Annotated in this window: 41 protein-coding genes and 1 pseudogene; 24 read left to right on the forward strand and 18 right to left on the reverse strand. The window is 40.4% G+C overall.

Annotated elements, in window-relative coordinates; genetic code table 11:
• Positions 1-109: 109 nt before the first annotated feature.
• Genes B4Z47_RS15110 through B4Z47_RS15125 form a run of 4 tightly spaced genes read left to right on the forward strand, consistent with a single transcriptional unit; the run spans position 110 to position 4,353 of the window.
• Positions 110-964, forward strand: coding sequence for an aldose 1-epimerase family protein (locus B4Z47_RS15110; RefSeq protein ID WP_286727512.1), 855 nt, complete (start codon positions 110-112; stop codon positions 962-964).
• A gap of 27 nt (positions 965-991) precedes the next feature.
• A complete protein-coding gene (locus B4Z47_RS15115; RefSeq protein ID WP_286727473.1) occupies positions 992-2,914 on the forward strand; it encodes a polysaccharide biosynthesis protein in 1,923 nt (640 codons plus the stop codon).
• A 31-nt stretch (positions 2,915-2,945) separates the two neighbouring features.
• Positions 2,946-3,905, forward strand: coding sequence for an MraY family glycosyltransferase (locus tag B4Z47_RS15120; protein ID WP_286727474.1), 960 nt, complete (start codon positions 2,946-2,948; stop codon positions 3,903-3,905).
• Positions 3,906-3,909: 4 nt separating this feature from the next.
• Complete coding sequence (locus tag B4Z47_RS15125) at positions 3,910-4,353, forward strand: hypothetical protein (protein ID WP_286727476.1); 444 nt, start codon at positions 3,910-3,912, stop codon at positions 4,351-4,353.
• Here the strand turns inward: B4Z47_RS15125 and B4Z47_RS15130 are convergent.
• Positions 4,325-5,152 (reverse strand): nucleotidyltransferase family protein, encoded by an 828-nt coding sequence (locus B4Z47_RS15130; RefSeq protein ID WP_286727478.1) that lies wholly within the window; start codon positions 5,150-5,152, stop codon positions 4,325-4,327. The two genes, B4Z47_RS15125 and B4Z47_RS15130, sit on opposite strands and share 29 nt — an antisense overlap.
• Before the next feature lie 21 nt (positions 5,153-5,173).
• Positions 5,174-5,404 carry a hypothetical protein gene (locus tag B4Z47_RS15135; RefSeq protein WP_286727480.1) on the reverse strand — a complete coding sequence of 77 codons (231 nt, stop codon included), beginning with the start codon at positions 5,402-5,404 and terminating at the stop codon, positions 5,174-5,176.
• 374 nt (positions 5,405-5,778) lie between these two features.
• Here B4Z47_RS15135 and B4Z47_RS15140 point away from each other — a divergent pair, with 374 nt between their 5' ends.
• The 6 genes from B4Z47_RS15140 to B4Z47_RS15165 all read left to right on the forward strand — a co-directional run bounded on the left by B4Z47_RS15140 (position 5,779) and on the right by B4Z47_RS15165 (position 14,548).
• Complete coding sequence (locus B4Z47_RS15140) at positions 5,779-6,474, forward strand: polysaccharide biosynthesis/export family protein (RefSeq protein WP_286727482.1); 696 nt, start codon at positions 5,779-5,781, stop codon at positions 6,472-6,474.
• Positions 6,475-6,482: 8 nt separating this feature from the next.
• A complete protein-coding gene (locus B4Z47_RS15145) occupies positions 6,483-8,879 on the forward strand; it encodes a GumC family protein (protein WP_286727483.1) in 2,397 nt (798 codons plus the stop codon).
• 126 nt (positions 8,880-9,005) lie between these two features.
• Positions 9,006-9,698: an outer membrane beta-barrel protein gene (locus B4Z47_RS15150; protein WP_286727485.1), complete on the forward strand. Its 693-nt coding sequence runs from the start codon at positions 9,006-9,008 to the stop codon at positions 9,696-9,698.
• A 26-nt stretch (positions 9,699-9,724) separates the two neighbouring features.
• On the forward strand, positions 9,725-11,023 hold the full coding sequence (locus B4Z47_RS15155; protein ID WP_286727487.1) for an SUMF1/EgtB/PvdO family nonheme iron enzyme: 1,299 nt from the start codon (positions 9,725-9,727) through the stop codon (positions 11,021-11,023).
• A 32-nt stretch (positions 11,024-11,055) separates the two neighbouring features.
• Positions 11,056-12,024 carry a gliding motility protein GldN gene (gene gldN / locus B4Z47_RS15160; protein WP_286727488.1) on the forward strand — a complete coding sequence of 323 codons (969 nt, stop codon included), beginning with the start codon at positions 11,056-11,058 and terminating at the stop codon, positions 12,022-12,024.
• 160 nt (positions 12,025-12,184) lie between these two features.
• Entirely contained in the window at positions 12,185-14,548 is a 2,364-nt protein-coding gene (locus B4Z47_RS15165; protein ID WP_286727489.1) for a hypothetical protein, read from the forward strand.
• Here B4Z47_RS15165 and B4Z47_RS15170 read toward each other — a convergent pair.
• The gene (locus tag B4Z47_RS15170) at positions 14,532-15,041 is read right to left on the reverse strand and encodes a nucleotidyltransferase family protein (protein WP_286727490.1); all 510 of its coding nucleotides are present in this window, start codon (positions 15,039-15,041) and stop codon (positions 14,532-14,534) included. The genes B4Z47_RS15165 and B4Z47_RS15170 overlap by 17 nt on opposite strands.
• Before the next feature lie 392 nt (positions 15,042-15,433).
• Between B4Z47_RS15170 and B4Z47_RS15175 the strand changes: the two genes are divergently transcribed.
• Together B4Z47_RS15175 and B4Z47_RS24740 are read left to right on the forward strand one after the other, a co-directional pair.
• Positions 15,434-15,589 carry a hypothetical protein gene (locus B4Z47_RS15175; protein WP_286727491.1) on the forward strand — a complete coding sequence of 52 codons (156 nt, stop codon included), beginning with the start codon at positions 15,434-15,436 and terminating at the stop codon, positions 15,587-15,589.
• Positions 15,590-15,624: 35 nt separating this feature from the next.
• A complete protein-coding gene (locus B4Z47_RS24740) occupies positions 15,625-16,491 on the forward strand; it encodes an acyltransferase family protein (RefSeq protein ID WP_376782401.1) in 867 nt (288 codons plus the stop codon).
• Between the two features lie 578 nt (positions 16,492-17,069).
• On the opposite strand, the gene B4Z47_RS15180 is transcribed toward B4Z47_RS24740, so the two are convergent.
• The 7 genes from B4Z47_RS15180 to B4Z47_RS15210 all read right to left on the reverse strand — a co-directional run bounded on the left by B4Z47_RS15180 (position 17,070) and on the right by B4Z47_RS15210 (position 24,136).
• On the reverse strand, positions 17,070-18,752 hold the full coding sequence (locus B4Z47_RS15180) for a RagB/SusD family nutrient uptake outer membrane protein (protein ID WP_286727492.1): 1,683 nt from the start codon (positions 18,750-18,752) through the stop codon (positions 17,070-17,072).
• Positions 18,753-18,763: 11 nt separating this feature from the next.
• On the reverse strand, positions 18,764-21,103 hold the full coding sequence (locus B4Z47_RS15185) for a SusC/RagA family TonB-linked outer membrane protein (protein ID WP_349676662.1): 2,340 nt from the start codon (positions 21,101-21,103) through the stop codon (positions 18,764-18,766).
• A gap of 122 nt (positions 21,104-21,225) precedes the next feature.
• Positions 21,226-22,041: an IS3 family transposase gene (locus B4Z47_RS15190; RefSeq protein WP_286727493.1), complete on the reverse strand. Its 816-nt coding sequence runs from the start codon at positions 22,039-22,041 to the stop codon at positions 21,226-21,228.
• Between the two features lie 23 nt (positions 22,042-22,064).
• Complete coding sequence (locus B4Z47_RS15195) at positions 22,065-22,343, reverse strand: transposase (protein ID WP_145331133.1); 279 nt, start codon at positions 22,341-22,343, stop codon at positions 22,065-22,067.
• Between the two features lie 7 nt (positions 22,344-22,350).
• Positions 22,351-22,671: a TonB-dependent receptor plug domain-containing protein gene (locus B4Z47_RS15200; RefSeq protein WP_286727496.1), complete on the reverse strand. Its 321-nt coding sequence runs from the start codon at positions 22,669-22,671 to the stop codon at positions 22,351-22,353.
• A gap of 84 nt (positions 22,672-22,755) precedes the next feature.
• On the reverse strand, positions 22,756-23,457 hold the full coding sequence (locus B4Z47_RS15205; protein ID WP_286727497.1) for a PRC-barrel domain-containing protein: 702 nt from the start codon (positions 23,455-23,457) through the stop codon (positions 22,756-22,758).
• Between the two features lie 34 nt (positions 23,458-23,491).
• On the reverse strand, positions 23,492-24,136 hold the full coding sequence (locus B4Z47_RS15210) for an OmpA family protein (protein ID WP_286710453.1): 645 nt from the start codon (positions 24,134-24,136) through the stop codon (positions 23,492-23,494).
• Between the two features lie 233 nt (positions 24,137-24,369).
• On the opposite strand from B4Z47_RS15210, the gene B4Z47_RS15215 reads away from it, so the two are divergent.
• The 10 genes from B4Z47_RS15215 to B4Z47_RS15260 all read left to right on the forward strand — a co-directional run bounded on the left by B4Z47_RS15215 (position 24,370) and on the right by B4Z47_RS15260 (position 38,022).
• The gene (locus tag B4Z47_RS15215; protein WP_286727498.1) at positions 24,370-25,230 is read left to right on the forward strand and encodes an ROK family protein; all 861 of its coding nucleotides are present in this window, start codon (positions 24,370-24,372) and stop codon (positions 25,228-25,230) included.
• Positions 25,227-26,504, forward strand: a complete 1,278-nt coding sequence (locus B4Z47_RS15220; protein WP_201639871.1) for a sugar porter family MFS transporter — start codon at positions 25,227-25,229, stop codon at positions 26,502-26,504. Before B4Z47_RS15215 ends, B4Z47_RS15220 begins: the two co-directional genes overlap by 4 nt.
• 158 nt (positions 26,505-26,662) lie before the next feature.
• Positions 26,663-27,835 carry a glycoside hydrolase family 130 protein gene (locus B4Z47_RS15225; protein WP_254667705.1) on the forward strand — a complete coding sequence of 391 codons (1,173 nt, stop codon included), beginning with the start codon at positions 26,663-26,665 and terminating at the stop codon, positions 27,833-27,835.
• Between the two features lie 81 nt (positions 27,836-27,916).
• Complete coding sequence (locus B4Z47_RS15230) at positions 27,917-31,063, forward strand: SusC/RagA family TonB-linked outer membrane protein (RefSeq protein ID WP_286727499.1); 3,147 nt, start codon at positions 27,917-27,919, stop codon at positions 31,061-31,063.
• 11 nt (positions 31,064-31,074) lie between these two features.
• Entirely contained in the window at positions 31,075-32,973 is a 1,899-nt protein-coding gene (locus tag B4Z47_RS15235; protein WP_286727500.1) for a RagB/SusD family nutrient uptake outer membrane protein, read from the forward strand.
• Positions 32,974-33,000: 27 nt separating this feature from the next.
• Positions 33,001-33,705 (forward strand): DUF3823 domain-containing protein, encoded by a 705-nt coding sequence (locus tag B4Z47_RS15240; RefSeq protein WP_286727502.1) that lies wholly within the window; start codon positions 33,001-33,003, stop codon positions 33,703-33,705.
• 40 nt (positions 33,706-33,745) lie between these two features.
• The gene (locus B4Z47_RS15245) at positions 33,746-34,549 is read left to right on the forward strand and encodes an endonuclease/exonuclease/phosphatase family protein (RefSeq protein ID WP_070565931.1); all 804 of its coding nucleotides are present in this window, start codon (positions 33,746-33,748) and stop codon (positions 34,547-34,549) included.
• 95 nt (positions 34,550-34,644) lie between these two features.
• On the forward strand, positions 34,645-35,904 hold the full coding sequence (locus B4Z47_RS15250; protein WP_286727503.1) for an IPT/TIG domain-containing protein: 1,260 nt from the start codon (positions 34,645-34,647) through the stop codon (positions 35,902-35,904).
• A gap of 47 nt (positions 35,905-35,951) precedes the next feature.
• Complete coding sequence (locus B4Z47_RS15255) at positions 35,952-36,776, forward strand: endonuclease/exonuclease/phosphatase family protein (RefSeq protein ID WP_286727504.1); 825 nt, start codon at positions 35,952-35,954, stop codon at positions 36,774-36,776.
• A gap of 46 nt (positions 36,777-36,822) precedes the next feature.
• The gene (locus tag B4Z47_RS15260; RefSeq protein ID WP_286727506.1) at positions 36,823-38,022 is read left to right on the forward strand and encodes an endonuclease/exonuclease/phosphatase family protein; all 1,200 of its coding nucleotides are present in this window, start codon (positions 36,823-36,825) and stop codon (positions 38,020-38,022) included.
• 35 nt (positions 38,023-38,057) lie between these two features.
• Here the strand turns inward: B4Z47_RS15260 and B4Z47_RS15265 are convergent, their stop codons facing one another.
• Both B4Z47_RS15265 and B4Z47_RS15270 read right to left on the reverse strand, forming a co-directional pair.
• The gene (locus tag B4Z47_RS15265) at positions 38,058-39,107 is read right to left on the reverse strand and encodes a LacI family DNA-binding transcriptional regulator (RefSeq protein WP_159332658.1); all 1,050 of its coding nucleotides are present in this window, start codon (positions 39,105-39,107) and stop codon (positions 38,058-38,060) included.
• A 61-nt stretch (positions 39,108-39,168) separates the two neighbouring features.
• A complete protein-coding gene (locus B4Z47_RS15270) occupies positions 39,169-39,327 on the reverse strand; it encodes a hypothetical protein (protein WP_286727507.1) in 159 nt (52 codons plus the stop codon).
• Positions 39,328-39,415: 88 nt separating this feature from the next.
• Between B4Z47_RS15270 and B4Z47_RS15275 the strand changes: the two genes are divergently transcribed.
• On the forward strand, positions 39,416-40,519 hold the full coding sequence (locus B4Z47_RS15275; protein ID WP_286727508.1) for a PAS domain-containing sensor histidine kinase: 1,104 nt from the start codon (positions 39,416-39,418) through the stop codon (positions 40,517-40,519).
• 21 nt (positions 40,520-40,540) lie between these two features.
• On the opposite strand, the gene B4Z47_RS15280 is transcribed toward B4Z47_RS15275, so the two are convergent.
• The 6 genes from B4Z47_RS15280 to B4Z47_RS15305 all read right to left on the reverse strand — a co-directional run bounded on the left by B4Z47_RS15280 (position 40,541) and on the right by B4Z47_RS15305 (position 46,918).
• The gene (locus B4Z47_RS15280) at positions 40,541-40,879 is read right to left on the reverse strand and encodes a helix-turn-helix domain-containing protein (protein WP_286727509.1); all 339 of its coding nucleotides are present in this window, start codon (positions 40,877-40,879) and stop codon (positions 40,541-40,543) included.
• Positions 40,880-41,159: 280 nt separating this feature from the next.
• Complete coding sequence (locus B4Z47_RS15285) at positions 41,160-42,152, reverse strand: phosphodiester glycosidase family protein (RefSeq protein ID WP_286727510.1); 993 nt, start codon at positions 42,150-42,152, stop codon at positions 41,160-41,162.
• Between the two features lie 2 nt (positions 42,153-42,154).
• Positions 42,155-42,967, reverse strand: a complete 813-nt coding sequence (locus tag B4Z47_RS15290) for a DUF4397 domain-containing protein (RefSeq protein WP_145328123.1) — start codon at positions 42,965-42,967, stop codon at positions 42,155-42,157.
• 18 nt (positions 42,968-42,985) lie between these two features.
• Positions 42,986-44,551, reverse strand: coding sequence for a SusD/RagB family nutrient-binding outer membrane lipoprotein (locus B4Z47_RS15295; RefSeq protein WP_145328124.1), 1,566 nt, complete (start codon positions 44,549-44,551; stop codon positions 42,986-42,988).
• A gap of 12 nt (positions 44,552-44,563) precedes the next feature.
• Positions 44,564-46,657 (reverse strand): TonB-dependent receptor domain-containing protein, encoded by a 2,094-nt coding sequence (locus B4Z47_RS15300; protein ID WP_286727511.1) that lies wholly within the window; start codon positions 46,655-46,657, stop codon positions 44,564-44,566.
• A 111-nt stretch (positions 46,658-46,768) separates the two neighbouring features.
• On the reverse strand, positions 46,769-46,918 hold the full coding sequence (locus tag B4Z47_RS15305; protein ID WP_172462433.1) for a hypothetical protein: 150 nt from the start codon (positions 46,916-46,918) through the stop codon (positions 46,769-46,771).
• Between the two features lie 393 nt (positions 46,919-47,311).
• On the opposite strand from B4Z47_RS15305, the pseudogene B4Z47_RS15310 reads away from it, so the two are divergent.
• Positions 47,312-47,630: pseudogene (locus B4Z47_RS15310) on the forward strand (hypothetical protein); the annotation flags it as partial.

The raw sequence follows: 47,630 nt of genomic DNA on the forward strand, positions 1-47,630 counted from the left end.
TAAAAGAAAACTTAACGGATACGGCAGATTATGTAGATGTGCAAACTGTTTTGGAAGAGAAAGTTGACCGTATGATGAAAGATATTGTAGGCTAACAATTAGAGTCGTGATGCACACTATTGAGAATGGATTTCTAAGCGTTGGTTTATTCCAGAAAGGAGCAGAATTGCGGTCTGTGGTTGACAAACGTAATAATTATGAATGGATGTGGCAGGCTGATGAACAATTTTGGGCTAAGTCTAGCCCAATTCTTTTTCCTATCGTAGGGGCATTGAAAGAAGGACGGTTTATTCATGCCGGTCAAACCTACCATCTGCCTAGGCATGGCTTCGCTCGGGATATTGACTTTGATATTGTGGAAACTACAGCAACAAGGGTCGTTTTTGCGCTTGAAGCTGATGATAATACACAACACTGCTTTCCCTTTCATTTTTCTTTAATAGTGACCTATGAGTTGCAGGAAAATATGTTGGAAGTCAGCTATTGTGTTTGTAATCTTGGTCAAGAAATCCTCCATTTTTCTTTGGGTGCTCATCCCGCTTTTAATTTCTCTTATAATCAACTTGGTAATAGCACCGCATACCTGGAGTTTCCTTCAGACGATATTTTAGAGCGTTATTATCTGAATAATAATTTACTGTCGACCAGCTATGATCGCATTGAATTGCAAAACCACCGATTATATCCTAATGTGGATACTTTTAAGGAAGATGCATGGATATTTAAGAATCTAAATTCTAATCAGGTTACTTTAGCATGTATTAATAGACAACTGATCTTTGCATATGAAGGCTTATCTTATTTTGGAATATGGTCGGTGCCTGGTGCCTCCTTTATTTGTTTGGAACCTTGGCAGGGGCTACCCGATCATGAGAACCATAATTTGCTGTTTTCAGAAAAAGAGGGGCTAGTCAAATTAAACGGAAATAACGATTGGCACGCAAAGTGGAGTATAACAGTTTAATACGAAATTAGAATTGAAATTAGTTATATGGAAAGTGATAATACAGATGGTCTAAAAGGTTTTCTACGTAAAGATGGGCCCCGCTGGTTTGTGTTTTTAATCGATCTCCTTATTGTATGGTTCAACTTTGTATTGAGCTATATATTGGTAATGAAACATCGTGGTTCAATTTCGTGGTTTGTTTTGTTGTTGGAATCGGTTGTCATATCGTCAATTTATGTGCTTGTCTTTTTGATATTTAAGCCTTATAAAAGTATTGTTAGGCGTACAGGATTGCGAGATTTAAAATTAATAGGGAATTGTATTGCCTTCGCATTTTTTATCGGAATTTTGTTGTCCTATTTATGGGAAGTTTTAGTCTCGGATCCCATGGAAAGCCGTTACTATATTTCACAGACTCAATTACTTTTTCATGCGCTTTTAACGGGTATTTCTATGGCATCTGTACGTCTGCTTTATAAAACAGCATATCATAGCTTTTTTTGGAATAATAGGCAGAATGCGATCCCAGTTATTTTGTTCGGCGCAGGAAATATGGGCCACAATACCTATAACTTATTACAATTAGGTTCCCGAAATAGGTACAAAGTTGTGGCCATAATCGACGATAATCCGAAGAGAATAGGCCGTTATATCCAAGGTATTCGGATTCAGTCGCTTGAAAATCTTAATATGGATTTATTAAAACAAGTGGGTGGGGCGCAGGAACTTGTGATTGCTATCGACAATTCTTCGCCAGAGCGCTTAAAGAGCATCTCTTCTAAGGCAGAGCTTTTACCCATTAAAATTAAGATTATTCCAAACTCTGCAGCATTGTTGGAAGGTAACGTAGCTACCCGGCAAATTCGTACGCTGAAAATAGCTGATTTGCTCGGACGAAAACCAATCGAGCTCGACAATCCAATTATTAAGCAATCTTTAACAGATAGGGTTGTATTGGTTACAGGTGGAGCAGGCTCAATAGGAGCAGAGCTCGTGAGACAGATTGCACATATACCTTGCAAATTGATTGTGCTCGACCAGGCGGAATCCGCATTGTATGATATTCAACAGGAATTGCGTGATAACCCTCGTTATGACACCTTTATTTTTATGGTCGGTGATGTACGTGATAAAACCTTTATGGAAAGTGTTTTTATGACTTATAGGCCGCAGCGTATTTTCCATGCGGCCGCTTACAAGCATGTGCCTTTGATGGAAGCAAATCCCTATGAAGCAATATGGACTAATGTCTTTGGGTCTTATAATCTTGCTTTATTGGCCGATAAATATGAAGTCGAAAAATTTGTTATGGTGTCGACGGATAAGGCGGTCAATCCTACCAACGTAATGGGTGCAACAAAGCGTGTGGCTGAAATAGCTGTTACAGCAGTAAATCAATTTTCCAAAACTAGTTTTATTGTAACTCGTTTTGGAAATGTGCTCGGTTCCAACGGATCTGTTATTCCACTATTTGAGAAGCAGATTGATAAAGGGGGGCCGATCACCATTACCCATCCCGATATCACACGCTATTTTATGACGATTCCCGAAGCATGTCAATTGGTACAAGAGGCCGGTGTGATGGGAAATGGAGGTGAAATATATGTGTTTGATATGGGTGAATCTGTCAAGATAATGGATCTTGCCAAACAGATGATCCGATTGAAAGGACTGTCTTATCCACAAGATATCGATATTAATATTGTTGGATTGCGACCAGGTGAAAAGATTTATGAAGAGCTTTTGGCAAGTGACGAAAATACAGAGAAGACGCATCATGACAAGATTATGATTGCGAAAGTGAATAACGAAGATGTTGGGAAAAAACGCGTATTAATTGAAGAGCTTTGTCAGCTGGTACAAAATGGCCATCCTCATGGGGATAAAATGAAGATGGTAAGTTTGATGAAAGCGATTGTACCGGAGTTTAAATCGCAGAACTCAATCTTTGAAACATTAGATAATTAACCTTAATACTAAATCAAAGAAATATATCACAATGAGCTATATTTTTATATTAATTGCCCTGTTTGCTCTGGAGCTTCTTTATTTTAAAGTTGCTAATCATTTTAATATCATTGACAAACCAAATGAGCGCTCCTCCCATACAGCAATCACACTGCGTGGTGGCGGTGTAATATTTTATTTTGCGGCACTTATTTACTTCTTCTTATCTGATTTTCAATATCCCTATTTTTTTCTGGGTCTTACGCTAATGACCGTAGTCTCTTTTTTGGATGATATTTATACGCTTTCAAACAAGATTCGCTTGTTAATTCATTTCTCTTCGGTGTTATTAATGACATATCAGTTGCAACTGTTCAGTATGCCGTGGTATTATTTACTGATTACATTTGTTGTTGTAGTTGGTGTAATCAATGCATACAATTTTATGGATGGCATTAACGGTATTACTGCATCTTATAGCCTGGCTGTTGGAATCTTATTACTTTTGGTCAATTTTAAATTGAATTTTATAGCGCAAGATTTGTTGATATATATCCTTTTGGGGGTATTGGTATTTGCTTTTTTCAATTTCCGACAAAAGGCAAAATGTTTTGCCGGGGATGTCGGTTCTGTAAGTATTGCATTCATTCTGCTTTTCGCGTTAGGAGCACTTATTATTCATTCCGGTAACCTGATCTATATATTATTTTTGGTCGTATATGGAATAGATGCTGTTTGGACTATAATTCGTCGCGTGTATCTCCGTGAAAATATCTTTGAAGCCCATCGTTCACATTTGTATCAATACCTAGGAAATGAAGCTGGTGTAAATAAACTCTGGATATCTTTTTCGTATGGATTGCTTCAGATTGTTGTTGGCTTGATGGTGATAAGGGTAGCATCGGAGAGTGTCAATAAGCAGATCTTTTTCGCTATTGGGCTGTTGGTTTTTTTGAGTACGTGCTATTTGGGATTAAGGCGTTATATTATCAACAAATTTGTTAAAAGATAGAAAAATGGCTGAAGTGAAAACTATTCAGGGAGGAGTTGCGCAGGACTATAGGGGACAGATTCGCTTTGTTAATGAGTTCGATATGACCCTAGTTAAGCGTTTCTATATTATTAAAAATAATGATATTGAATTAATTCGTGGCTGGCGTGCGCATCGGATTGAACAACGGTGGTTCTATGTACTTTCAGGTACTTTTTCGTTGAGCCTAGTCAAAATAGATACTTGGGAAAATCCAGCGCAAGATTTGCCGATAGAACATCTTATCCTACACGCTTCAGACATGAGAATAACACATGTTCCTGCAGGTTATGGGACGGCTTTTCGTGCATTGGAAGAAGGTAGCGAATTATTGGTATATGCCGATTATCCCCTAGCGCATGCAACAGTTGACGATTATACATGGCCTGCAGACTATTTTATTAATCACGGTCTATCCCGATCACTTTAGAATACAACTGTTCCAATGGATAGAAAAACACTTCCATAGGGGCATATTTAAAATAACGTTTAAAGTTGGTCCATAGCCGATTCGCGCCGTCGGGATGCATGGAAATGGAGGATGTTTTCCCTCCTTCAAACCGTTCATCATGATATCCTAAATTGCCCGCGTACCATATCTCGTTAACGATCCAATCGATTTCTATGTTTTTAGGATAAGGAAACGGTACATCTATTATTGGAAGGCCGATAAGCTCCACCAAAATACGATGCAGGGCGTGTGCCCATTGGAGAATCCCTAGATCCCGATAGATCTTTTTCAGGATATCAGGGTCGATCTGCGAAGAGAGTGTATGGTAGAGACGCGCAGAGTCACAGAACTGACGTAGTCCGATTCCGAGTGAAATAAGATGCTTTAGAATGTGAACATTGACTTGTAGTAACTGTAATTCGGGAGAAAGAAGACGCACCGATTGATTTTCAATTTGTAAATATTGATATTGTTCTGCAAACTTTATTTGTAATTTTTTGAGGTAGCCCGCTTTGAATGGATTGCGGATGTCGAACAGTTTTTTATGATGTTCAACATCAATATTCTGATACTTGGTATCTTCAATGAATATATTCTCATTTTTCAGTAAGTTTCGTGCCTTAGCGTATTCGCCATGAGCAAAGTACCAATCGATGTCGCCAGAAAAGCGATGTAAAGGGCTTCTATAACATTGCGCAACACCTTGGCCTTTCTGAAGTATAGGGCTTAGGCCAATATCTGAAAAGAAAATATATTGTGCCGCGATAACTGTGTTCATTTTCATATTAATTCTTTCGATCTAGTCTATCCGTATAGCCCACTTCATTCGTAGCGGGGGCGGCGGAAGTTGATCTTCTTGTAAGAAATTAAAGCTGTCAAAGATCAGTCCTTCAACAGTACGCTTAACCGCGGCTGTATAGAGCTGCTGCCAGTCTTCTTCGGATAAATGATGATCAATATTTAGACGGCCCTGGCCCCATAAGCCTAGGCGTAGCAATTGGAAAAATATGTTCTGAAGTCGTTTATTCATTAATGGAGTCAAAATTTAACTCAAATATAAAGATTAAAGGTATTAGAGCTGCAGCAGAACAACTATATTTAGATTTAAAATTTTAACTTATTTGCTTGGCTCTTATGATTAGATCAATCGGTAAGATTATGTTTATTTAGAATATTATAGCGAAAATAAGAAATTAGGCACAAATATTGTTCGGCTGAGGATGCTCAAGAATTGACCCTATTAATATGTTATTTTTAAGGGGGTTTTAGAGAAAAAAATATATTTTTGTCATAAATCAATTTATTATCAGACAACGCATGCGATTATTTTCAAAGTTTGGATTACTATTTGGATTATTTGCTATAGTCCTAATGATGTTTAGCTCCTGCGGTTCGCGGAAGAATATGGTATACTTTCAACCTGATTCAGCACATATTAGTGCTATATATGAACAATATGTGCCAAAAATCCAGCCTAACGATATTTTAACAGTAGTTGTATCTGCGGCTGATCCAAGGGTTACTACACCATTTAATCCAATGAGTTCAATGGCTGCAGGAAATGTCACACAAGCTACTGATTTAGCATTGCGTCCTACGTATACTGTAGACGATAATGGTGAAATTGCGCTGCCTATGTTGGGTAGAGTAAAGGTTGCTGGGTTAACCCGTATTGAAGCAATTGAAAAAATTCGGGCCGACTTGAGTCAGTATATTAAGGATCCCGGGGTTAATATTAATTTTAATAATTTTAGGGTTTCCGTATTGGGAGAGGTCGCTCGACCTGGTTCCTTTATTATGCCTACCGAACGTGTTACTGTTTTAGAGGCATTAGGTTTAGCTGGTGATCTCACAATTCGCGGTGTACGCGAAAATGTTATGGTGATTCGAGAAATTAATGGACAGAAGACTGTGCATCGTTTGGATCTCACTCAGCAAAATACTTTAAACTCACCATATTATTATTTAGCTCAAAATGACGTGATCTATGTCGAACCAAATAAATCTCAAATCAACAACTCTAAACTAGGTAGTAATACAAATGTGATTATTTCTATTGCAGGTTTATTAATTACTGTTATTTCTGTATTGACTCGCTAATTTTATCCATGGAACAACAATCAACGAATATTAAACAAGATCAAGAGGAAGTTAATCTAAGGCAGCTCTTTGAGCAATATGCTTATTACTGGAAATGGTTTGCTCTATGCGTCATTATTTCCATAAGTATAGCTTTTATTTATTTGCGTTATGCAGAAAGAACTTATGTTACGAATGCAAAGATCTTGCTTAAAGATGAGCGAAGTGCCGCTGCTGGTGAATTAGCAGGTATCGCAGAATTAAGTAGTAGTATGGGCTTTGGTGGATCAAGATCTGCTTTTGTTACAGACCAAATTGAAGTACTTTATTCCCGAAGGTTAATGCGTAAGGTCGTTGATCGACTGAATCTAAATATAAACTATTCAGCCAAGGGTAAAATTCGAACTGCTGAAATTGCTGTTAATGATGTACCTTTTTCAATAGAGGCTAAAAATAATATAGATACGTCTTGGGTTAATATGCAAGTAAGTATTCTTAGAAATGGTAAACTAGGTATTGAAGATTTGGCTTCAAAAAAGAAATTTGAGACCAATTTTGATAAAGTTTTAAAAATCGGAAAGAGTGAAATAATATTCCGTCACAATAGCACATATAAAGTTAATTCGGAGAGGGAGTTTATAGTTAATATAGTTCCAAAAGATTGGGCAATAATGTCCACTCTTAATTCTATTAGTATAACACCAAATAAGGAATTGCAATCTTATATTGTAAATTTCTCGATGGTTTCTACATTAAGTAGGAAAGCTGAATTAGTATTAAATAGTTTGATTGATGTTTATAATGCTGATCTAACAGAAGATAAGATGCGGACTACCCGTGCGACCTCGGATTTTATTAACAAACGCCTACTATTAATTTCTAAAGATCTTTCAGGTTCAGATAGGGAAGCAGCAGAATTTAAATCCTCCAATTCAATGGTTGATATGACTGCGGAAGCAGGTGTTTTTCTTAATACAGCCTCCGAAAATGATAAAAAGGTATTGGAATATCGCACTCAGCTGCAATTGGTAGACCATATGAATGATTATCTAAAAAATCAACCTAAGGGCAAGCTCATTCCATCAAATATTGGCCTTCAGGATGAATCAATAGCAGCATCTATAGCTGAGTATAATAAAGTGGTATTAGAGCGGGATGATTTATTGAAATCAGCGTCCAACGAAAATCCTACAGTTATAGCTCTAAATGAGAATATTGCGGAAAGTAGTAATAATATTCGACAATCTTTACAAAATTATCAGCGGGTAACCCGATTAGCATTAAATAATATAGAACGAAAATCTAATGAGATAAAGGGGCGTATTAGTTCTATTCCAAATCAAGAACAAGGGTTTCGAAAGATTTCCAGACAGCAACAAATTGTTGAATCTCTATACCTCTTGCTTTTGCAGAAGAGAGAAGAAAGCGAAGTAAAAGCTGCCGCGACACCGGATAATTTAAAAGTAATCGATGTAGCTTATGGAAATAAAATTCCAGTTTCTCCAAAAAAATCGATGGTTTTAATAGCCGCTTTAATTTTAGGGTTTTTAATCCCTCTAGTAATCATTTATTTAAAGTTTCTATTGGATAATAAAATTCATTCACGTAAGGATGTCGAAAACATTGTTAAAATCCCAGTTTTAGGGGAGATCCCTTCTGCAGAAGATACGATTGTACATTTAAATGATCGTTCCTCGTTGGCAGAAGCTTTTCGTATTCTTCGTACCAATATGAGTTTTATGTTTGGTGCAGAAAATAAAGATGCTTCTAAGGTGGTATTTGTGACGTCGACAATCTCTGGGGAAGGTAAATCCTTCGTGACGACCAATCTGGCACAGATTTTATCCATGTCTGGAAAAAAAGTATTGCTAATTGGTGCTGATATTCGTAGCCCAAAAGTCTTGGATTATTTAGGACTATCACATCTTCAACATACAAATGTAGGTATTACTCAGTTTTTGATCAATCCGGATATGGATGTTGATAATATCATTATTAAAAAACCGGGTAATTATGATTTCGATGTGGTATATTCTGGTTATATCGCTCCAAACCCCGCCGAACTATTAATGAACGGTCATTTTGACGATGTAATTAAATATGCTCGTGCACATTACGATTACGTCTTGGTCGATACAGCGCCAGTTAGTTTGGTGACCGATACATTATTAATAGCACATAATGCCGACTTAACACTCTATGTGTCACGCGTAAATTATTTAGACAAACGTTTATTGCAGGTGCCACGAGAATTGTATGTAGAAGGTAAATTGAAAAATCTTGCGGCAGTAATCAATGATGTGGATTTTGCGCGAGGTTATGGTTACGGTTATGGCTATGGTTATGGCTACGGTGATAAAGGAAATAAGAAAACAGGTTTGTCAAAAATTTGGCAAAATTTAAAAGATCGTTTAAATATTAAATAAGCGAGGTTTTTAACATATTTTGGCCTTATTGTTGTTGAACCCCAAGTCGAAGGATCGGCTTGGGGTTTATTTTATACTTTTACTTGTTATCTGCCGTTCTAATATTAATTTAATACACTCAACCAAATGAAAAAACTTCTATTTTTTGGTGTTATTGGACTTTTATGTTTGATAGCAACTTCTGTATCAGCCCAATTTTCTAGACCTATAAGTGTAGGAGCTGGTGCGGGGGGAACTATTAATTTCACTGATTTGGGCAACGTCGAATCGAAGTTTGCCTTTTACGGTGAATTGGATTATCTAATCACCCCCTTCGTTTCTGTTGGATTACATGGTGAAAAAGGTACTTTGGCTGGAAATGGATATGAAAGCGATTTTAAAAATCGATATTTTGCCGCAAATATCAATGGTAAACTTCGTTTGGGACAATTTATGGGACATGTAGATAATTATAGTTATTACACCCTAGAAGCAAATGCCCTCTCGCGTATCCTTTCTAATATTTATGTTGGAGCTGGGGCCGGATTAATGAAAAATCGTATTGTTAATCAGTTATCTCCCGATTACGTTAAATATATAGAAAAAAATAATGGCGGGCTGGCTGAAGACCGATTTGGAATACATTTTGTGTTGCCGGTTAACGTCGGTGTGGATATCCCGTTCGGACGGACTTTGTATGGGCCACAATTGGCCATTAATGTCAACTATCAACATACATTAACTTTTGACGACAATCTTGATGGAATCATTAATAAAAATAATGACCAGTACGGTCTTATTTCTGTTGGAGTGAAATATGCATTATTCAATCGTAAATAGGCCAGTTTAATATCTAAATAAGGAAAATGATGAATATATTTAAAATATACAATAGAAGTCGCCTTATGGGGCTTTTTTCTTTAGCTATCCTGATCGGATTTACGGCGTGTAAATCTAATACCGCTATGTATAAAGCACCAAATGTAAATGCGTTTAGAGGGGGGAAGCTACCGGCTCCTCCAGGAATGGTTTATATTCCTTCGGGTACCATTTTGTTCAAAGGATCATTAGATAGTGGAAATGTTGGTAAAAATGTAAGCGTCAGCGCATTTTTTATTGATGAGGCTGAAGTAACAAATAAGCAGTATCGCGAATTTGTCAATTGGGTTGCAGATTCCGTAGCCGTAACGGATTATTTAAATGATGGACAATACTTCTTGGAGATTGCTGGTGAACAGGTTGGGCAAAAGCGAATTAATTGGGCAAAAGTCAAAAAGATATCACCCATATGGAAAAGTAACGATCCAGCTATTCAAGAACGTATAGCACCTATGCTCGAAATGCACGGGAACAGACGTTCTCTCAATCCAGAAATGATCAAATATCGTTTCTCCTATCTTCAGTCTAAAGGCAATGTTAAAAAGAAATATGTAACCGACACAGTCTCTGTAATGCCTGTCGAAGATATTTGGACTAAAGACTTCCCCAATGCTCAATTGGCTTCTTTAGATGCAAATTATTTCACCCATCCCTCATTTGATTATTATCCAGTGGTGGGGGTAACTTGGAGGCAAGCTCGGGCATTTACAGATTGGAGAGCTAACGAAATGGCTGCTACAGTATTGAAAAACTCTTATTTAAACGGATATCAATTGAGCTTAAGCCTTCCAACAGAGGCACAGTGGCAATATGCTGCATCAGGAAAAGTAGATCCCCAGGATACGATTGCTGGAATGAGAATGACTATTGATGGTACAGAAGGTAAAAAGAAATTGGCGGTTAACTTTAAACAAGGAGAAGGAACCTATTCCCGCGATGGAGCTACTTTTACCCTACCCGTAAAATCGTATATGCCAAATGCTTTTGGGGTTTATAATATGGCGGGGAATGTGTCTGAGTGGACACTAGATGCCTATAGTCCCTCAGCAGTCGTTTTTGTCAATGACTTAAATCCGGCTTTGCTTTATGATGCAGACGCGAGGGATGGTGATGCCTTGAAGCGTAAGGTTGTGCGCGGAGGTTCATGGAAGGATAATGGTGAACAGCTGAATAGTGAAACAAGAAATTATTCGGTTGACTACGAACCACATTCCTATATTGGCTTCCGCTGCGTCATGTCGGCATTTGAGATGCCGACGGTACAAAGTAAAACACGTAAATATTAATTCGCTGTTGTATAACCCAAAAATCGATAACGATGAAAATAAAAATAGTATTGATAGTGGCAATGACTTTTGGAGTTGGGTCATTGTTTGCGCAGAAAGAGACAAGAATAGATACAGTACCTAAGAATCAGCATATTCTAAATAATACCAATTCGGCTTCTTCTATTACATCAGGAGAAGTGATTCAGGATACAATTCCGCTAACTGACGGATTCTATCAGGCAAACAATATGGAGGATGCAGTTCCCTTTGCCTACCCTGAGGTAAATAAAAAGAATATTCGGTTTTATAAAAGAGTATGGAGGGATATTGATTTAAAAGATGAGAAGAATAACATTCTTGCTATCCCGGGTAATTCGCTGATTGAGGTGGTGATGAAGGCAATCGAAAAAGGAAAATTGTCATTGTATAGTCCTGATGATGATTCATTCAAGGGAAGGCTGAGTGCTCAGGAGGGTATGGCTCGATTTGCCGATAGCGTATTAGTGCCAATTTTTGATGGCGAAGGAAATCAGATTGACTCGAAAATGGCACTTAATGAATTTGATCCTGCGCGTGTGACTAAGTTTAGAATTAAAGAGGATATCTTTTTTGATAAACAACGAAGCCGACTGGAAACACGCATAATTGGAGTAGCGCCCTTAATGAACATTACTACATCTGCTGAATTGGCAGAATCTGTTGGCGCTACGCCGGCATTTTGGCTATATTTCCCTCAATTGCGTTATAGCTTAATTCAGGTTGATATTTCTGACCCGGATAAGGGGCTTTATGATATGACAATGGATGATTTCTTTGTACAGAATAAATTTGCAAGTACCATCGTGCGAGAATCTTCTCCAGGTATGTTGCAGAATCTCAAAGAAACTGAGAACGGAGGGCAACAGTTAGACGGAAATAAAGTGGAAGAGAAATTGGATGCATATAAGAAGAAACTTTGGAGTAATCCAAAAGGGGTAAAGGCTGAAGAACTAGACGGTAATATATCGAATCTTAAATGATGCCCTGCTTGTTTGGACATGTATTTCTTTTACTCGAAGCTGTTTATTGATTAAAGTAGGTGGCAATTTCGAGGATTTCGAGGATTTCGTAATTTAGCTGATACTCATTAAATTTTTTTAATATAATGTTTACTAAATATTATCAATTTTTGTATTGAAAATGAATCTAATTTCAAAAATTCTTTCAGTTTTAATGCTTGGTATTACAAGTAAACAATCTATTTTTTTTTTACGGAACGATACTTTTCATTCCTCTTATAAATTGAAAAATAGTGTAACTTCTAATCCAGAGGAGAACTTTTCTTTTTTATCTAGTTGGAATTATCTGAAGACAGAAGAGTCTAACCATTTTTCGAGTTATGTGACATCAGATAGACTCGTTCTTGACGAGTCCCAAGTCATGGGTTCTTATCTGGAAGTAAGGACAGTTAAGGAATTACGAAATATGAGCCCTAAGAATCAGTCGCTTATTCGGGAAGGTATATTTAAAGGTATACGACTTTTAGGATATTATATTCAGGGAGATACACCAAAGCCAATAGAGTATCATTTGTCAAGCACTACCAATCTTGACGATGGCGGTAGTATTTTTAGCGTAGGACAGATTAAATTGGAACATAATTTTATAAATGAGGTTGATCTCTCTTACTTTGGCGAAAGAAAAGGAGATAATATAGAAATTTTCAGAAAAGCTATTAAATATGCTTCAGAACATAAAATTTTTGTTAACATTAGTAAAGATTGCTTTTTAGATGTTAACAAAAAGGATGGAAGCGGGATGATTTTTATTGATAGCAATACATTTCTTAAAAGTGAAAATGGGAGTTGCATCATATTAAATCATACCATATCACCGGCCTTTGTAATTGCTCTTTCAAAGAATATTGTTTTCAAAAATATTGATTTTAGATATGACGGGAAATATGATGCTGCAGAAAGTGGCACTTTGTTTAATGGTATAAATCAACGACAAGTAAAAACATGGCTTAAAAAGAACCGTAATCAATGGGCTAAGATTAATATAGATCCTTATTGGCAAGGACCAGTAGCGTATATGGCGATGTTTAATATAAGGGGAAGTAAGAATATAAAATTTGAAAATGTTAATATATATTCCTCTGGTGTATCGGCAGATCGTTTTATTGTATGGGTAATGAAGCTTCAACCGGAATTTACTAAGGATGGCTTTGAAGACGTGAATAATAAAATGATAAAGAACTATCTTCAAGAATCCTCTAATGTAACTTTGGAGAATGTGAAATTGGATGGTACGATAATGGGGGTTCAAGGCCAATGTGCTAATTTTCGAGCTAACAATGTCAAATCTGTTAGATATTCTAATGTTCAAGGGGCTAATGGCGATAATTATGGTGGTTCTATTGTGAACGGTAAAGGTGATAGGTGGATGCCGCCACCGCATTTATTTTATTTGAACGAAATTGGTGTTTTTTCGCAAGATAGCTTAAAAATAACAAATGTTCATGATGCAGGTGTGTATGTTGGTAATAAAGATGTAAAAGCTTATGCGGGGGGGCATTGTAATTCTCTGAAGTTGGCTGGAGTTAACAATGGATTAATTGATAACTACAAATCATTTCGTAGAGATGGGGTTTTTGATGTTGGTAATAGTACAAACAGTATTTATAGGAATATATATGCGGAATATAATTCAAGTATTTTCGATCCATCTTTTGGTTTTGTTGCAATAAGGGATATTGTCACCTCCTCTTTTAAAAATAATTTAATAGAAAATGTCACTGTAAAAGATGTCTCACCCATTTCATATGTATGGCCAATTTCAATCATAGGAAAAGCAGACAAAAATGTTTTAAAGAATATAAACGTTTATGTAAATGACTACTCGGGCGACCAACAGGGATTTATAGGTCTTAGAGGCAGTAATAACTATTATCAAGCCAACGTAAATATAGCTGCTTTTTCATCTAAGAAAAAATATATAGGCATAGTGGCCACTGATAACAATACTAGAGAAACATCGTTTAATAACAGATATGATGTGAGTGTTAAGGGATGGAGGAAGTTGTCTGATGATTTTATAGGTAATCAAATGCGAATTTTAGTTAATTCAAATAAGAACATTAACAATACAAACGAGGTTGACTTAATTGATGTAAGTAATAACATTACTTACAAGCAACGAGGAAGTAATATTAATTCAACTTTTACTATTACTAATATTATAAATTCTACAGATGGTTCATTGTCATTACCAATTCCACTTTCTTTGCCCACAGGTTCTTCGATTAGGAAAATTTCCGTTATTAATGTAGCGCCGTATGGAAGAAGTAGAGGACTTTCAAATATGAAGATTTGTACTGATATTTCTGGAGTAAATGTTCTCTTGGATAATATTGATATATCTCAAAACTCTACACGTGTTTTGAATAATATTAAAGTATCTAAAATTACAAAACTCTATCTTTTACCACAGCAGGGAAAGTTCGATTTCAAAGGACGCAGTAAAATAGTAATGGAAATTGAAAACACTAGAATAGGAGAATAGCCATAAAAAGGCTTTTCATAGCTAATGATTTTAGATATGCATGAAGTGCTAACAAGATATAGTTATTCTTTGAAAAATTGCGTGCTTTTTTACAACCATCGCCTTCGAAGCACCAATCTATATCACCGCTTATACGATGATTTGGAATCCTATAATAAGAAGCTACTCCTTGTCCCTTTTGTAATATAGGTTGAATGCCGTTATCGCTGAAAAGAACAAATTGTTCTGCAATCACCTGATTCATCTTTTCGTTATGTCGCTCGATTTGATCCATCCGTACAGCCCACTTCAATCGCACTGCTTGCGGTGGTAGTTGGTCCTCTTCCAAAAAAGGAAAACTATCATAAATAATTCCTTCAACAGTATTGTTAATCGCATACTTTCGGATTATATTCCAATCTTCTGCTGTTATAGGCTCTTCCGAAAGCTGACCTCTTCCCCAAAGACCTATACGTAACAATTGAAAAAAAATATTTCGAAGTTGATGGTTCATTTGTATATGTTTTAATATAGTCTTTAAATATACTAATTAATGATTTTAGCCCCGATCTATTTTCACAAGTTTGAGAATAAAAAAAGGTCAGAAAACGAATCTCCCAACCTTCTGCATGTTCAAAATATACTTAAATTGAACTCAAATATAAGTATATAATTTTATAGTTTGAGCTTGAAAAAGCAGTGAAAAATTTACTATTTGGTCAGCACGACGGAGTTAAGCTGCCTGGATTTACCGTGTTAGAATTTAATATTTCTATTTGTTACTGTTGTCACGGGTTAATAAGTAGAGATTTTCCAAATTTCCTTAATCGAATGGTGAAATGTTTTAGCCGTCTCTATTATTCTTTTCTAAGAATATTATTACATTTGCCATGAATTAACTATTTTATGAAACAACGAGTTTATACGTTAGACTATCTGAGAGGGGGAGCAGCAATGCTTATTCTAATTTATCACTATCTTATTTTTGAAGGTCTCGAATTCGATGGTGAATCGTTTATTAGAAGAATGGGCTATTACGGGGTGACAATCTTTATATATTAAGTGGATTAACGTTATTTTATGTATATAAGGAAACATTGACACTCGAAAAAAATGGGCTTAAAGCATTCTTTATTAAGCGCGCTGCTCGAATATTACCTTTACTCTGGTTGGTTTCTTTGAAATCAATCATATTCAGCAGTAATACGCCAAATTATTTTGATATCTTTTTGAATTTGTCAGGCTTGTTTGGTTTTTTTAAATGGGATACCTATTTTGCTACTGGTGCATGGTCAATCGGCAACGAGTTGGTTTTTTACGCTTTTTTTCCTTTTCTGTTAATTGCGGCTAGGAAGAAAAATATGTTATTCTGGTATATCGGCGCCGTTATTTTATTCATAAGCCTATACTTTTCTTTTTATGTTTTGCCAGATTCGATGAAGCAAGACACCATATTTTGGCGCAATTATGTTAATCCACTGAATCAATTAATCTACTTTTATTCTGGTATCGCAATAGGTAGGTTGTTTTCAATGAATAAAAGTATTTCTAAAGCCAGTTTATGGACGGTGTTAATCGTTTCAATGCTTGTTTTCATCTGTTATCCTACAGGGGCAAATGATGCTCTTCTCGTAATAAAAGGAAATAGATATGTGTTTTTTATAGCGTGTTGGCTTATTGTCGCAAGTATATATCTGATAAAAGCGAATACAAATCTATTTTTCCATAGGCCACTCCTTTTTTTAGGAGAGATAAGCTATGGAATATACTTATTTCATCCTATAATATACTCGCTTTTCAAAAAATCATTAGATATCTTTCATATCTCATTGCCTCTGTATTCCTTTATATCACTTTCGGCAATATTATCCATTGTGATTAGCTATTTGAGTTATCGGTTTTTTGAAACAAAATGTGTTAAAATAGCAAATAGATATTTAATAAGTTGTTCAAATAAAATTTAACTGTTTTTTACGAGTTAGAGAACTGTTCTGATCAGTCTTACCCCTATGGCTGACACTTTCTATATTTGACCTGATGATTTGTGATATGAAAATAGGAAACTTGTCTTTAGATCTTATCGCATTTTTAATATTGGCAGTAGTTCTATTTTTGTATTCACGTAAGAAAATAAAACTTTGTCCGATGAGATTGATCCGAGACTTTTTATAATGATCTTGTTCTGAAATTCACGAACACTAGTACAGCTACTGGACATTTGCGACTAGTACATATGGAAAATCAACTGATATCATTATGCACGAGCCTTATGCCTAAAAAATTGTTCTTGTTTTACAGTTCTATCTATTTATATTAGATGGACCTGAACTAAAAAAACAGTCGTATCGTGTGATTTTCATGGAGCTGGACCAAGAACGCATGTTGAAGAATAGCTTCGGAGGGCAGTTTCATTTGCTAAGATATACTAATATAAAAACAGGTAAAGATCGCAAATAAAAGCCAGCCTGTTACTAAAACAGGTTGGCTTCTGTTGTATCTCAATAGTTGACTGTTAACAAGCTCTCTGCCTACAAAGATAACCTTAGTAACCTGGATTCTGTGCCAGGCTGCTGTTACCAGCAATGGCCTGATTAGGTACTGGAAAACGATTCAAATGCGTGGAAGTACTTGGATTATGATCCCACCACTTTTCTGTCGTGAAAGCTTTCCACCGGATCAGATCCGTACGTCGTCGACCTTCCCCTAAAAACTCAATACTCCATTCATCCAAAATACGGTACTTGTCCATATTGGCGCTAGTCACGGGATTAGGATCGGCAGCATTGGTAAAGTTTCGCTTTCGGACGGTATTGAATAGTTCTGCCGCCTTTTCCTTATTTCCTAATCTGTAATCACATTCGGCAAGCATATAGTAAACCTCTGCCAACCGGATAATCGGCATATCGGCTCCCCAGCGTAACGTATTGTTGGCGGGATTTGGGATCGGAACCTTCACAAGACGTACACTTGTGTTTTCCTCGCCTTCGGACATTTTGGAGGGCAGCTGGTCGATGGAACTGTATTTTTTTCCTGGCCCAACTTCTGAAAAGCGACCGACCTGGTCGACAAAGTTCAGGGGCTTGTCCTTATATTCCTCACCGCCAAGAATAGCTTCGTCGCTCGGTGTTTTATGGGGACCAACAATAAACATGCCCTCATATTGGTCCGAGCCACGGTAAACGTAGGGTGCTTTGCGCAAATCGCCTTGGTCGAAGGTTTCAAAGGGTGAACCTAATTTGAAGTCAGCGGTATAAAGTGAGCCGTTGGGTTTCTTCGACGGCGTCAGGTGGGCTCCATTGTTGCCGCCCATGTCCTGTGCAAAGAACTGTTTCGTGTTGTAATGATAGAAGTCGGCATAAAACCAGTTGTACTCCAGCATCTTGAATTCTGATGGCATAGACCAAATAATCTCGGGCGATTCATTGTTTTTAAACCCATGTACTCCGTTCCATTTTGTGTCTAGGGCATAATCACCATAAACCTTATTGACAATGTCCTGTGCCAATTTTTGGCTTTCAGCATACATCGCTTTACCGATATAGGCCTCTGCATTGAAGTAGAGCTGTGCTAGCATGGCTGCTGCTGCAGCTTTTCGGATCGCGCCTTCTTCCTTGTCCCCGGCCTTCTTTGCCGGAAGATTTTCAATAGCAGCTTTAAGTAGCTTTTCGATATGGGCAAAAAGTTCCTGATCGCTATTGCGTGGTAGAGACTCTTGATCTAAGGATTCGAAAATAGGCATACCGCCAAAATAATCTAATCCACGTAGATAAAAGTAGGCGATCAAGGCATCTAATTGTGCGAGATCTGCTGCTTTCCGCTCGTCGCTCAGGGCAAATTTGCCGTAGTCCAATTTGCTGAGGTCACTTTTTGTATCCAGTGCGAGGGCAACCCCCATCAGCGTTCCGCGCCAGCTTCCCCAAATCCAATTGTCATCCGCCGTCCAACGGTGATAATGATAGCGCTCATTCTCGCCACCATTATACCAGTGGCGTCCCTTGGTGGTAATGGCAAAGTTGTCTGCCGTATATTCCTGTAGGCGCCAGCGGTCTTCGCCCATATACCATTTGGCATGGGTAAATGGTCTAAACAAGGCCGCCTTGATGTCTTTCTCGCTTTTGAAAAAGGTGTCCGGTGTGACCGAACTATAAAATTCCTGATCCAATTTGGTACATCCTGATAGCAATAATGCTACGGATAATGTTGCTATGGAAATGTATTTCTTCATGTTTAATCGCTTTAAAAGTTTACTTGTAACCCCATCATAAAAGTCCTGGTCTTTGGATAGACATTGCGCTCCTCAAATCCCGGTTCGAGGCCATTGATATTGACTTCGGGATCCAGGCCACTGTAGTTTGTAAACACAAAAAGGTCGCGTGCAGTGGCATAGATACGCATTGATTTTAGTGGTTTGATCCAATTCTGGTTAAAACGATAACCGATGTTCAGCGCGTCAACCTTCAGAAAAGTGCCTTTTTCCAACCAGTAATCACTCAGCTCTTTTTCTCCCTTGATATTTTTGTGCTTGTCATAAGCTTCTTCCAATACATTCTGTCCTTTCACATTGGGTAGGCTGTAGTACATATTGATCATATTGAATACATCGTGTCCGATCCAGCTACGCATATAGATACTTGCATCCCAGTTTTTATAGGTAAATTGGTTGTTCCAGGAGAGTTGTAAGGTCGGGATCGCATTGCCGACAAAAGACTTGTCGCCCACGGTCTTGTTGCGGTCGCGCACATCAAAGGCATTTCCATCCTTGTCATAAAGCTTCCAATAGCCGTCATCTGTAAATCCGGCAAATTTCCAGAGGAAAAACTGGCCAATATCCTGCCCTGGGTACAACCTGACCGCCGAACCCGGCGAACCTGGTGCCGGGAAGTCTTTCCGGTCGGTAAAGGTCTGACTGCCCCATAAGGTATTGAGCCTACTTTTGTTATGCGAGGCGACAATGCTGGTGGTATAGCTGAAATGATCATTGTCTACGGCTTTAAAGTTCAGTTCAAATTCATATCCCGTATTTTGCATGCTACCCACATTCATGGTGGTTTTATCGTGGATCGCCGGTGGTTGGGAAACGCTGATGTCGTAAATCAGATCGTCGATCTTGCGTTTGTAAATATCAAAGCGACCGTTTAAACGGTTGTTCAGTACGGTGAAATCTAAACCAAGGTTGTATTCTTTTTTGACCTCCCATTTGATATTTGGATTTTGGTTGTGCATAACGCCATAAGTCCTAAACCATTTCCCATCTTGCAAAAACCAGGTGTCGGCACTGTACATCCGCGTGGCAACTTTTGCATCAAAGCCTTCATTGCCGGTTTCTCCATAGCCTGCGCGTAATTTTAAGTCATTGATAAATTTGACATCCCGTAGGAAGGGTTCCTGGGAAACACGCCAGCCTGCGGACAGTCCCGGAAAGAATCCCCATCTGTTTTTAGGCGCAAATTTGCTGGAGCCTTCATAACGTGCCGTTGCGGTCAGGATATAGCGGTCCAGATACGAGTAGTTGACACGTCCGAAAAAAGCAGCAAGCTTGACCCAGGGGTTTTTCCAGGAGCCAATGCCTGCACGTCCGTCAGGTAAATAAGTTCCTGTACCCATATCGTTTTCGCCAATACCATCAACAGGGAAATTAGAGTTTTCGGCCGAAAATCCTTGTCCATTAAAATCCTGGTAACTATAACCTGCCACAGCATTCAGGGAATGAGAGTCCCAACGGTTTGTATAGTTGGTGGTCCATTCAAAGACGCGGTCATTGAACCGGCTATAATATTGCTTGGCAAATCCATGCACATTATTCTCCCGCGAAATGCGATGCTGTGCCGATCGGTAATAGTTTCCATGTTCGCTGTTGTTCTTTATCCCGATGGTTGCGCTTGTGGTCAGATGTTCCGTAAGGTTTAACTTTAAGGTTGCATTGGCCAACAAGTATTTGAATTGCTTTTCATCGCTGCGCAGGCGGGCTTCAGCCACAGGATTCCAGGTATCATAACCACCTTCCAGTACATTATATCCGCTGACATCATTGGCATCGTAAGGCGTTTCCGTAGGATTCATCACCAGGGCCATATTAAAAATATCATTGTTGTTGAAGATGTCGCCATTGGAGCCATACGCTTTCACTTGGTTGTAGCTTACATTGGTATTCAACTCCGCAAAGCCGTCGAAAAATTTGAAGGCACTGTTGATCCGTCCGCCGATTTCATCCCGCTTGGAGGTGATCGCCATTCCTTTGGCGTCGCGTTTGGTAAAGGTGGTATAGACATTGGCATTTTCTGAACCGCCGCTGATGTTTGCGACCTGTCGATGGCTGAATGGATTATTGTTGGTAACCTCATCATACCAATCGGTGCGATGTCCAAGGTCTTCACCGAGGCCATATTCCACAAATTTCTCTGCCGATAGGACCTTGGGCCGTTTTCGGATCGATTCGACAAAGTATTCGGAGGTAAAATTTACCTGTGCTTTTCCGACCTGTGGTCGTTTTGTCGTGATCAGGATCACACCGCCGGAGGCCCGTGTTCCGTAAATCGCAGCAGCAGAGGCGTCCCGTAGTACGTTAATGGATTCGATATCTAAGCTGCGCCCGTTTGTTTAGACAGAAATTTCTAATTTTTATATAGTATTTTCTGTTTTAGGGCTGAAAATGGAAATAACTTTTTGGCTCTTGAAAGCCTAAAAAAGTTATTCTATTTTTATGCCGCATCCGCTTGCAAATACATGCTTTGCGGAGTATTATAGTTTATTCCCTGATGGAAGCGTTCCTGATTGTAGAATTCAAAGTAAGACCGTAACCCAGCACGGAGAGACCTTGGACTATCGTAGGCCTGTAAATATACGTTTTCATATTTTACAGACCGCCATAATCTTTCAACAAAAATATTATCCAAGGCCCTGCCTTTTCCATCCATACTGATAGATATATCGTTATCTAACAGTTCTTTGGTGTGCAGGTCACTCGTGTATTGACTACCTTGATCGGTATTGAATATCTCCGGTTTACCATGCATATGCAAGGTGTCTTTCAATAGATCTGTACACCATTCCGCACTCATTGTATTGCTGATATCCCAATTTAAGACATATCTCGTCTTCAGGTCAATGATCGCCGATAGATACATAAACCCCTTTTTCATAGGTATATACGTAATATCGGTTGCCCAGACTTGATTTTTTCTATCGATTTCCAGCCCCTTCAATAAATAAGGATATTTTTTATGCGCCTTGTTTACAACGGTGGTGCTTGGTTCGCGGTAAATCGTACGCCAGTTGATTACTTTCATCAGTCTCCTAACACGTTTTGAATTGATCTGAAAACCCGCCTCCCGTAAAAGTACCGTAAGCTTTCGGTAACCATAAAATGGCGTCCTGACATATTGCTCCTGCATGAACAACTCTATAGCCTTATCCTGCTCTGATTTGTCTTTTTTCCTATAATAAAGCGTGCTACGGTTCAATCCAAGCGCATTGCACTGCTTGCTAAAGCTTAATACATCTTTTTTGCTGACCATAGTCAAACGCTCCGATAAAGGAATTAGTAAAGCTTTTTTTTTAGAAATTCGTTTTCTAGGCTTAATTCTCCAATACGAGCAAAGAGCTTTTCCGTCGGTATATTGCTATCTTTGGAATCTCCTGTATCCTTTGAAAAAACTTTGCTCATATTCCGGATGGCTTCTGCTTTCCATGCCGAAATCTGAGTCGGCAACAACTCATATTTCTTCGCTAAAACCTCTATCGTATCCTTCTCTCTGAGTGACTCCAATACAACTCTGCTCTTAAAATCTTTACTAAATGTTCTCCGTGTACGTGACATAATATTGCTAATTTAATCTATTTATTTCATACCTTAAATTTATGTCTAGTTTTAGGGGAGCAGCATAAACTTCTTTCGCTACGGAGTTGATGTCGCCACCGGGAACGCCGTCAATAACCACGAGGGGACCCTGTGATGCGTTTACTGAATTGACGCCGCGTAATTGCAGGGAGATACCCGCATTAGGGTCGGTTCCATTGGTGGATATGACACTCAGTCCCGGTACTTTCTGTAGGAATTTATATTCGTATCGACGCCGGCAAATTAACCATTGCGTATACGAAGGATGGCAAAGGATGGACTGCCAATTGCCAACGTAATTAAACACCGATATCTATCGGAAAAAAAAAGGTTTTCAAACTGTAAAGAATGAAAACCTTTGGAATGGTAAGATCTTAACCTGATAAATTCTTTAGATTAAATCATTGGGATCACCATCTAAATTTCTATCGTATCTCGCACGTATACGTCGGGCACGCTCGCGCTCCGCAGCAAATTCATCTGCCTTTGATCCCGGGCTATAAAATGTATCTTCATTAAAATGTGGATGTTGATAAAAATCCTGGTCATATACACCAGATCCTACCGTAAATCCGACATCACCTGTTCCCTCATAAATATGGCGAATGGATAATTCAGTATCCGGATCCAGGTAATTTTCACGGTATGCCGGTAGTCTGGTCAGACGGTCGGCAGTAACCGGTACTACCACGACTTCACCATCATCGACCGGATTATAGCGATAGTCTGTAGCAGGTTCCACGGGATCGATTTCATCTACCGGTAGTACGCCGCTGCGGTCGATGGGCTCCACGGTACCCGTTTCATCATTACTCGCCTGTATACGCTTCCCGTCATAAAGTGCAGCTACGCCAATGGGCACCAATATCTTTTTGTCGTCTTCAATAGGCAAATCTGCATCTTTCAGGTCAACAATAATATAGCGTACTTGTTGGCTTTGAGGGTCAAAGAGGAGGTCATCTACCTCACCTAGCGATTGTCCGGCTTGATTTTTTACTTTCCAGCCTCTAATATCTGGTTCACCATCAACGATTTCATAATCGCTTCCTCCTAATTCGATTAAATGGTTGTATTTTTTTTCTTCTAATGCCATGTCTTTAAATTTTTGAGTTCAAAACTTTAGGTTTCTATTTATTGCGAAAAACCACGATCTCTACATTTCGGTTTTGATTTTTTCCGCTTGCGCTTGCATTGTCAGCAACAGGAGCATTTTCTCCACGTGAATGTACGCTTACTTTGCTTTGGTCAATTCCACCTTGACTAACCAACCAGTCCTTCACGGCAGTAGCACGTTCCATGCCCAGCTGCTTGTTGTGGGATGCCGTGCCGGTAGAATCCGTATTCCCAAATACGCCTACATAGGCACCTTGAAAATCTTTATTCAAAGCCGATGAAATTTGTTTAAGTTTCGCTTCGGAATTGCTTTGTATGGCGCTTTGGTCAGTGGCAAATAATATATTTTCGCCAAGCGAGTAAATGGTATAGCCATCACTGGAGCGTACGCGAATATCTTTGTCCGTGATGTTCGGGTCCGAAGATTCAGCACTATTGAAATCTACTGAATTCCAGCTTGGTTCCGTTGTTGCAAGGGTATCCCCGCCCATATCGCCCTGATCCATTACCATGCCGGTGCTGTCCCTGGTATCAGCGACATCGGATGCACTGTTATTACGATTTACAAAAAACAAGATTATTGCCAAAGCAATAAGTGCGAGTAGAAGCCAAAGCCACCATGGTGCTCCGCTTTTAGGTTTTACTTCTAAATGTGCCATATAGCTATTATTTTTTCTAGGAGAACACCTAAATTCTATCTTCGGTTTTAAAAGTTTTTTTATGGCACATACAAAATAGGGGGCTACCGCTAAACTTAAGAGAGGATGTAAGACGGATGGAAGATAAAAATTTAGATTAAAAATTTGATTTTCAAATATAAGTGTTATCTTCGCATTATCTAAGCAAAACCGGTTTTGCTTATTATCATTAATAACCAATTTTAAAAACAAAAATGCCTCATACCGAAAATATAATTTTATGTGTCGATTTAGGTGGTACGCATTGCTCATCAGGCCTTGTGCACGGGAGCCCTGCAGTTGTCATGGACGGATCGTACTTTCGCGGGAATGTAAATAGTAACGCAGAAAGAGTACAGATTTTGTCGGCCATAAAACAAACCATCGATAAGACCCTAAGTTCAATTACGCATTTACCATCCGAAATTTTCATATCTTGCCCTGGTCCATTCGATTACGAAAACGGAATATCCTTAATGGACGGAATGAATAAGTATCAGTCGCTACTAGGCTTTAATCTAAAAACATTTTTTGCGAATATCACAGGAATTGATTTAAGTTCGATCTACTTTTATAACGACGCTGCAGCCTTTTTATTGGGCGAAGTTGTCAATAAAAAAATGGAAAATAGGCGCGTTATAGGCCTGACTTTAGGAACCGGATTGGGTTCTTCGCTTTACGAAAATGGAACAATCGTAGATCTCAATTTAGGATCTGCAGTTTTCAGCAACGGCATTGTAGAAGACTTCATTTCAACCCGAGGGGTCTTAGCTCATTTGACAGAAAAATTTGGGTATATTCCCGTTGATAACATAAAAGACATAGCTGAACGCCCAGATCTGGAAATTTTTAGAAAAGAGGCTTTTGATTTCCTAAGCAAGCAACTGATTACTTTCATTAAAGAATATATTTATCCGTTAACGCCAGACACAATTATAATCGGAGGCAGTATTGCCAAGGCCCACAATTATTTTTTTGATAAGCTCCTTTGTACCCTTGATACGGAGCTATCCCTTGCATCATTTGATGAACGCAACTTATTTCTCGGATTAACCCTCAAGACATTTAGTATATGAAACCCATTTGGAAATTTACATTGATCGCATCGTTGGGAGGTTTTTTGTTTGGTTTTGAAACAGCAGTGATATCGGGTGCTGAACAAATCATACAAAAACTCTGGGACTTGGATGCTGTCCGTCATGGACTTACCGTATCGATCTCGCTGATCGGAACCATTATAGGAGCCGTTATCGCCGGACGTATGGCCGATCGTTATGGGCGTAAACCCGTGCTTTATTTCGTTGCAGCTTTATATTTACTCTCAGCATTGGGCTGTGCAGTAGCGTCCATCTGGGAGCTTTTCCTGTTGTTCAGATTATTGGGTGGACTTGCTGTGGGGATCAGCTCTGTTGTTGGACCCGTATATACCTCCGAAATTGCTCCCGCAAAAGATCGCGGTAAACTTACAGGCACTTTTCAGATTATGATCGTGCTGGGAATCTTTACGGCCTATCTGACAAATTTTCTCTTTATGAGCGTAAATTCAGGCGGATGGCGATACATGCTCGGTATCATGGCTGTGCCTGCTCTATTATTTGTACTTCTATTGAATCTCATTCCCGAAAGTCCAAGATGGCTATTGCAGCAGGGACACATTGAAAAAGCGCGTGCAAGTTATCTTCGGCTTGAAACTCCATTTGAAGTGCAGGTCAATCAGCCCCAAACATCTGGTAAGCATGTTAGCCTATTCCAAAAACGGTATGCCAAACCTATACTTTTTGCGGTGTTGTTAGCATTTTTCAATCAAATGACCGGAATTAATGCTATTCTATATTACGCACCACGGATCTTCGAAATGGCGGGCTTTAGTGCAGCATTAGCCTACCTTCAGCCTATTTTTATCGGTGGTACCAATTTGCTCTTCACCCTGGTTGGCATGAGCATCATAGATCGTTTTGGGCGAAAAAAACTGCTTTTGACAGGCGCTATTGGCATGTTCTTATTTCTGTTATTGGCAGCCTTTGGCCTAAAAGGAGTAAATGCACAATTTTTACTTTTCTATATCATGGGATTTATAGCATCTTTTGCCTTATCACAAGGTGCCGTGATTTGGGTGTTTTTGGCGGAAATTTTCCCGAACGAGGTTCGCGCCCAAGGCTCTTCCTTGGGGAGCACGACCCATTGGCTATTTGCTGCAATAATATCCTGGGTATTTCCAATTATTGTAGAAGGTAGCGTACTCGGAGGATATTATGTGTTTTTATTCTATGCCCTGATGGTTATCGCGTCCTTCGTGTTTATTCTATGTATGCCCGAAACGAAGGGCAAAGTATTGGAAGAAATAAACTAAAGTTCCCATATTAAATAATTATTAAATCCTCATCATAAAGCGATATTGATCTATAAACTTATTAATTTCGTTTTGCAAAACCGGTTTTCTAAGATAATTATGCGGTTTTGATACTAAAGAAACATTTTCGTAATACCATATATTAAAATAATTGACATATGAAACAAATGATAACGCTATTTAAGCCTCTTTCCATAATTGCGATTGCGGTGACTTTTTGGGGCTGTAGCGCGCAAAGACAGCCGCGCCATCTCGCCCCAGACTGGGTAATGGGCGGTTTCGTTCGTCCAGCAGGGGTAAACCCTGTAATCGAACCTGATAGTACCACCACATTTATGAATCCCATGAATGGGCAACTTGTGCATTGGGAGAATAATGACACCTTCAACCCGGCAGCGGTGGTAAAAGGAGATAGTATCTACGTGCTTTATCGTGCCGAAGATAAGACGGGGATAAAAATTGGTCATCGTACTTCACGTCTAGGGCTTGCTGCGAGTGCTGATGGAACACATTTCAACCGACAAAAAACGCCTGTTTTTTATCCCGGGGCTGATAGCCAGCGTGAGTTTGAATGGCCCGGTGGAACGGAGGATCCGCGTATAGCCGAATCCGAAGATGGCACCTATGTGATGTTCTATACGCAATGGAACCGAAAAGTACCTCGCCTGGGGGTAGCTACCTCAAAGGATCTTAAAAATTGGACAAAATATGGGCCTATTTTTAAAAAATCGAACATCCTGCCTGAGCTCGTCAATAAATCGCATAAATCAGCATCGATTGTCACTAAACTGGAAAATGGTAAGCAGCTAATTACTAAAGTAAATGGGAAGTATTGGATGTACTGGGGCGAGCATGGTGTATATGGCGCAACGTCGGATAATCTGATTGACTGGGAACCGGTTGTAGATGAGAAAGGTCAACTCAAAGCGTTCATCTCACCTCGAGAGGGATATTTTGATAGCTCTTTAACAGAATGTGGCCCACCGGCTATCCTCACAGATAAAGGAATTCTACTATTATATAATGGTAAAAACCACCCTGAAAAAGGAGATAAGCGATTTAATAAAGGTACTTATTCAGCAGGGCAAGTTCTTTTCGACAGTAAAGATCCGGGTAAAGTATTAGCAAGGATGGACGTGCCTTTCCTAAGACCAATGGAAGCTTTTGAAAAAAGTGGTCAATATGTTGACGGCACAGTGTTTATTGAAGGCCTGGTTTATTTTAAACAGAAATGGTTTCTATACTATGGCTGTGCTGATTCAAAGGTTGGTGTTGCCATTTTTGATCCGCAACATCCTGCTGCACTGGATCCCATCCCTAATGAAAAATAAGGTATAGATGTATAAAGCCAAAGTGATTCGTGTAAGCGTTTTTAATAAAGAATTACTAACCAAAAATAAATTTTATAAAAAATGATACAGCGTGATTTAAATGCAGCCTATAAGAGCGCCTTAAAGGCAAGTTTGATAGGGATCGCACTAATGACATCCGCGGCTTATGGTCATGAGCGTTGGGACAGTGATCTTGTCCTCATGGCTATGGCCAAAGCACCCGTCCGGATAACCGGACAAGTAACGGATGCTGCCAATAATCCGATCGCCGGGGTCACTGTGCAAATAAAGCGCACACCCTCCATCGGAACCAGTACGGACGGAACCGGAAAATTTTCAATTACAACAGATCCGAACGAAACACTCCTGCTATCCGCCGCCGGCTATAAGAGCCAAGAAATCCTGCTTGGGGGACGAACAAACTTATCCATTATTCTGCAAGATAGTGTAGCGATGATGGACGAGGTTGTTGTGGTGGGATACGGCGTGCAGAAACGAGCTTCGGTAACAGGTTCAGTTGCATCCATACAGGCTGAAGAGCTGATTAAGGTAAAAACGCCAAACGTAACAAATATGCTTGCTGGTCGATTGCCGGGGATTCGTGCGGTACAGCGTAGCGGTGCCCCCGGAGATGACGGAGCGTCGGTGGATATCCGCGGGTACGGTAGCATGCTCGTTATCGTGGATGGCGTACAGCGAGATTTTGCACAGGTCGATCCGAATGATATCGAATCTATATCAATATTAAAGGATGCTGCTGCCGCGGTGTACGGATTTAAAGGTTCCAACGGGGTGCTATTGGTGACCACAAAAAAAGGAAGCAATTCAAAAACTAAAGTGGAGTACAATGGATATTATGGAATCCAGCAGGTGACGCGATATCCACGTATGATGAATGCCTATGAATATGCGTCGCTGTATAATGAAGCGATCTATAACTCTAATCCATACACTGGGGTACCAGCATACAGTCAAGAACAACTCGATAGTTACAAAAATGGAGCGCAGGGTACTGACTGGTGGGATTCCCTCGTGCGTAACAATGCTCCACAGAGCTCACACAATGTCAGCATCTATGGGGGAAATGATAAAGTTAAATATTATAATTCGGTGGGATATGTTGACCAGGGTGGTATTTTGAGGTCAGATGACTGGAACTTCAAAAGGTATAATCTACGCTCCAATATTGATCTGAATGTTACGCCAAATTTTACCGTCGGATTTAAATTGACTGGTCGTTTACAAGATCGTGAAAAACCGTATGGAGGTGACGATCTGTTTACACAGGCACAGATGGCCATCCCTATTTATTCCATTTATGCCAATAATAATCCCAGTTATTGGCAGGCCATTGGAAACATGGCCAACCCTATACATAGCTCTTATATCGAGCATAGTGGATACGAATCGCGCCTGAGAAGAGAGTTTAACGGTTCATTGGATCTAAATTGGAAGCTACCGTGGATAGCTGGACTGTCGTTACGTGCTATGGTCGCTTATGACTATAAGAACAGTGAATGGAAAACATGGCAAAAGGCATTGAGCGATTACCAGTACAATCAGACGAATGAAAAATATACCGAGGTCGCTCTAAGAAAAAAAGCAAGCCTGGAGTCCAAGATGGAAAATCTGTATATGCCAACGCAGCAGTATTCGATCAATTACAACCGTGTATTTGGACAAAAGCATGATGTCAGTGGCTTATTGTTATGGGAGGCCTACCACGACCGTTTGACCGATATATTGGGTTTTAGGGAATCTTCAATCGGGATCATTGACGACATCAGTAAAGGAGACACCGAAAACCAAAATACGAGTGGCAAAAGTGTGGAAACGGCGCATGCAGGTCTGGTAGGAAGGTTTAATTATGCCTATGACCGAAGATATCTACTTGAATTGAATTTCCGTTATGATGGATCTTATAAATTTCAGCGGGACCGCAGGTGGGGATTCTTCCCGGGAGTTTCAGCGGGTTGGCGGATTTCGGAAGAGAAATTTTTCAAGGAAAATTTTGCTCATTTTGATAACGTAAAAATCCGGGGCTCCTATGCCAAAGTCGGTGATGAGGGTGATTTTTCGGCATTCCAATACCTCGACGGATATGTCTATGGAGGGAGTTATGTGCTGGGAACTGGAGGCTTGTCTTCTGGGCTGAGAAGCAGTGGGATGGCCAATCCTTGGTTGACATGGTACGAGTCTAATATCATGAATCTCGGGTTTGAGGCTTCCTTTAAAAACGGATTGATCAATACGGAATTCGACTGGTTTAGACGCGAACGCTCTGGCCTTCCTGCGACAAGACAAGGCACTTTCCCGACAACATTCGGCGAATCTATGCCACAGGAAAATTTAAATTCAGATATCAATACCGGTTTTGAATGGACTGTAGGCCATAAAAATAAAATTGGTGATTTTGCCTATAATATATCCGGCAATTTTTCTGTAACACGCATCCGCTATGGCTACGTCGAACGTGCAGCTTCAACCAATATGTATGATAACTGGCGGAACAACAGTAATGATAGAAATAAGGATATCCGGTGGGGGAAGACGGTCTTGGGGCAATTTTCCTCGTATGAAGATATTTTAAATTCACCGGTGCAGGATAATAATGGAAATCGATCCCTGCTTCCCGGAGATTTGAAATTCAAAGATGTGAATGGCGACGGCATTATAGATGGGAACGATGTGGAACCAATCGGTCATGGTGCAACACCAAGAATGTATTATGGATTAAATCTCGGCGCGAATTATAAAGGATTTGATATGACCTTATTTTTTCAGGGAGCTGCAGGCCATGATATTTATATAAGTGGCGATATACTTGATCCATTTATCCAACAGGGCCTAGGTAACGGATTTGCATTTATGACCGACCGATGGCACCGGGCAGATCCTGCTGATCCCAATAGTGAATGGATTGCCGGCACAATGCCCGCAGCCCGGGTAACAGGTCAGGTGGACAACCGATCTGATAACTCATGGTCCTTACATAAAGCAGATTATCTACGGTTAAAAACATTGGAAGTAGGGTATTCTCTACCAAAAAAATGGGCCGAGTCCCTAAAGATTGAACGGTGTAGAATCTACTTTAATGCCAATAACCTATTGACGTTCACGGGGAGTGATGCGTTATTGAAAAATATAGACCCTGAAAGCAATCAAAGTCGATTGCGCTATTATCCACAATTGAAAACATTCAATTTTGGTGTTAATATAGTTTTATAAAATCCTATACTATGAAAATGAAATATTTCAGTCCTCTTCTTCTGAGTTGTGCATTTACACTGAGTTTATATAGTTGTAACGATTACCTAGACCGGGAGCTTACCAGTGGAATTATCACCTCTGATCTTATCTGGGAAAGTCCGCAAGCGATACAGTCCGTGTTAGTCACGATGTATGATGAGGGATTACGATTAGATGAGTTTGACGATTGGTTTACAGGAAAATCAAATCTGCTCAATTTGACCTCCTTGTCTGATGAAGCGACAGGAGCGTATCAGAAAGACTATGCATTTAGTAATGCAAATTCGGTATATACGTATAGTGATTACGTCTTTGAAGACCCTTTTGCGACGCGATACGTCCAAATAAGACGTACAAACGACTTCTTGAAGAAACTGAGCGAGACTACAGTCTTGAGCGACGAGGAGAAGCGCCTAGTCGATGCTGAGGCGAGGTGGATACGCGCGATGCAATATTTTGGTTTGGTGAAGCGCTATGGTGGTGTCCCCTTGCTAACGACACCACAAGAATACGTTCCTGGCGATTTTTCGGCATTACAGGTTCCAAGAAATAAGGAATCGGAAGTTTACGATTTTATTATCAGTGAATGTAAGGCGATTAGCGACATACTTCCGGTATCGCGATCTGCAGAAAGTAAATATAGAGCCTCCAAAGGTGCAGCCCTTGCCTTATGGTCCCGTGCTTCGCTGTATGCTGGCTCGATCGCTAAGTATGGTTCAAATGCAAATTTAAGTGGAGAGGCTGTAACGCGCGGTTATGTTGGTATAGCAGCCAATGAGGCAACGAGGTATTTTACCGAATCGTATAATGCTTCAAAAGCATTGCTGGAGGCAGGCACTTATACCCTTTATAACAAAAATGCCGACAAAGCAGCGAATTTCTATGAGCTGTTTTCAAAAAGTGTAAATGGCGATAATGGGGAATACATCTTTCAGAAAACCTTTAATGTTTCAGCCGGGAAAGGTCACATGTGGGATAAGATGAATGCTCCTTTTTCCTATCGTGGTGATGGCTGGGGCTGCGGAGTGACTCCAACGCTCGAAATGGTCGAATCATTTGAATATAGCGATGGTAGCCCGGGTAAATTGTCTTTAAAAAATACAGATGGGACCCCGCGTAGTTTTGATAGTCCCTACGATCTTTTCGTTGGGAAAGACCCGCGGTTGTTTGCTTCCATCTATGTTCCCGGCGCTCCATTAAAGGGCAGCAAGGTCGAATGGATACGAGGAGTGATAAATGGGCAGAATGGCTCGGGGCAAAAATACCAGGCACAGAATCAGCCCGACAAGGATAATGTGGCTACGATAGACGGTGTGAGGTACAATACATCGGGTAAAGATGGCGGTGCAGACGTCGGAGATGCTTCAAAAACGGGGTTTTATATGCGTAAGTTTTTTGATGAAACGCTTACAGACATGACAAATATTGACGCCAAGCGTTCGGAGACACCTTGGGTAGTATTTCGCCTTGGTGAAATATACCTTAATTTTGCCGAGGCCTGTGTCGAGCTCGGAGGCAAAGACACCGAAGCTTTGCAGGCGGTAAATGCCATTCGCACACGTGCCGGAATTCAGTCACTTGCAACGATATCCATTGCCAAAGTTCGGCAGGAACGCAAGGTAGAGCTTGCTTTTGAAAAGCTACGCTTTTGGGATCTCAAGCGATGGCGAGTAGCCCACATGGATGAATCGCAGGGCGGACTAACCAACTATAGAGGTACAGCGCTCTATCCTTGGTTCAATGTTAAAAGCAATAAGTATACTTTCGAAACCGGAGTACCTCCGAAGCAAAAAAGATTATTTCTGGAAAGAAACTACTATATCCGCATTAGTCCTACGGATTTGAGTACGAATCCGCAGCTGGTTCAAAATCCGGGTTACGGCAACTAATTAAGATGTATTACAATTATGATCAAAATGAAGAATATTTTTTATGTGTTTGGTTTTATTTTAATCGCTGTCATGAACAGTTGCGAAAATGAGATCGACAATCTACAGGCTCCTAATGGGGGGCTTCACGGCACCATATATGACATGAAAACAAACAAGCCTATTCCATTGCCGGTGGCGGGGTCGGGAGGTGTATTGGTTTCTTTATTTGAAATAGGAACCGGGGCGACTGCCTCTGTCGATTTCAGGGCAAATGCAGATGGATCTTATACCAACAATACGGTGTTTAATGGGAAGTATAGAGTGGTTGTCAACGGCCCTTTTATTGGCGTGTGCGAAGGGTATACGACCGTCCAAGGTCAAACGGAATTTGATTTGAAAGCAACCCCTTTTTCCCGTATTACGGCATCGGCCACCATTTCCGACAGAAACCAAGTCGAGGTAGCATTTAAGGTTAATAAATCGGACGAATCCTTTACGTTTACCAATGTATCTGTGATGTGGAACTATACGCCCCGAGTAGATGAAAATAATGCGAATTATGTCACAAAGATTGCTAAGGGCAAAATAGATGAAGGTACACATGTCTTTGAACTGGCCAATGATAAACAATTTGTCGAGAACTTTTACAAGATCAAGGCAAACGGCAACAAAATCTATGTCCGGGTAAGTGCGACGGTAAACGGGGTCGTCAATTATAGCGATACCATAGAATTGATAGCAAATGACTGATCAACTAACACGCAAAGCAAAAACTACAAAGGAGTCACTCATGAAAAGAATTATAACATTCAGTATAATCGGTTTTTTATTGGTATCATGCAGTAAAAATGAAACCAAGGTGGAAGAGCCATCCGTAACCGGCACATCTGTCAAAACCATGTCGTATAACATCTATTCTGCACAAAAAAAAGGCATAGAGGCAATCGCCGACGTGATTAAGAAAAATGATCCCGACCTTGTGGGGCTGCAGGAAGTGGAGAAGAACTCCATCAATCTGAATTTTGACACCGGAAAACGCCTTTCCGAGCTTACCGGTATGCCCTATTATTATTTTGTCAAAGCCCGCGACCTAGCTCAGGGGGAATATGGTAATCTCATTCTTTCAAAATTACCCCTTAAAGAACAGGCAACTTACCTGTTGGATGTGGTCACTTCAGAATCAAACGCTTATATAAGAGCGCTTGGCACGGTGAGGGTAACCAAGGATAATCAGGATTTTTATTTTGCAGTGACGCATTTAGATCATCTGTCAGATAACGCCAATAGGCTCCATCAAATTGACCTAATCCACCAATATACCAAAGATATTACGCTACCTATCATTCTGTCTGCAGACATTAATGCCAAGCCTACAGAAGAAGGCTATAAAGTGTTGACGAAATGGTTTACATCAGGATGCCTAAATGGCTACTGTGGCTTTACAGCCGGAACACCTAAACCTGATGGAACCATAGATTACCTGATGTATGCACCGGCAGACGGGGTTTTGACGGAGACATATGATGTAGACTATAGTTCCTATTCGCAATCCGATCATTTTCCTGTTGTTGCGAATTTTTTAATCAAAAACTAATACAAATTTTACGTAGCAAAACCATGATAACTATTTGTTTTTCTAAAATATCAGGAATAAGAAATCTTCATATCGGGATATTTTTTTGTTTCGCAATGTGTCTACTCAGTTGCACCAAAGAGATTGGTGGCGACATGACGTATCCCGAGAAGGCTAATGAACCTCAAATTACCCAATATACCCCCATTTCTGGAGGCTCATCTACCGAAATATCCCTATATGGGAGTAATTTTGGAACGGATCTCGCAAAAATCAAAGTGACGATAAATGAGAAGGAAGCGAGTGTATTAAGTTCCAATGGACGGGTCATTACCGCACGTATTCCACAGAATGCGGGATCTGGTAAAGTCAAACTAGCTATTAACGGCGTAGCGTATACCTATAAGCAAAATTTTGAGTACGGATATCAGACCGTCGTGTACACCTATTTAGGATCGACTAAGGATAATGTTGACGGGGATTATGTGCAGGCTAAATTATCCGGGCCACGCTATTTGAAATGGAGTAAGGATAATATGCTCTATTTTGTCGAAGAGGGGGCGAGTAGCCGAGATAATTTTGCGGCACTCCGTGTTGCTGCAAATAATCAAGTAAGTACCTTACTTAATGCTTCTGAGAACCCTTTGTTCGAGCGGCTCCGGGCTTTTGACTTTTCAATAGACCAAAATACATTGTACCTTAGCAATGATAACAACGCAAATGGATCCATGGGCTTTGGCAAGATGATAAAATCTTCTGGTAAATATAGCAATTTAACGGCCCTAGCTGCAACGGCAGGATTGACGGCTGTAACAACGAACCCCGTGACAGATGAAGTGTTTGTTGGTATATACTCAGGCGGAAAGATCTGTCGTTTAAAATCCGATGGTACGCTGGAGCAGCTATTTGCAGTCAATTCAAAAAATGTCAATATTATGGATATTATTTTCTCTCCAGATGGGCAAACTATGTTTATATCAGGAGCCTACAATGCACACAGTGTTTATCGTGTACCCTATGACCTTGCGGCCAAAAGATTCGGTGCTGTACAAGTACTTGCTGGACCAAATGCCAATACGACGGGGAATGCAATAGGAAATGGAGAGTCTGCGCGATTCAATACACCTGCACAAATGGATCTGGATCAGGATGGAAACTTATATGTTGCCGATCGTAAAAACCATTGTGTTCGTAAAATCACGACCAATGGTACGGTAACTACTTATGCAGGAATTGCCGGCACCAGTGGTCTCCAGAATGGGAATGCCTTAACAGCAAAATTTTACGAACCCGAAGGTCTACAGTTCGGTCCTGACGGAGCGCTGTATGTAGCTGATACCTGGAATCACGTTATTCGAAAGATCGTTATAGAGTAACTACCATATAATTTAACTAATTCTTACTTACATTAAAGAATAGGATCATGATGATAACTTTGTCTAAAGCAAGACATTTAAACTTGCGCCCCCTGCTGTTTGTTTTAATAACCGCTCTGCTGTTGTCAGTTAACGCCAATTTTGTTTCCGCCCAAAAATTGAATCGTAAAGTTGAGATCAAAACAATGACCTACAACATCTATAGTGCTCGAAAAATGGGCATTGAAGCGATTGCTTCGGTGATCAAAAAAGTTGATCCCGATGTTGTTTCTTTGCAAGAAGTGGAACGCAATACAGCTATTAATCCAATGGATTTTCCGAAGGAAATCGCTGCGTTGACAGGGATGCAATACTATTATTTTGCACATGCATTAACGTTGAAGAAAGGTGATTATGGTAATGTTATCCTTTCCAAATATCCGCTACTGGAGACAAAGTCTATCCATTTGGGGGTTGCTAATGATGGGGATGACATCCGATCCTTTGGCTATGCATTGTTGGAAAAGGAAGGCAAACAATTTTATTTTGCGACGACCCACCTGGGCTACAAAAAGGATGATGCCACCCGTCTAAAACAGATCGATGAGATCTTGGCGGAAATCAAAAATTTAAAGAAGCCGATCATTTTGGGTGCTGATCTGAATTCACGGCCCAACTCGCAGACTATGCCGGCTTTGCAAAAATGGTTTTCCCTGCCCTGTCAAACCTCGAATTGTGAATGGACTGTACCTACACCAAAACCGACATATACTTGTGATTGGTTGATATATGCTCCGCAGCAGGCTTTTGAAGTAAAGGACTATGCGGTTCAATTTTGGGCAGACAAAGAATCCGACCATTTTCCAGTTGTAGGAACATTTAATATTAAATAGTCTGAATAATTCAATACTAATTATTGGAACATATAAACCAAAAATAATGGGAAAATTAATTTATAGACTACAGCTGACACTTTTGTGGGGTTTTATCTTTGCCTCTTGTTCCAAAGATCTGACAAATGCTTCGACCACTGGCGAACAGCTGTCCGTGCCAACTGAATTACAAAGTTCAGCAACAATAGCTGGAAGCGGCGGTTATGTCATGATGACTTTTAATATCCGGCAGGATGCGCCCGATACGGGAAACCGTGCCTGGTCGGTCAGGCGATCATTAGTAAAAGAACGCATATTGGAGCATGATTGTGATATCGTTGGAGTTCAGGAAGCTTTAGGGAACCAAATGGACAATATGGCTTCAGATCTGCAGGGCTACAGCAAAGTTGGTACAGGGCGTGAAGGAAATACCTCTTCTGAACACTCGGCCATATTTTACAAGAACACCAAGTTTAACGCGTTGGAGAGCGGTACATTTTGGCTCGCACCTGGAACTCCTACAACTCCTACAGGGCCTGCCTGGGACGCCGCATACAAGCGCATCTGTACCTGGATAAAACTTCAGGATAAACAGACTGCAATGATATTTTATGTATTTAATACACATTTTGATCATAAAGGCGTTGAAGCCAAGGTTAACAGTGCGAATCTCTTGTTGACTTATATGCAAAACAAAATCGGAGCGCTTCCTGCGGTTTTAATGGGTGATTTAAACGCAAATCAAAATTCAGCGGCATATAACGTGCTTAATAGTTCTTTATTGTTAGAAGAAAGCTGGGCTGTTGCGAGTTCCAAGTTGCCAGCATTACGTGTAACGGGTAATGGATGGAATATTAGTCCAACAGGAGATAGCCAGATCGACCATATCTTTGTCACCGATCAGTGGAAAGTATCTTCCCGATTAGTTGATTGGTACCATAAAGATCCGGGAGAAATATTGCCATCTGATCATTTTCCTGTTGTCGCACGAATGAATGTGGAAGGCGTAAGTATCTTTAAGGATGCACATTATGGTGGAAAGGGAGTTTTCTTGCCGAAAGGAAGCTATAATCTGGCAGATCTGAATGCCAGAGGTATCGAAAACGATTGGGCATCCTCCGCGAGCGTTCCAAACGGAGTTACCTTGACGCTGTACGAACACCAAAATTTCTCGGGGATCAACTGGGTGCTGACGACGGATACGCCACTCTTTTCTCAATTGACACCGACAGCCAATGATAAGGCCTCGTCCATGAAAGTGGAATAAATGATGACACTCTTTTTTCGGTAATCTTCTGCCGATCAGTTGTTGCGACCGATTGGCAGAAGATTATTGCTTTTTCTTTCAGATGACTTTCTTGCTTTTATCACAGAGGGTAACACGACATGACTAGCATTATCTTTTGTTGGTTTTTCTATCTGCTTTAGCAATAATTTTATAATGTTGTTACTTAGTTCCTCCAAGGGCTGACGTATGGCAGTGATCGTTGGGGAGATCAGGTTAAACGCTTCATGATCGTCAAAGGACACTATGCCGAAATCCATTTTCCTTTTAGCCGTTAGCTTATTTATTGCAGCCAACCCTGCAAGACAAAGATAATTGGTTGCAAAGATGATAGCGTCCAATTCCAGATTTTTTTCAAGAAAATCTTTAATAAGCTGCTGTTTGACTGTTTTTTTTGATTCAAAGGGTATAAAGGCTACTTTAGGGTCAATAGCTAATTTTTCCATCGTCTCTTGGTAACCTAATAATCGTTCATGCATTTGGCTTTGTGTAGATTCGAGTGTAACGAATCCAATCTGACGAAACCCCTTATCATATAGATGCATACAAGCTTCAATCATTGCTTCCTTGTTGTTGGTTCCGACAAAATCCACACCTTCGACCGGATCCCGGTCAAATAGAACAATTGGGATATGTTCATCCACCATTTCTTTAACGACATCTTCTATTCCTTTGGTTGGTGCAATGATATAGCCATCCAGTTGGCTCCGTCTGAAAAAATTGATAATCTCAATGGCTGTATTGGTATCACCGAGGGTACTGCTGTACATTATCCTATACCCTTTCGTTTTGGCTAGATTTTCGATCATGAGCGCTATTGGTCCAAAAAATGAGTCAGAAATATCTTCAACAATAAGTCCGATACTGCTACTTCGGCCTGTGGCTAGGCTTTGCGCTAAGTGATGCGGGTAAAAACGAACCTCTCTGACATAATCCAGTACTTTAGCCTGTAATTCTTTGCTAATCCGTCTTTCGTCAGCTTTTCCGTTAATGATCAACGATACGGTTGACTTTGCTATTTTTAAGTGTTTCGCAATGTCATTTATTGAAATCTTTTTATTTTCCATACATTCTAAAACTTAAAAATATAGATTTTTATTCACTTGTATCCATTATCGTTCAAAGCCTTTAGAATCTACCGGCATTGTTGTTGAAAAAGAGGTCGTTTACTGCAGCAAAGAAAAAAAGTGTCCAGAAGAAATCGGCAAGATCGTAAAGAGATTCAATGTACTTCATAATCTTTTCTTGGGGCATCATGGGGTTGAAGCCTTCTCTGTCAAGATGCATCAGGTCAACTTCGTGATTAGCTTTTTGTTTTTCGGATTTTCCCTTATTGATTTATCTGTTGTAAAATATTATGATTAAATTAGCGTAGATGAAAACTACAGCTAATCTTCTGGTGTCTATTTTGGAGCAGTCCCATAGTGCGATCGCAATTTATGATAGCATAGACCTAAATATTGCTTTTGTTAGCCAAGGTATGCTGGATATATTATGTGTGGATCGGTCCATCCTAGGGCGTAGTTTTTGTGCATGCTTTCCTCATTTTAAAGAAGAAGGTTTTTCATCTATTTTGAAAAACGTTTGGAAAACAGGAATTGTCTATCAGGCTGAGCGTACACCCGCAAATATTGTTCATGAAGAGACGAAAACACTGCGGTATTTTAATTTTGAATATAGGCCATTGCTTGACGAGGAGGGGAAAACCTATGCCATTTTGCATACGGCAAGTGATGTGACTGAGCAACATCTTGCTTACAAAAATGTGGAGGAAAAGCAAGAGCAGCTTATGTTTAGCCGCGAATTGGACGTGCTCGCCAGCACATTGGCACATGATCTAAAAAATCCATTGTCTGTTTTGAAAATTGGGAATAGTTTTCTGAGGAAAAATGTGGGTGTTTCGGTTAAGGTAAGTGAAAGGTGGTTTGAAGCCTTTGCGGCATCTATTCAAAATATAGAAAGTATTATAAATCAGACATTGCAGCTTGGCAAGATACGCAGTGCCGAGAAAGAAGTCGCGTGTGTGGCAATGGATAAAAAAATAAGGAATTGTATTGATGAAATTAAACTGGTATATCCCGACAAACAAATGGAAATCAAATTAGGAGATCTATTTCCTTTGTATACGGATGGCGGAATCGTTTATCAGGTTTTTATAAATCTAATTGGTAATGCCGTTAAATATGCAAAAAAATCAGGCGAGGCTTTTTTGCATATTTACAGTGAAAAAGCTGATAAAGGAGTCGTATATTATCTCGAAGATAATGGCATCGGGATTCCGGAAGACGAGTTGCAGAAGGTTTTTCTTACAAATGAACGGACGAGTAATACTGCCAAGATTGCTGGATCGGGAATCGGGCTGGCATTGGTTAAACATCTCATGGAACGTATCGGTGGGACGATTCATTTATCGAGCGAACTTAACAAAGGGACCGTCGTTCGCTTATTTTTTCCAGTTTCATCGCGAACGTTAGCCTAATGGGATCGGGATTATTTAATTTTAAGCGTTATCGTACTTGTACAATTGCTCATAGAGTTGGATAAGCTTTTTCTGAAGCTGAATGATTTCGTCCTCGCGTTGGGATATCTTTTCCGAAATAACTTTTAACTCCTCAACATGCTCTTTAATTTCTTCATTTTCAGAATAATATAAAAGCTGTGCGGTTGTCAAATTAAATACCTTTGCGATTTGGTTTAATCGAGAGATATTTAAATCTGTAAAACCGGTTTCAATTTTAGAAAATGCAGGAATTGATATTTCTAATCGCGTTGCAACATCGCCTTGATTCCAGCCTTTTTGATGTCTCAGTAATCTAATTGCTTTTCCTAGTTTGTCCATTGAAAAATTAATCTAACGTTAAGATACAAAAAAAACAACCGAAAACTTAATAATTAGGGCTATATTGAAATATATTGGTAGATACGTTGACCCCAATACTAACTTCGGCTGGAAGTTTTATTTCGGGCATGAGGAAAATAAAATTCTTGTGATTGAATTTTCTTGGGCGTAATAATCGTGTTTTGCTTAGCTGCAAGCAAGATGAAATAACAGCGTAAACAAATTTAAATTTAAAAAATCAGCTACTCAAAATCCGTTGTTGAGTAGCTGATTTTCTAATTTATCGCTTCACAAATGCGATACCGCTGATGCTTGCAGATCCGCCTGCCGTTAATGGCTTGGATACGGTGTTCCAGACCACTGGATTAAATTGGTTTCCTGTATTGGTCTTTTGGACCATCACGCTGGTGGAACCGCCGTTCAATACAAATGCATCGTAACTGCCTAAGGCTCCCATCAAAACGGCAACATCATTTAAACTGATGCCTACTGAAAAATTGGTGTCGCCTCCGTCGACAACTAAGGCATACATCGTTTTTTTATCTGCGGATAGGCCAATGGCTGTTATCGCTTGAACAATTGCTGCTGTAGTCAAAACGTTATAACCCCGGTAACGGACCCAATTGGTGCCGGATACCAGTCCGCTAAATTGATTCAGATCATAAGGCTCAAAAGCAAACTTAGTGGTATCGGCACAATTGCCTATGTAAGGCGTGCCATCCTTTTGTATCGCAAAGAAAGGTCTGGTCTTCTCTTTGGTCTTTATATTGCTCGTGGATACATTGATCTGCCGCCCGTTTTTAATGTAGGAATAAGTGGACGATAACGCCGCATTTATTGCTGCGAGGATCTCGCCGCCTGCGCGTGGTTCGCTATACTTTGCCATATCACCTATCGGCTGGCTCACATATAGGTAATCATCAAATGCACTCATGATTGAAGGAAAAACCGCTTTTGATGAAAGATCTACAGTGAGCAGTTGAAGGCTCACGCGTTGATCGAGCTTGTTCTGGTAGCGAATATGGGTTCGTACAAGTCCATTGGTTAGGGTAACGGATGAATCGACCAAAAATGTTTTGATGAGGTCGGTCTGCGCCATGAGCTGCTTGGTGATGGGCTCTATTTCCTTGTCTTCTGGAATAATATCGGTGGGCGGAGTTACTATCTCTTTATCGTCAAAGCTGGGATAATCATCCCTTTGCTTGCAGGAATATAGCATGCTGATGCACGTGATGTACAAAAGGACATTTCTTAATATGGTTTTTCTTTTCATATCTATCGAACTAAGAAAAATGAAACATAAGGCTTCATGATGGTGCTGGTAAATCCATCATAGCCCAAAGCATAAATGACATATGACCTGCGGTCCAGGATGGCTCCGGCATTGCTGTAGGACGCGATTACAGTGCCATTTGTTACCGGAGATCCCGCCTTGCGGATCTTCCAGGTACGGGTGGCAATGCGGTTGAGCTGGAAATATGGACTTGTTTCCAGGTATTTAATGTCCTTGGCGACAAGTGAGTCTTGCACGGCGATGGCATCTGCGCTCCCAGTGGCCGCAGCACCATAGTACAGGTCTATTGATGGTACATTGGGCATCAGATTGGTAAAGTGATACCTTGCTTGTGTACTGTCGGGCCGTGTGAGGTCTTCTTCATTGAGGATCATTTTTGTGTTCTGCGCCGTATCGGTAATATGAATGGTATAGCGCTTGCCTGCGCTCAGGTTAACAGATGATTCGGCCAAGATAATGGAGTCGCGTCCATCGTCGGTTTTATGTGGAAGGGCAACTTGTACCTTTACGTTGCCGGCTTTCCATTTTAAAAAATCAGGCCGTGAATCTCCGCGGGTATTATATCCGCCGCCGGGAAAGGGCTCACGTCCCCGGATGCGTGAAGTAACGCGCTGATCGTCAAATTTGACATACATATAGCGGTCATCGGGATATATCGATGCCATATTGATTTTCACGATGACGTCATCGGCGCCAAGGAAATCTACTTTTCCAAAGTCCTGAATGGATTTCTCGCATGAATTTAGGCCAAAGACACCTAAAGCTAGAAATGCTAAGTTTTTGAATATCTTCATAATGTTTCCTTTAATACGTTAATAAGTTGTTGTAACAAACCAGGTTGGCTTAATCACGTACTCCGGCTCTAATCCGCCCCATCGCTCTAACTCTGTGGCATTCCATACGTACTCCGAATTATAACGAGGCCGGACGCGGTAACAATAATCATTGTAAGTCAGCTGGCTGCCGGCCAATGGAATAAACTGCTTGAATATTTCCGTGTTATAATGATATTTTCTTAAATCACACCATTGTTCAAGACCTCCCCAGCCCCATTGCACAATATACTTTTGTCCCATAATGTCGGCTAGGGTTAGATCAGCAGCAGATAGCGGTATTTCTCCTCCCTTGATGTAATTATCTATTTCAACAGCAGTAATGGATTTTTCATTGGTTGTATTGATGTACTTATTGACGAAGTTCATGTGGGCATAGATGCCTTTGATATAGGCCTCATAGGCCTTTGCTGCGTCGCCTTTGATAAAGAGGGCCTCAGCTTTGACCAGTTGCAGCTGCGCATAGGTCATCAATGGAAAATCTGCGGCGTCTCTAAAGATGAATTTGCCTACACCGCTACTGACGTCGCCTAGGATATTTGGAACGGTGGTATTGGATACATTGGGCTCACCACCGACGAAAATACTGTCAACAGGATTATTGATCATCAACATACGCGATAGACGAGGGTCTGTCGATATTTTTGGATTTTCAATAGGTTCGCCCCGCAATCCCCCGGTTAGGTAGCGCACAATAGGCTTACCGGCTCTGTTGTAATAGGATGTGGTATAAAGGCCGAATTTTGAGCTCACCACATTGGCTGTTTCGGATTTGTCGCCGTCAAATTTAACGCCTGCATCATCGGATGGTGAATCAAAGGAGCGGTCCACAAAATAGGCAATCGAGTCGGCATACTTTTCCTTAAAATCGGGTTTATTAACCAAGTGAATGTACTGAAGTGCTTTTAGGCCATAGACAAATTTGCGCCAGCGGTCCATATTGCCCCGAAAGAGATTATCGCCCTTTTTTGAATTGAGGTTGGCGCTGTAATCGACGGGGCTTTTTTGATCCAGATAATATAATGCAGAATCACACCATACGCGTACTTTAGCATACACTTCTGGTTGGTCATTGTATCTGAAAGATAACTGTTGCGTACGCAAGGCCTCATCGAGAATAATGGGGCCGTGATAGTCGGTCAGCATCTGATAGCCCCAGGCTTTTACGGCATAGCCGATTGCGGCATATTCATATTTCTGATTGGCTATGGCGTCATTGATCATCAACTGCAGGTTTAGTCCGTGATCAAAATAGACCATACGCCACATTACACCGCCAACATCACTTTGCTGTGGAAATCCATGCCGCTCCCAGATGCGGGAAGACTCATCGGTGCTGGCGCCAAGGATGGTCTGATTGAACTTGTTCATTTGACGTTGGTCATTGGCATAACCATTGGCCATTTGATAGATAATCGGTGCTAAAAGCAATTCGGCTTTGACGAGCTGTGGGTTGGACGGGTTTTCATTGATGTCCAGGTATTTTTTACAACTGCTCAATCCGGTCAGGACTAAGAAAATAAGTATATAAAGCGTTGTTCTCATGGTGTATTCCTCCTAAAATCTCATGTTTAAGCCAAAATTGAAACCTCTGGGTTTAGCCATATTCCCGTAATCGATTCCGTATCCGCCGATACCGCCTAGTCCTGCTGTGTTGCTATTACTTTCCGGATCCAGCCCTGTGTAATTGGTGAACAGGAAGAGATCGGTGGCTGTAAAAAATACGCTGAGTGCGGCTTGTGACGTGATGCGTTGTGTCAGATGTTTGGGTAGGGCATAGCGAAGAGTTACATCCCGAAGCCTAAATGCATAAATGTTTTTCTCGATAAACATCTGCGGTTCGATATTGGTCATATAGTAGGCGGATGCGGAATATGGTGTTACTGCAATGTGGTTTACTGTTGGATTGGCCGTGTTTTCAAGCCCGTCTTCCAATACGCCCTGAATTACCCGCGGGTCTTCCCGATTTAATGTTTTCACAGACTGCCCATAGGTATAGAGTCTATAATCTAGCCCGTTGAGCACATCACCACCTTTGCGGAGATCCCATAAAAACGTTAGGTAAAAGTTTTTGTAATTGAACTTGTTGACAATTCCAAGTGTATAGTCGGGAATGCGGTCGCCTATCGGATAATACTTATCGGTGCCGGCAATGGGTAAGCCTGTTTGTGGATTGATCAAAATGTCTCCACGCTCGTTTCTTTTAAACTGCGTACCTGTTAGGGTACCGATACTATAGCCGGGCATCACGGAAGACCGTACGCCGCTCAGTACCCAGGTGTCTGAATCATAGAGTTCGGGCAATTCTTCAGCAAGCGATAGTACTTTTCCTTTGTATTGGGTAAAATTGAAGGTCATATCCCAGCTGAAATCGTTTTTTTTGATCGGGTTGACGTTGACTTGCAATTCGGTGCCATACGTCTTGACTTCACCGCCGTTCATCATCCTTAATACGAAGCCTGAGCCATAACTCAGTCGTGGCAGAATGATCTGCCCGGTGCTTAAACGGTTAAAATAGCTGAAATCAAATGTAAGCCGACGCTTAAAAAAGCCAAATTCGAGTCCTGTTTCAAAATCGCGGGTTTTTTCGGCTTTCAGGTCGGGGTTACCGCCGTTTACGCCGTAAGCAAATCCGCCTCCTGTTGAGAGCTTTGGCTCTAGATTGGATAGGGTATAGTAGCTTTTGAAGGGTGCTTTTCCGGTCGTGCCGACAGAGATGCGGTATTTTCCGTCGCTGAGCCATTGTACTTTATTTTTGAAGAAAGACAGGTCTGAAAAATTAAAGGCCAAGGATGCCGATGGGTAGCCAAAATAGGGATTGTTGGGCATCATGCGGGAGGCTGCATCCAATCGACCTGTTAAATTGAGGTACAGGAGGTTGTCAAGATAACCAAATCCGGCCTGTGCCAAAAATCCGACTGTACGAAAGTTATTGGCAACAGATCGCGCCAGGCGCGTGCTCGGAAAGGTATTGTTGATGCTGTAAAAGTTGGGATCGTAAAAGTCCTCGCCATATTGGGAGTTAGTAAGGGTATTGTAGTCTTTAAATTCTGTTCCCAAGTTTGCCCTAAAACTAATGTCGCGCCCGATTTTTGTATTTGCCGTTGCCATAAATGATCCCGAGAGCACGCGTGCATTGACTTGATACTCATTCATGGAGCCATTGCGTACATTGGTCGAAGACCCTGATCCGGAGTAGGATTGAGGATGGTAAACGCTTTGCCCTTGTGTGTTGGCAAAGTCGATGCCGATGATCCCGTTGAGGCTTAGCCAGTTCGTAGCGCGATAGGTAATGTTGGAAGTGGCAAGGAGGCGGTTTACATCATCATTGGCGGTGTTGCGGTATACATCCCAAAAGGGATTATCCAGCTCATTGTAAATATCGGTGCTGTGGAGTACACGATTCCCTTTTTCATCGATCCAGTCCCTTACATCAAACAGCGGGTTGAAGCGCATCAGGGTAATCAGGTAGCCTGTATTGCCTTTACGGACTTTATCGTTTTGTGAATTGATATAGTTGAAAGAGGTGTTAAATTCGAGTTTGTCGTTAAATTTTGCTGTTCCATTGAGGCGGGTCGAAAAGCGCTTATAGCTGGTATTGGGGACGATACCAGTATTGTTGCTGTATTCATTGGACCAGCGGTAGGTCACTTTTTCAGAACCACCTTCAAAGGAGAGGTTATGCTTTTGGTTATACCCGGTGCGGCGCTTGCTAATCTATTTCACTTAAATAGCATAGAGAATGTTGTGTCACGAAATCAATTAAGCATTTTTCTTCTTCACAATTGTATTACTCTTGTCTTTCAATTCCTTGGCTTGGCGTCGCATTTTCTTTAAGGAAATGCTGGACTTGGTTGAGTTTGCTTGAACTGCCAATAGGTCCATCTCTAAGAATGATATTTTGTAGTTCATCTTTAAGGTCCTTCATTTATATCTAGTTCAAAGACACTTATCTATATGCAGACTAGGGTGTGTTGCTATATGCCCTTTTCTAACCCAATTATTGGACGCTAGGCATCACCTTAGCAGCAGTCGAAGAGTTTGCAGTATTATTCGTCTCGCTCTTTTCGTTGTTTAGAGATAGTATAGAATTCGTAAATAGTTATTTGTATAATTGTTCAGATACATCTATCAGTTTCATATTTTGAGATTTCGCAATCGAAAAAACTTCATGAGCATAAAAATCATCTGCAGTTTGATTTAGTACTTTCGTGAATCTTGTATTTTCTAATTTTTACTAATTAAATTAGTTTTTTTATATTGTTATTTCGTATCTTTGTACTGTTAACCAGTTGATAAATAATTATGAGTCCAAAATCAAGGCGTGTAGACGACCCTTTGTGGAAATCTATCTTAGAACAAACGTTCTCGCATTTTTTACGATTTATCTTTCCGGATGCGGATGCCGTTTTTGATCTGAGCAAACCCTTTGATTATCTCGATAAAGAGTTTGAGAGTTTATTTCCTCCGGAAAGCAACGGCAGGGGAGTCCGTTATGTAGACAAGCTTGTGAAGGTATTTTTAAAGGATGGCCGCGAACAGTTCGTACTCTGCCATGTAGAGATTCAGAGCAATAAAGGCAGGGGAGATTTGGCCGAGCGCATGTTTCGCTATTTTTATAGAA

Source organism: Sphingobacterium sp. UBA2610, assembly GCF_002339225.1.
Lineage (GTDB): Bacteria > Bacteroidota > Bacteroidia > Sphingobacteriales > Sphingobacteriaceae > Sphingobacterium > Sphingobacterium multivorum.

Bases quoted from the DNA above. Each gene is read 5' to 3' on its own strand.
- B4Z47_RS15150 (WP_286727485.1), top strand. From the start codon at position 9,006: ATGAAAAAACTTCTATTTTTTGGTGTTATTGGACTTTTATGTTTGATA.
- B4Z47_RS15135 (WP_286727480.1), bottom strand. From the start codon at position 5,404: ATGAATAAACGACTTCAGAACATATTTTTCCAATTGCTACGCCTAGGC.
- B4Z47_RS15250 (WP_286727503.1), top strand. From the start codon at position 34,645: ATGTGTCTACTCAGTTGCACCAAAGAGATTGGTGGCGACATGACGTAT.
- B4Z47_RS15125 (WP_286727476.1), top strand. From the start codon at position 3,910: ATGGCTGAAGTGAAAACTATTCAGGGAGGAGTTGCGCAGGACTATAGG.
- B4Z47_RS15290 (WP_145328123.1), bottom strand. From the start codon at position 42,967: ATGAAGATATTCAAAAACTTAGCATTTCTAGCTTTAGGTGTCTTTGGC.
- B4Z47_RS15245 (WP_070565931.1), top strand. From the start codon at position 33,746: ATGAAAAGAATTATAACATTCAGTATAATCGGTTTTTTATTGGTATCA.
- B4Z47_RS15235 (WP_286727500.1), top strand. From the start codon at position 31,075: ATGAAAATGAAATATTTCAGTCCTCTTCTTCTGAGTTGTGCATTTACA.
- B4Z47_RS15260 (WP_286727506.1), top strand. From the start codon at position 36,823: ATGGGAAAATTAATTTATAGACTACAGCTGACACTTTTGTGGGGTTTT.
- B4Z47_RS15275 (WP_286727508.1), top strand. From the start codon at position 39,416: ATGAAAACTACAGCTAATCTTCTGGTGTCTATTTTGGAGCAGTCCCAT.
- B4Z47_RS15225 (WP_254667705.1), top strand. From the start codon at position 26,663: ATGAAACAAATGATAACGCTATTTAAGCCTCTTTCCATAATTGCGATT.
- B4Z47_RS15215 (WP_286727498.1), top strand. From the start codon at position 24,370: ATGCCTCATACCGAAAATATAATTTTATGTGTCGATTTAGGTGGTACG.
- B4Z47_RS15280 (WP_286727509.1), bottom strand. From the start codon at position 40,879: ATGGACAAACTAGGAAAAGCAATTAGATTACTGAGACATCAAAAAGGC.
- B4Z47_RS15115 (WP_286727473.1), top strand. From the start codon at position 992: ATGGAAAGTGATAATACAGATGGTCTAAAAGGTTTTCTACGTAAAGAT.
- B4Z47_RS15305 (WP_172462433.1), bottom strand. From the start codon at position 46,918: ATGAACTACAAAATATCATTCTTAGAGATGGACCTATTGGCAGTTCAA.
- B4Z47_RS15145 (WP_286727483.1), top strand. From the start codon at position 6,483: ATGGAACAACAATCAACGAATATTAAACAAGATCAAGAGGAAGTTAAT.
- B4Z47_RS15210 (WP_286710453.1), bottom strand. From the start codon at position 24,136: ATGGCACATTTAGAAGTAAAACCTAAAAGCGGAGCACCATGGTGGCTT.
- B4Z47_RS15170 (WP_286727490.1), bottom strand. From the start codon at position 15,041: ATGAACCATCAACTTCGAAATATTTTTTTTCAATTGTTACGTATAGGT.
- B4Z47_RS15155 (WP_286727487.1), top strand. From the start codon at position 9,725: ATGATGAATATATTTAAAATATACAATAGAAGTCGCCTTATGGGGCTT.
- B4Z47_RS15205 (WP_286727497.1), bottom strand. From the start codon at position 23,457: ATGGCATTAGAAGAAAAAAAATACAACCATTTAATCGAATTAGGAGGA.
- B4Z47_RS15240 (WP_286727502.1), top strand. From the start codon at position 33,001: ATGAAGAATATTTTTTATGTGTTTGGTTTTATTTTAATCGCTGTCATG.
- B4Z47_RS15120 (WP_286727474.1), top strand. From the start codon at position 2,946: ATGAGCTATATTTTTATATTAATTGCCCTGTTTGCTCTGGAGCTTCTT.
- B4Z47_RS15265 (WP_159332658.1), bottom strand. From the start codon at position 39,107: ATGGAAAATAAAAAGATTTCAATAAATGACATTGCGAAACACTTAAAA.
- B4Z47_RS15110 (WP_286727512.1), top strand. From the start codon at position 110: ATGCACACTATTGAGAATGGATTTCTAAGCGTTGGTTTATTCCAGAAA.
- B4Z47_RS15270 (WP_286727507.1), bottom strand. From the start codon at position 39,327: ATGCATCTTGACAGAGAAGGCTTCAACCCCATGATGCCCCAAGAAAAG.
- B4Z47_RS15220 (WP_201639871.1), top strand. From the start codon at position 25,227: ATGAAACCCATTTGGAAATTTACATTGATCGCATCGTTGGGAGGTTTT.
- B4Z47_RS15175 (WP_286727491.1), top strand. From the start codon at position 15,434: ATGAAACAACGAGTTTATACGTTAGACTATCTGAGAGGGGGAGCAGCA.
- gldN (WP_286727488.1), top strand. From the start codon at position 11,056: ATGAAAATAAAAATAGTATTGATAGTGGCAATGACTTTTGGAGTTGGG.
- B4Z47_RS15180 (WP_286727492.1), bottom strand. From the start codon at position 18,752: ATGAAGAAATACATTTCCATAGCAACATTATCCGTAGCATTATTGCTA.
- B4Z47_RS15190 (WP_286727493.1), bottom strand. From the start codon at position 22,041: ATGGTCAGCAAAAAAGATGTATTAAGCTTTAGCAAGCAGTGCAATGCG.
- B4Z47_RS15130 (WP_286727478.1), bottom strand. From the start codon at position 5,152: ATGAACACAGTTATCGCGGCACAATATATTTTCTTTTCAGATATTGGC.
- B4Z47_RS15195 (WP_145331133.1), bottom strand. From the start codon at position 22,343: ATGTCACGTACACGGAGAACATTTAGTAAAGATTTTAAGAGCAGAGTT.
- B4Z47_RS15140 (WP_286727482.1), top strand. From the start codon at position 5,779: ATGGTATACTTTCAACCTGATTCAGCACATATTAGTGCTATATATGAA.
- B4Z47_RS15255 (WP_286727504.1), top strand. From the start codon at position 35,952: ATGATGATAACTTTGTCTAAAGCAAGACATTTAAACTTGCGCCCCCTG.
- B4Z47_RS15230 (WP_286727499.1), top strand. From the start codon at position 27,917: ATGATACAGCGTGATTTAAATGCAGCCTATAAGAGCGCCTTAAAGGCA.
- B4Z47_RS15285 (WP_286727510.1), bottom strand. From the start codon at position 42,152: ATGAAAAGAAAAACCATATTAAGAAATGTCCTTTTGTACATCACGTGC.
- B4Z47_RS15295 (WP_145328124.1), bottom strand. From the start codon at position 44,551: ATGAGAACAACGCTTTATATACTTATTTTCTTAGTCCTGACCGGATTG.
- B4Z47_RS15165 (WP_286727489.1), top strand. From the start codon at position 12,185: ATGAATCTAATTTCAAAAATTCTTTCAGTTTTAATGCTTGGTATTACA.